This is a genomic window from Caulobacter sp. DWR1-3-2b1, assembly GCF_049895765.1.
In the GTDB taxonomy this organism is placed as follows: Bacteria; Pseudomonadota; Alphaproteobacteria; order Caulobacterales; family Caulobacteraceae; genus Caulobacter.
The window spans coordinates 56,283-112,859 of record NZ_JAFCSZ010000009.1 but is presented as its reverse complement, the minus strand read 5'-3'; the positions used below and the strand labels follow the sequence as shown (position 1 = coordinate 112,859).

Sequence of the window (56,577 nt, the reverse complement as noted above, 5' to 3'; positions counted from 1 at the left end):
CGACGCCAGGGTCTGCATGGTGGTGGAGCCGCGCACGGTCTCGTCATGGTCCAGGATGGTGATGCCCAGCTGATCCTTGACGCCGACCACTGACTTGCGGAAGCGGCCGTCAGCCCACGAGGCAGCGGCGCGGCGCTGGCTTTCGACGGCATAGGCGTCGACGTCGTCGCGGCTGAAGCCGTACAGCGAGGCGATCAGGTCGGCTGAGACGCCCTGTGGCGCGAAATAGGTCTTGAAGGCGCTGGAAGGGTCGGTCGGCCAGGCGCCGCCGTCGCTGGCCATGGGCACGCGGCTCATGCTCTCGACGCCGCCGCCGATCGCCAGTTGGGCCTCGCCGGAGGCAACCTTGGCGGCGGCCATGTTCACGGCTTCCAGGCCCGAGGCGCAGAAGCGGTTGATCTGGACGCCGGCGACGCTCTCGGCGTAATCGGCGGTCAGGACGGCGGTGCGGGCGATGTCGGCGCCTTGTTCGCCCACCGGCGAGACGCAGCCCAGGACGACGTCGTCGACATAGGAGGTGTCGAGGTTGTTGCGGTCGCGGAGGGCTTCCAGGACCTGGCTGGCCAGGGACAGGGCGGTGATCTCATGCAGAGATCCGTCCTTCTTGCCCTTGCCGCGCGGTGTGCGCACGGCGTCGAAGATGTAAGCGTCGGCCATTTGATGGCTCCTTCCTGCGTATCTTTTTAAACGGGGTGTGGGGCAAGCGCCGGTTCGACCCGCACATCCGTGCGAACCGAATTGGCGATGAAACAGGCGTGGTGGGCGGCCTCGTGCAGGCCGTCCAGGGTCGCGGCGTCGGGCTCGGCGCCGTCGAAGACGATGTCGGGTCGCAAGGTGACCGTGCTGATCCAGTAGGCGCCGTGGTCGTTCTTGTCCATCACGCCTTCGGCCGTGTCGGCATAGGCGGTGATCACGAACTTCGCCCGGCGGGCCAGGTCCAGAAAGGTCAGCATGTGGCAGGACGACAGGGCCGCGACGAACATTTCTTCCGGATCGACGCCGGCCGGGTCCGACCACGGCAGCGGCACAACCGACGGCGAGGACGAGCCCGTGGTCGTTACGCCGCCATCGAACGACAGCGTATGGGCGCGGCTGTAGCGACCTTTGGGAAAGTCCGCGTCCGGCTCTAGAGCCCAAGAGATGGTCGCGGTGTAGACCGACATTATTTCCAGGTCCCGATGGGCGACTTGGCGATCTGGGCGCACTTGAGCCCGCGTGCGCCGGCCTTGGCGCTGTAGGTGACGCGCTGGCCAAACTCGGGGGCGGGCAGGGCGCAGGCGGTGAAGCCCGAAGTGGTCACCTCAAGGTTCCAGGTCGCGATCTTCGAACGCAGCAGGTTGTTGCAGACGTCGCTGCCCGGCGTCAGCGGCAGCTTGAACTCGCCGGGCTGGGGGCGCTTGCCAACCAGCTTGCCGGAAAAGGTCAGGGGTCTGCGGCCGCCCTTCTCGGCGCGCACGCAGACAACAGCGGCGCGAGCGTCGGGAGCGGGCTTGGCGGCGGGAGCGGCCGCCTGGGCCATCATCAAGACGATATCGATCATAGCGTCCTCGCGATCAGGATCTTCATCACCTCGTTGGTGCCGCCATAGATCCGCTGAACGCGGCTGTCGCGGTACATCCGGGCGATCGGATACTCGTTCATGAAGCCGTAGCCGCCAAACAGCTGCAGGCAGCGGTCGACGATCTTGTTCTCCAGGTCGCTGACCCAGTACTTGGCCATCGAGGCGGTCGAGGCGTCCAGCTTGCCGGCCAGATGCTGCTCGATACAGTGGTTGGTGAAGACCCGGGCGACGGTCGCCTCTGTCTTGCACTCGGCCAGCACGAACTGGGTGTTCTGGAAGTCGATGATCGCCTTGCCGAACGCCTTGCGGTCCTTGACGTAGGCGATGGTCAACTCCAGCGCCCGCTCGATGGTGGCCATGCCCTGGACGGCGATGTTCAGCCGCTCCTGGGGCAGCTGGCCCATCAGCTGGAAGAAGCCCCGGCCCTCGTCGCCGCCCAGCAGGTTCCCGGCCGGCACCTTGACGTCGTTGAAGAACAGCTCGGAGGTGTCCTGGGCTTCGTGGCCCATCTTGTCGAGGTTGCGGCCGCGCTCGAAACCTTCGCAATTGTCGGTCTCGACGATCACCAGCGAGGTGCCGCGCGCGCCGGCGGTGACGTCGGTCTTGACGACCACGATGATCAGATTGGCGGTCTGGCCGTTGGTGATGAAGGTCTTGGACCCATTGATCACGTACTGGTCGCCGACCAGCTTGGCGGTGGTCTTGATGCCTTGCAGGTCGGACCCGGCGCCGGGCTCGGTCATGGCGATGGCGCCGACCAATTCGCCGGTGGCCATGCGCGGCAGCCAGCGCTGCTTCTGGTCCTCGGAGCCGTATTCGAGGATGTAGGGCATGACGATGGCGTTGTGCAGGCTGATGCCGAAGCCATCCACGCCCTTCAGGCCCAGCTGCTCCATCAGCACCACCTCGTGGCGATAGTCGCCGCCGGCCCCGCCATATTCTTCAGGGATCGACAGGCCCAGCAGGCCCGCTGCGCCAGACTTGGTCCACATGTCGCGGTCGACGACGTGGTTCTTGCGCCACGTCGCGACCACGGCCTCGGGGGCGTGCTCGTCGAAGAACTTGCCGATCGCATCTTCGAAGATGACGATGTCTTCCTCGGCCATGAAGGCCGGCTTGGCGACGTCGAGCACACCCATGATCAGAAAGCCTCCGCAGGCAAGGCCATCAGGGTTTCGGACCCGGTCTTCAGCTTGGTCAGGTGAGCGCCGGCATCGGGCAGGACGCGCTCGATGAAGTAGCGGGCGGTGATCAGCTTGGTCGAATAGAACGGGTCAGACGAGCCGGCCGCGATCTTGGCCTGGGCCGCCTTGACCTGCAGCGCCCACATATAGGCCAGGCCCGTCAGGCCAAAGAGATGCATGTAGTCGGTCGAGGCCGCGCCGGCGTTGTCAGGATTCTGCAGGCCGTTCTGCATCAGCCACATGGTGCCGTCCTGCATCTGCGCCTTCACTTCGGCCAGGGCGACGATGAAGGGTTTCAAGCCTTCGTCGCTGTCGTTTTCGCCGATGAACTGGTCGATTTCCTGGAAGAAAGTCATTACCGCGCGGCCACCCTTGGAGGCCAGCTTGCGGCCGACCAGGTCCAGGGCCTGCACGCCATTTGTGCCTTCATAGATCAGGGCGATACGGCAATCGCGCATGAACTGGCTGACCGGGAAGTGCTCGGTAAAGCCGCTGCCGCCATGCACCTGCACCGCGTCGGAACAGACCTTGAAGCCCTTGTCGGTGAGGTAGCCTTTCAGCACCGGCGTCATCAGGCTCATATAGTCGGAGGCCTTTTCACGGACCTTTTCGTCGGGATGGGCGTGGGCCAGGTCGCCGTGCAGGGCGGTCCAGAACAGGAAGGCGCGCCCCCCCTCGATCAGGGCGCGGCTCTCCAGCAGCATGCGACGCACGTCGGGGTGGACAATGATCGGATCTGCCGGGCCGTCGGCGTTCTTGGGCCCCGTGAGCGAGCGGCCCTGCAGGCGGTCCTTGGCGAAGGCGGCGGCGGCCTGATAGGCGGCCTCGCCCTGGGCCACGCCCTGCATGCCGACGCCCAGCCGGGCCTCGTTCATCATCACGAACATGATCTTCAGGCCGGCGTTCTCGCCGCCGATCAGCCAGCCCTTGGCGTCGTCATATTGCATGACGCAGGTGGCGTTGCCGTGAATGCCCATCTTCTCTTCAAGGCCGACGCACTTGGCGCCGACATTGCGCTCGCCCACCGAGCCGTCTTCCTTGGGCAGGAACTTGGGCACGATGAACAGGCTGATGCCCTTCACGCCGGCCGGGGCGCCTTCGATGCGGGCCAGGACGAGGTGGACGATGTTGTCGGCCATGTCGTGCTCGCCGGCCGAGATCCAGATTTTCTGGCCGGTGATGCGATAGCTGCCGTCAGCCTCCGGAACCGCCTTGGTGCGCAGCAGGCCAAGATCGGTGCCGCAGTGCGGCTCGGTCAGGTTCATGGTGCCGGTCCATTCGCCGGTCACCATCTTGGGCAGATAGAGTTCCTTCTGCGCGTCCGTGCCGCCCGTGTGGATGGCCGAATAGGCGCCGTGGGCCAGGCCCGGATACATCGAGAACGCCATGTTGGCCGAACTCGACATCTCGCTGAACGCCAGGTTCACGACGTGCGGCAGGCCCTGGCCGCCATAGGCCGGGTCGGAGCCCAGGCCGGTCCAGCCGCCTTCGCACAGCTGCTTGTAGGCTTCCTTGAAGCCCGGCGGCGTCGTGACCTCGTTGGTCGCCGGGTCCAGCACGCAGCCGACCTTATCGCCGACGGTGTTCAGCGGGGCCAGGACCTCGCCGGTGAACTGGGCGGCGGCTTCCAGGATCTGCTCGACCGTGTCGAACGAGGCGTCGGCGAAGGCCGGCAGCTGGCCGTGCTGATCGATGTTCAGCATGTCGCGCAGGATGAAGACGTGGTCGCGAACGGGCGCCTGGTAGGTCATGGAAGGTCCTGGAAGAGAGAGGGCAGAAAGAGAGAGGGGAAACTTACTTGCCGAGCACGGCGTCCGCGTGACCATCCAGCCGGGCGCGCAGCACCTGGTCGTAGTCGGCGGCGCGGGGCAGCAGGTCCGGGCGGATCTCGGTCAGGCGCTGTTCGAGGCGGGCGCAGGCCTGATGCAGCTCGATCAGGGCGCCGTCGATGTCCTCGCGCTGTTGCTCCAGCGCCGTGGCGCGCTCGCGGAACTTCTTCAGCGACCGGGCCATCTGGGCCGCGCCCTCGTCGTTCTCGTCATAGAGGTCCAGTAGTTCGCGGATTTCCGACAGCGACAGGCCCACGCGCTTGCCGCGCAGGATTAGCTGCAGGCGGACGCGGTCTTTGTGGGAATAGACGCGATTGAGGCCTTCGCGAGCCGGCGACAGCAGGCCCTTGTCCTCATAGAAGCGCAGCGCCCGGGGCGTGGCTTTGAATTCGTTGCAAAGATTGCGGATCGTGAAGGTGCGCTCGGGGCGACGAAGGTCAGCCAACATAGAAACCTCCCAAGAGGAAAGGCCCCGCTACACGGCGAGGCCGCTTTGTTATCGTTGATTACCTTATGCCCGGTTTCCGCAGACGTCAACGTTTACGTAAACGTCAACTCGAGGGCGTCGGGATAGGTTTACTTTCCTAAGCTCAAGGTTTATTTTCCTGTTGCCTGGAACCGCCGGACCTCACGCCATGACGGCCCTTTCGCATACCGAAATCTGGACCGCCATCGATGCGCTCGCAAAGCGTTTCGACATGAGCCCCTCGGCCATGGCCAAGATGGCGGGGCTGGACCCCACCAGTTTCAACCGCTCCAAGCGCATGTCGGCCGACGCCGACGCCCGCCCCCGCTGGCCCTCGACCGAGAGCCTGGCCAAGGTGCTGGAGGCCACCGGCGTGGGTTTCTCTGAATTCGCCGCCCTGACCGAGGCGACCAAGCGCCCGCCGGCCCGCGGCGTGCCGCTGCTGGGCTTCGCCCAGGCGGGGTCGGACGGCTTTTTCGACGATGCGGGCTTTCCCGCCGGCGAGGGCTGGGACGAGATCGCCTTTCCCGGCCTGCAGGAAGACGGCGTCTATGCGCTGGAGATCGCCGGCGACTCGATGGTCCCGGTGTTTCGCGACGGCGACCGCATTCTGGTCTCGCCGTCCATCGAGCCGCGCCGGGGCGACCGGGTGGTGGTCAAGACCAATGCGGGGGAAGTGATGGCCAAGGAACTGGCGCGGGTCACCGCCCGGACGATCGAGCTGACGTCACTGAACCGGGACTATGGCGACCGCGTGCTGGAGCGCGGCGACGTCGCCTGGATCGCCCGCATCCTCTGGGCCAGCCAGTAATCGGGGGCCAGCCAGAAGCCAGACGCCGTCAGGTGCGCGGGCAGCTGCCGTGCTGGCCGGCAATATAGGCCAGCAGGTCGCCTTCCCAGGGGGCGTCGCAGGACACGTCGACCCGGTAGGAGTTCCAGGTGTCGTTGTGCGCGGCTTCCACGTGGGCGGCCGGGAATTTGCTGGTCAGATCTCCGAGCAGAGAATCGAATTCCGAACGGTCTGACGGGCGAAGGGTGAACGAAGCCATTGGACTAACCTTGGGGTTCTGATCCCGGAACCTTACGCCCGCAATTGCGGACATTCCCTTAACCAGCAATTCAGCCTTTGTTCATCTTACCGGACATGGTGTCGCAGTCGCGAGGACTCACCCAGCGCGGGTAAGCTGGGCTTTAGATGCGCGTGGTGAGGGCTTTGAGTCTCAAACCCCCCGCTCTCCCCGCATGCTCCCTGGGCTGTATCTGGGCCCCGGCTTTCGCCGGGGAGAGCGGGATAATAAAGGGGCTTCTACCCCAGCTTCTCGTCGATCAGGGCAATCGTCCGATCAAGCCCGAAGATCGCCGCGAACGAGCCGAAGCGCGGACCCTGGCTCTGACCCAGCAGTACTTCGTACAGGGCCTGGAACCAGGCGCGCAGCGGCTCGAAGTCGTGGTCCTTGCCGACCGCGAACACCTCGTTCTGGATCAGCTCGGCGTCTTGGCAACCGGCTGGCAGAGCAGCCAGACGAGCGCGAAGATCAACGATCGCCGCGCGCTCCTTGTCGTCCGGCGCGCGGAAGGTCTTCGAGGGCTTCACGAAGTCCTCGTAGTAATTGATCGCGTAGCCGGCCAGACGGTCCAGCAACGGCTGGGTCTGCGGCGTCGCGCCGCCCACATAACGGCCCAGGAAGCCCCACAGGATGTCCTTGGTCGAGGCGTCGGCGGCCGAAACCAGATTCAGCATCAGGCTGAACGACACCGGCGAGCCCTGCTGCGGCGGCGTGCCTGAGTGAACATGCCAGGCCGGGTTGTCGACCTGCTTGTTCGGCTCCTGCTTGGCATAGGCGTCCAACTGCTGGAGATATTCGTCGGTCGCCTTGGGGATGACGTCGAAATAGAGCTTCTTGGCCGACTTCGGCGACTGGAACATGTAGTAGGCCAGGCTCTCGGGCGCGCCATAGCGCAGCCACTCGTCCATGGTCAGGCCGTTGCCCTTGGTCTTGGAGATCTTCAGGTTGTTCTCGTCCATGAAGAGCTCGTAGTGGAACCCTTCCGGGGCTACGCCGCCCAGCACCTTGCAGACCTGGTTGGACAGGCGAACGCTGTCGATCAGGTCCTTGCCGCTCATCTCGTAGTCGACGCCCAGGGCGGTCCAGCGCATGGCCCAGTCGGGACGCCACTGCATCTTGACGCCGCCGCCGGTCACCGGAACCTCGGTCAGCTCGCCGTCCTCGTCGCGGAACACGATCGTGCCCTTGGCGACATTGCGCTCCAGGGTCGGGACCTGCAGCACCTTGCCGGTCTTGGGGCTGATGGGGAGGAACGGCGAATAGGTCGCCCGGCGTTCCTCGCCCAGCGAAGGCAGCATGATCTTCTGGATGGCGTCGAAACGCTCCAGGGCGATCAGCAGGGTCTCGTCAAAGCGGCCGCCGCGATAGCAGTCGGTCGACGACACGAACTCATAGTCGAAGCCGAAACCGTCCAGGAAGGCGCGCAGGCGGGCGTTGTTGTGATGGCCGAAGCTCTCATATTCGCCGTAAGGGTCGCGGACCACGGTCAGCGGCTTGTCGAGATCGGGGATCATGACCTCGCCACCCGGCACGTTCGGCGGGATCTTGCGCAGGCCGTCCATGTCGTCGCTGAACGAGATCAGGCGCGTCGGAATCTTGTCGTCGGTCAGGGCGCGGAACGCCGCGCGGACCATGGTCGTGCGCGCCACTTCGCCGAAGGTGCCCATGTGCGGCAGGCCCGACGGGCCATAGCCGGTCTCCAGCACCACCGGTTTGCTTAAGGCCTCCAACGTGGCGACCGCTTCGTCGGTCTTGCCGGCGTGGATCAGGGTCGAGGCGAGATCGCGCTCGGCGTCGGACAGGCGCAGACGCAGCGTGCGGGCCAGCAGGGCGCGAGCCTGCTCGAACGGCCAGGCGCGAGCGTCGCGGGCGAGGGGGGAGAGGCCTTCAAACATGCGGGCGGTATAGGGGGAAGTGGGGGCGGAGGCTAGGTTTTGGGTGAGGGAGCGGGGCCCGATACCACTTTCAGCGGCCGCTCCTTCATAAGGATCAGGAATATCGCTAGTGCCGGAAGCGCTACTAGTCCGCCGAGCAGAGCGCCAGCTCGCCCTGCGAATGCGACACCCGCTATCAAGGCTAGCGCTGTTGCGACTGATCCTGAGAGGCGAGGGTGATCAATAACGAATTGAGGGAAGACGAGGCATGCCAGAAGCGCGATGCCGACCAGGGGCGCTGACGCGATAACCAGAATATGAGCGAACCACGCTCCTCCGGCGCCAAACAATAGCAAGAACGCGATTGGGGTCGCCCAGCTCAGTAGAACCCTAGCTGCCAAGTTCAATCGCACCTGCATGTGTGAAATCTCCCATCCGCCGCAGCGGATGCTGGCGCGCCCTGAAACCCTTGGTGGAATTGGAGCTCTGAGGTCAGGCCGTGTCAATGACGGCGCGCCGCGCCGCCGCGCGCGGCCGGCCTCCGGCCGGTCATTGACACGGCCTGACCTCAGAGCAAGCTCGCCTCCAAGGATTTAAGGCGAGGCCTGGGCGGCTGGGGCTTACGTAGATCCTCCCCCTAGCGGGGGAGGTGTCGCCGCAGGCGACGGAGGGGGAAGCGCTGCTTGGTCATTGCGGTCTTCCCCCACCGGCCTGACGGCCGCCTCCCCCTTCAGGGGGAGGATCTTCGCGCTCCATCCTCGGCGGATAACGAATCGAAGTCAGTAAAATCAATGTCTTGAAGATTTCTCGCCCTTCTGTATCCCCCGCTCCGAAACCTGGTGGATACTTCTCCTTGTCCCCGTCGCAGGGGGAGGGCGCTTGGTACCGGCCTGATGCGGCGACGGGTGATGAAGCTGAGCGGGGCCGCGACGCCCTGGAAGGCGGGTCGAGGTGTGCGGGCTGTCTCAGAAGGACGGACCGGATGCTGAGTGGCTTGTCGGCCGAGCGAGCGCGGGTTGAAGAGGGCGGGGATCAGAAGCCGCCTATCGCACATCGTCGGCGTCGAGACGGATAGCCGATCGACGAGATGCGCGCCCGTCCGGGGGTTAATTGGGAATCAGAGCTGAAACTCACGCTCGTGTGCCCCGATCCTCACGGTCAAGAACAGCTTGGCGAAGCGGACAGGTCGAACCGAAACGCACAACACACATCACGGTCATCCGGGTTCGTCCCGGCCGCTTCGCGCCTCCCCACCCACTTGCAGCCAGTTCGGCGCGAGGCCGAAAAGCCGTGTCCGCCAAAGATCCTCTCCCCGTGGGAGAGGTGTCGGCCCCCGGATCCGGCCACTGGCCGGTCCAAGGATAAACTCCGCCGACGGAGAGGGGCTGCCATGAACAGAAGAGACTTCCCCCTCCGGCGCTTCGCGCCACCTCCCCCGTCAGGGGGAGGATCGGTGGTCGATCAGCCCTTCAACACGCCCGCCACAACTTCGCGAGCCTCGTCCTGCACCTGCCTGAGATGCTCATCACCCAGGAATGACTCCGCATAGATCTTGTAGACGTCCTCGGTCCCCGACGGCCGCGCGGCGAACCAGGCGTTCTGCGTGACCACCTTCAGCCCGCCGATCGCCTCGCCATTGCCGGGGGCCCTGGTCAGGGTGGCGGTGATCTCTTCGCCGGCGAGGGTGGTGGCGCTGACGTCGGACGGGCTCAGCGCCCCCAATCGCGCCTTCTCGGCCCGGTTGGCCGGCGCGTCGATGCGGGCATAGGACGGGCGACCGTATGTCTGCGCCAGATCGTCATAGAGCTGGCTGGCGCTGCGCCCCGTGCGGCCCTGGATCTCGGCGGCCAGCAGGGCCAGCAGCAGGCCGTCCTTGTCGGTGGTCCAGACGGTCCCGTCGCGGCGCAGGAACGAGGCCCCGGCCGATTCCTCGCCGCCGAACCCGATGCTGCCATCCAGCAGGCCCGGCACGAAGTGCTTGAAGCCGACAGGCACCTCCAGCAGCGTTCGGCCAAGGCCGGCCACGACGCGGTCGATCATCGAGGACGAGACCAGGGTCTTGCCCACGGCCACCTTGGGACTCCAGCCCTCGCGGTGGCTGAACAGATAGGAGATCGAGGCGGCCAGGAAGTGGTTGGGGTTCATCAGCCCGCCGTCGGGCGTGACGATGCCATGGCGGTCAGCGTCGGCGTCGTTGCCGGTGGCCACGTCATAGCCCGCTCCGCCGGCCCCCTCCTTTTTGGCCATCGCCTGGATCAGATTGGCCATGGCGGAGGGCGACGAGCAGTCCATGCGGATCTTGCCGTCAGTATCCAGCGGCATGAAGGCCCAGCGCGGATCGATGGCGGGGTTGACGACGGTCAGGTTCAGCCGGTGCCGGTCGGCGATCTCGCCCCAATAGCCAACGCTGGCCCCGCCCAGCGGATCGGCGCCGATCTTCACGCCGGCCGAGCGGATGACGTCGAGATCCAGCGCGCTTGGCAGGTCGTCGACATAGCGGCCCAGGAAGTCGAAGCGCCCTGCCTCCGTGATCGCTTGCTCGAAAGGCGTGCGGCGCACCTCGGCGAGGCCGCCCTCAATCAGCTGGTTGGCCCGATTGGCGATGGCCGAGGTGGCCGAGCCGTCGGCCGGTCCGCCCGAGGGCGGATTATATTTGATGCCGCCGTCGCGGGGCGGGTTGTGAGACGGGGTGATCAGTATGCCGTCGGCCAGCCCCGTGGTCTTGCCCCGGTTGAATTGCAGGATGGCGTGCGATACCGCCGGCGTCGGGGTGAAGCCGTCGCGGTCGTCGATCAGCGTTTCGACGCCGTTGGCGACCAGCACCTCGATCACCGTGCGCCAGGCAGGTTCGGACAGGCCATGGGTGTCGCGACCAACGAAGATCGGACCTGTGACCCCCTGGGCGGCGCGGTACTCCACGATGGCCTGGGTGATGGCCAAGATGTGGGCCTCGTTGAAGGCGCCGTCGAGGCTGGAGCCCCGATGTCCGGACGTGCCGAACGCCACCCGCTGGGCGGGGTTGGAGAGATCGGGCTTCAGATCGAAATAGGCGCCGGTCAGGGCGGCCAGATCGATCAGGTCTTCGGGTCGGGCCAGCTGGCCAGCGCGTGCATGCATGGGAGGGACCCTATCGGTCGAAGTCTTGTTGTTCAATTTGAGCGAGGGCGCCCGCCAGAGGCTTCAGAACGCGGCGCTGAAGATCGTTCCATCGGGCATCAGGGTCGCTCGCTTCACGCCATCGGACGCGAACGGCATGGCGACATTGCCGTCTCTGTCGATGGCGATCAGTCCGCCGTCGCCGCCCAGGGCCGCGACCCCGGCGATGGCGGCGGCCGCCGCGGCTTCCAGGCTCTCACCGCCAAAGCGCATGCGGTGGGCGACCTGCACCGCCACGGCCGTGCGGATGAAAAACTCGCCCTGACCCGTGCAGGACACAGCGACATTGTCGTCGGCCCAGGCGCCAGCCCCGATCAGCGGGCTGTCGCCGATGCGTCCGGGCATCTTTCCGAACACCCCGGCCGTCGAGGTGGCCGCCGCGAGGCGTCCCTCGGCGTCGCGGACCACGCAGCCAACCGTGCCGGTAGGATGGACACTCTTGGGAAGAGAGGGCGGGTGATTGCTCTCGAAAGCCCCGGCATGGGTGAACCAGCTCTCCGGATCGGCGATCTCTTTCAGTCCCTGCGAACGAGCGAAAGCCATGGCCCCCTCGCCGGCCAACATCACGTGTGGCGTCTTTTCCATCACCGCGCGCGCCGCCAGGATCGGGCTCTCGAAGCCTTGCAGGGTGGCGATGGAGCCGGCCCGGCCGTTCGCACCGTCCATCAGACAGGCGTCCAGTTCATAGGCCCCGGCCGCATTGGGCGAGGCGCCCTTCCCGGCGATGTAGAGGCCGCTGGCTTCCAGGGCGACAACGGTTTCGACGGCGACGTCGAGCGCGGCGGCGCCGGCGGCCAGCCGGTCGCGCGCCGCCTCGACCAAACCGCGCATGTGGACGATCTCCTGGCTGTAGTCATGGCCCGGGGCCGAGCCCGCGCCGCCGTGCAGGGCGAGACTAAAACGTTTGTTTGACATTCCGCTTCCTTGGTCGCGCGCCCTGCGTTAGCGTCCGGCCTCTTAACGAATAAAGACGGGAGAAGACAGATGAAGGCGGTTCTCAGCACGGTGGTCGGCGGCCCCGAAACCCTGGAATTGTCGGAACTGCCCGATCCCGTGGCCGGTCCCGGCCAGGTGCTGATCGATATCAAGGCCTGCGGCGTCAACTATCCCGACGTACTGATCATCGAAGACAAGTACCAGTTCAAACCGACCCGCCCCTTCGCCCCCGGCGGCGAGGTCTCCGGCCTGATCGCCGCCGTCGGCGAGGGCGTGACAAAGTTCAAGGTCGGCGACCGCGTGCTGGCCTCGACCGGCTGGGGCGGCATGGCCGAAAAGCTGGCCCTGGAAGAGGGGCGCTGCACGGCGATCCCCGACGACATGCCCTTCGACGAGGCGGCGGCCTTCATCCTCACCTATGGCACCTCCTACTACGCCCTCAAGGATCGCGGCGCGCTGAAGGCTGGCGAGACCCTGCTGGTGCTCGGCGCAGCCGGGGGCGTCGGCCTGGCGGCCGTCGAGCTGGGCAAGGCGGCGGGCGCGCGCGTCATCGCGGCGGCCTCCAGCCAGGAGAAGGTCGATCTGGCCATCGCTCATGGCGCCGACAGCGGGGTGGTCTATCCGCGCGGCCCGTTCGACAAGGACGGCCAGAAGGCGCTGGCCAACCTGATCAAGGAGGCCTGCGGCGCCGGAGGCTGGGACGTGGCCTATGACGCAGTGGGCGGTGACTATTCAGAAGCTACCATCCGCGCCGCGGGCTGGAACGGCCGCTTCCTGGTGATCGGCTTCCCTTCGGGCATTCCCAAGATCCCGCTAAACCTGACCCTGCTGAAGTCCTGCGACATCGTCGGGGTGTTCTGGGGCGCGTCGGTGGCGCGCGATCCCGAGGGCCACGCCCAGAACGTCAAGGAGCTGATGGCGCTCTATGCCGAGGGCAAGATCAAGCCGCACGTCTCCGAGCGCTTTCCCTTGGCCAAGGCCGGCGACGCCATCGCTCACTTGGCCAGCCGCAAGGCCATGGGCAAGGTCGTCGTGACCAACGACTGAGGCCTTTCCATCCCTGACGGCGCCGCGATCCGCTGTCAGGGTTAACCCCTGCTAAGGACGAAATTTATCAGGATGCTTACGGGTTCTTCGTAAGACTGGGAGCGGTTCTCAAGAAAGCCGCCAATGTCAGAAGCCGCTCCAACCGTTTGGTCCCCGCAGGGGGGCGCACGACCATTCCGCCTTACCCGACGAGCCAACGAGCGGGTCAGGCTGCTGGGTGAAGCCATGGATCTGGTGCGCCACGAAGAGGTCTTCCATTTCGTCGGCGCACGGCTGAAACACGGCGTGTCCTCCATCGTCGCCAATCACAATCTTCACAGCGTGTACCTGGCTCGCAAGAACGCCAAGGTTCGGGGCTTCTTCTCGGCTGCCGACCTGGTCGAAGTGGATTCGACCCCGCTACTGGCCTGGGCCAGGGTGATCGGCCGCTCCAGCCGGCAGTTCCATCGCTGCACCTATCTGGACTGGCGAGACTTCTTCTGGGCCAAAGCCAAGCAGGAGAACTGGCGCGTCTTTTTCGTCGGTGGAGCCCCCGGCGTGGCCGCGACGGCTCGCGAGAAGATTTTGGCCGACTGGCCCGGCGTCGAGCTGGCCATCCATCACGGCTTTTTCGACGCCAGTCCCGGCTCGGCGGAAAATGCGGCGGTGGTCGAAAAGATCAACGCCTTCAAGCCGCACATCCTGCTGGTCGGCATGGGCATGCCGCGACAAGAGATCTGGGTCCTGGAGAACCACGAGGCGATTACCGCGCCTTGCGCCCATTTCACGGTCGGCGGCGCCTTCGACTATGAGGCTGGCGTCCAGAAGGCGGCCCCGCGCTGGATGGGCCAGATGGGCGTCGAGTGGCTGTTTCGGCTGCTGGCCGATCCGCGCCGGCTGTTCTCGCGCTACTGCGTCGAGCCGTGGTTCCTGGTCGGCCCTGCGATGAGCGATCTGCGCCAGGCCTTCCTGACCAGGCCGGCAGGCGCCATCGATGGCGCGACTGCCATTCCAGGCTAGCCAAGGCTTCCGTCCTCCGCGAATATGATCGCTGATCACCGATCCCGCAGAGATCGGGGCGGCGCAGGGAGGATTGAGCATGGCTGGACGTCTGGACGGCAAGGTCGCCGTGATCACCGGAGCTTGTTCGGGCATCGGCCTGGGCGCGGTCGAACTGTTCGTCGCCGAGGGGGCCAGCGTCATCGCGGCCGACCTGCAGGAAGACAAGGGCGCGATGCTGGAAAAGCGCTTCCCCGACAAGGTCCGCTTCGCCCGCTGCGACGTCACCGTCGAGGCCGACATCGCCAAAGCCGTGAACATGGCCAAGGACGCCTTTGGCGGGCTCGACATCCTGTTCAACAACGCCGGCCACGGCGGCACGCCGCTCGGCGTCGCCGACATGGACGCCGGGGGCTGGGACTGGACCTTCGCCCTGCTGGTGCGCGGCCCGGCCCTGGGCATGAAATATGCCGTTCCGCTGATGCTTGAGCGCGGCGGCGGCTCCATCATCAATACCGCCTCCATCGCCGGACTGCAGGCGGGCTTTGGACCCCTGGCCTATTCGACCGCCAAGTCCGCCGTGATCCACATGGGCCGCTGCGCGGCCGCCGAGCTGTCACCGCAGAGAATCCGCGTCAACGCCATCTGTCCGGGCCTGATCGCCACGTCGATCTTCGGGGCCTCGATAGGCCTGCCGCGCGAGGTCGCCGACCAGATGGCGGCTCGGGTCGCCGAGGTCGGCCCGAAGATCCAACCCATTCCCAAGGCCGGCCTGCCTGACGACATCGCCCGCGCCGCTCTTTACCTGGCCAGCGATGATTCCGTGTTCGTCACCGGAACGCATATCGTCGTCGATGGCGGCATCACCATCGGCGGCCGCCATGCGTGGGACCAGACGGTCGGCTCGCCGATCCTGTCGGCCATGGGCATCACGCCCGAGCAGGCCGAGCAAATGCGCGCGGCCATGGCCTCTGGTAGTGGAGCGGGGTGAACGCCATCACCCTGACCCCCAACCTGCGCGGCGCGCTGTGGATGCTGGCCTCGGCAGTCGGCTTCACGGCGATGACGACGCTGATCAAATATCTCGGCCCTGGCTATCCGGCCGCCCTTCAGACCTTTTACCGACAGCTGGCGGGCGTGCTGATCTTGCTGCCGTTCATGGCGCGGGACTGGCGCGGAACGTTTCGCACCACTCGGCCAGGCATATTGATCTTTCGATCCAGCGCCGGCGTGCTGGCTCTGATCCTCAGCTTCTACGCCTATCAAGAACTGCCGCTGGCCGACGCCAACGCCCTTTCCTTCACGCGGACCCTGTGGCTGGTGCCGTTTGCCGGCTTGGTTCTGCGCGAACCCATCGGACCTTTGCGGATCGGGGCGGCGGTGGTCGGCTTCATCGGCGTGTTGGTCATGTTACAGCCAGCCGCTGATGGCTCCGGCGGTTGGCTGGGCTGGCCACAGGCGGCGGCGCTGGCCGCGGCCCTGCTGTTCGCCCTGACCATCACCGGCATGAAGGTGATGACCCGCGACCACTCGCCCTTCACCCTGCTGGTCTATGCGGCGGTGCTGGGCCTGGTGTTCTCGATCCCACCGGCCCTGTTCGTCTGGCGCTGGCCCAGCTGGCCAGACCTTGGCTTGCTGGCCGCCATGGGTGTGATCGGGACCTTGACGCAAGGCTTCTACATCAAGGGCATGCAACTGGGCGAAGCGGCGGTGATGGCGCCGATCGACTATACGCGGCTGGTATTCGCGGTCCTGGCCGGGTTCCTGCTGTTCCATGAGGTCCCAAAGACAGTGACCCTGATCGGCGCGGCGATCGTGGTGGGCTCCACCCTGTTCATCTCTTGGCGCGAGCACCAAGTATCAAAGCGCGCCGCTGCGGTGGCTCAACCGACGGAATAGCTCCGCCACCATGCGACGAAGCGCTGAAGCCCTTCAGCGAGCTTCACCTGCGGCTTGTAGCCGGTGAGGGCGTGGAGCTTGTCGATGTTGGCGTATGTGGCGGTGACGTCGCCCGGCTGCATGGGCCGCATGATCTTGATGGCCGGGGCGCCGAGCGCTGCTTCCAGCGTGGAGATCATCTCCATCAGTCCGACCGGATCGTTGTCGCCGATGTTATAGACCTCGTGCCCGCCCTGGGCCGGCGGGTTGTCCAGCACCCCGACGATCCCATCGACGATGTCGTCGATGTAGGTGAAGTCGCGGGCCATCTTGCCCTCGCCGTAAACCTCGATGGGCTCGCCCGAGAGGATCTTCTGGGTGAAGCCGTAATAGGCCATGTCTGGCCGGCCCCAGGGACCATAGACCGTGAAGAACCGCAGACCCGATAGCGGGAAGCCGTAAAGTTTGGCGTAGCTCTGGCTGATCAGTTCGCAGGACCGCTTGGTGGCGGCATAGAGCGACACGGGCGTCTCGGCGGGATCGCTTTCCTTGAACCCTTCGCCGTTGAGCGGCCTGTCGCCATAGACACTGCTGGACGAGGCATAGACCAGATGCTCGACGCCGCTGTGGCGGCAGGCCTCCAGCACCGCCAGATGACCGGCCAGGTTGGAGCGTTCATAGGCGAACGGATTGTCGATCGAATAGCGAACGCCGGCCTGGGCGGCCAGATGCACGACCCGCTTGGCGCCGCTGGACTTGACCAGTTCCAGCAAGGCTTCGTGCTCGGCGATGTCCATGCGGACCATCGTGAAGCCGTCACGGCCTTCCAGCCGCGCGGCCCGGGCCGCCTTCAGCGCAGGGTCGTAATAGGTGTTGAAATTATCGACGCCGATCACGGTCTCGCCGCGATCCAGCAGCCGTTCGGCCACGTGCATACCGATGAAGCCGGCGGCTCCGGTGACGATGATCGGCGTCGGCATGGCTCAGCCGCGCCCGATGGAGGCGTAGGTGAAGCCGTGACGGATCATCTCGCTGGGCTTGTATACATTGCGCAGGTCGACGACGACTGGCGCGGCCATCAAGAGCTTTAGGCGATCGAGGTCGAGCGCCCTGAACTGGTCCCACTCGGTCAGGATCACCAGGGCGTCGGCACCTTCAGCGGCTTCATAGGCGCCGGCCTTGAAGTCCACGCCCGGCAGCATGTGGGCCGCTTCCTTGGCGCCTTCCGGGTCATAGGCCTGAACCGTGGCGCCCATGGCCTGCAGGGCCGGCAGGATGTCGAGGCTGGGTGCGTCGCGCATGTCGTCGGTGTTGGGCTTGAAGGTCACGCCCAGCACGCCGATCGTCTTGCCGGTCAGATCGGTGGAGCCGATGGCGTCGGCCACCTTGGTGGCCATGGCCTTCTTGCGGGCGTCGTTGACCGCCACCGTGGCCTCGATCAGCTTGACCGGCGCGCCGTACTGCTGGGCCGTGCGGACAAGGGCGATGGTGTCTTTCGGGAAGCACGATCCGCCATAGCCGGGTCCGGCGTTCAGGAACTTGCCGCCGATGCGTTTGTCCAAGCCGATACCCTTGGCCACCTGCTGCACATCGGCCCCGACTTTTTCGCAGAGGTCGGCCATCTCGTTGATGAAGGTGATCTTCATCGCGAGGAACGCGTTGGCCGCGTACTTGATCAGTTCGCTGGTGCGACGGCCGGTGAAGACGATCGGCGTCTCGTTCAGGCTCAGCGGCCGATAGAGCTCGCGCATCACCGCCTGGGCGCGCTCGTCCTCGGTCCCGACCACGACGCGGTCGGGACGCTTGAAGTCCTCGATGGCCGCCCCTTCGCGCAGGAACTCGGGGTTGGAGACCACCGCGAACTGGGCGTCAGGCCGCACGCGCTTTATGATTGCCTCGACTTCGTCGCCGGTGCCGACCGGCACGGTCGACTTGGTGACGATCACCGTGAAGCCGTCGATCAGGCCGGCGATCTCTTCGGCGGCGGCGTAAACGTAGGACAGGTCCGCATGGCCGTCGCCGCGACGGGTGGGCGTTCCCACGGCGATGAACACCGCGTCGGCGTTCTTGATCGCCTCAGCGCCTTCTAGCGTGAAGAACAGCCGGCCCTCGCGGACGTTGCGGGCGACAAGGTCGTCCAGACCGGGCTCGAAGATCGGGATCTCGCCCTTTTCAAGCCGCTCGATCTTGCTCGGATCCTTGTCGATGCACGTCACTACGTGACCGAAGTCGGCGAAACACGCCCCAGACACCAGGCCCACATAACCCGTGCCAATCATCGCTACGCGCATCGAAACATCCTGATCCGATCGACCATCACCCGGCGGGCGACGCTTCTGCCTAATCCAGCAATCGCGGCGCTGAGGCAAGCCGCGGCAATGGCGCTCAATGCGATGACATCATCATGACGAAGGCTGATGACCACACCAGTCTTCCAACCTTGGCGCAAAGCCGGTAGCCAGAGGTTGTAGCGCGAGGGAATTTCATGCGGACCGTTCTGGTGGCCGGCGGCGCTGGCTATGTAGGCTCTCACACCTGTCTGGCCCTGGCGGCGGCAGGCTTCACGCCCGTTGTGTTCGACGACCTCTCCAACGGCCACCGCGAGCACGTCCAGTGGGGCCCACTGGAGCTGGGCGATATCCGCAACGCCGCCAGGCTCGATGCGGTATTCGCTATCCACAGGCCGGTCGCCGTGCTGCATTTCGCGGCCCGCATCGAGGTGGGCGAGTCGGTCAAGGATCCCGGCGCCTTCTTTGACAACAACGTGGCCGGAACCATAAGCCTTATTGAAGCCGCGCGCCGGGCCGGCGTCGAGGCCATGGTGTTTTCCTCGACCTGCGCCACGTTCGGTGATCCGGTGAAGCTGCCGATGGACGAGACTCATCCGCAGGCCCCGCTCAACCCCTATGGCCGCACCAAGCTGATGGTCGAGCAGGCCCTGGCCGACTATGGCCGCTATGTCGGATTCCGCTCCACGGTGCTGCGTTACTTCAACGCCGCCGGCGCCGATCCTGAAGGCCGCATTGGCGAGTGGCACGAACCCGAGACCCACGCCATTCCGCTGGCCATCCAGGTGGCCCTGGGCCAGCGCTCGCACTTCACGATTTTCGGCGACGACTATGACACCCGCGACGGCACCGCCGTGCGCGACTATGTCCACGTGCTGGATCTGGCCGACGCCCATGTCGCGGCGCTGCGCCGGCTGCTCGATGGCGCGCAGAGTACGAGCTACAATCTCGGTACCGGGCACGGTACGACGGTCAAGGAACTGATCGCCGGGGTCGAGCGCGCGACCGGAAAACCCCTGCCCTTACAGATGGCGCCGCGCCGCCCGGGCGACGCTCCGATCCTGGTTGGCGACAATGCCAAGGCCCGCGCCGAGCTAAGCTGGACCCCGTCGCGCGATCTCGACGTCATCCTGGGAAGCGCCTGGCGCTGGCACCAGACCCAAGCTGCGGCGGGTCGGTGAAGACCTGTCAGGATAATCCAACCCTTGATCCCGGGCGATCTTGGCCGATTGTCACACGACCTCGCGTTGAAACGGTTTATTTGTAACTCCCCCGTATCGTTTGAAGGATGTGACCCGGGGGAACCGCGTGTGTTGAAGGTTTTGACCTGTCTGACGACCGAGCATGACTATCGGTTGGTGGGCGTGGCGGCGGTGGTTTGTTTCGCCGCCTGCTTCACTGCATTCAGGCTCTACTCGCGGATGCGTGGCGCCAAGGGCCTCGTGAGAGCGGCCTGGCTGCTGCTCACTGGTCTGGTCTGCGGATCGGGCGTCTGGGCCACCCACTTCATCGCCATGGTCGCCTACGACCCGGGCCTGAAGACCGGCTACAGCCCGAGCGGCACCCTGCTGTCCCTGATGATCGCGGTCCTGTTCATGGGCTCGGGCTTTGCCGTGGCCTCGGCTCAACGCACGCGCACCAATGACATGGCCGGTGGCCTGATCCTTGGGATGGGCGTCGCGTCCATGCACTACACCGGCATGACCGCCTTCGTGACCCAAGGCCAGCTGATCTGGGAACACGCTACGGTCGGCGCCTCCGTGCTGCTCGGCGTGGCCGGCTCCACGGCGGCGCTCATTTTCGCGGGCCGCGCCCGCAGCCTGAACAAGCAGCTTGTCGGGGGCGGCATCCTGACCGTTGGCGTCTGCGCCTTGCACTTCACCGGCATGGGCGCCATCACCATCGTACCCGACGCCTCGATCGTGGTGCCCGAGCAACTGCTTTCAGGTGGCGTCCTGACTCTGGCTGTCACCTGCATCACCGGCCTGATGATCCTGGGCGGACTCGGCGCTGTGGCGATCGAGTCCCAGACCACGCGTTCGGCGCTCGAGCGCATCCGCCGCATGGCCAATGCCGCCTATGAAGGCATCGTGGTCGTTCAGGACGGCCGCATCAACGACGCCAACGCCGCCTTCTGCGAACTGGTCGGCGCGCCGCTCCATGAACTTACGGGCAAGCCGCTGTTCGGCGCCATCCTCACCTTCAATAGCGCAGAGGCCTCCCGCGAGGGCGTGCGGCGCGAGGGCGTTCTGCAGCCCATCGAAGGCGGTCGTGAAATTCCGGTCGAGGTGTTTTCGCGCCTGATGGACGATGGCGCCCGCACCGAGACCTCGGGTCTCACCGTGCTGGCCGTTCGCGACCTTCGCGAGCGGCGTTCGGCCGAGGAGAAGATCCGCTATCTGGCCGAGCATGACGGCCTGACCGGTCTGCCCAATCGCAACTCGCTGCAGACCCGCCTGGCCGCCGCCATCGAGCGGGTCGAGGCCTCGGGCGAGACCCTGTCGGTGATTTGCATCGACCTGGACCACTTCAAGGAAGCCAACGATCAGCACGGCCACCTGGCGGGCGACGCCCTACTGGTCGAGACCGCGCGCCGTCTGCAGGATTCGGTCTTGGCTCCGTCCTTCGCCGCGCGCCTCGGCGGCGACGAGTTTATCGTCGTACAGGTGGGCGCAGGCGACCAGCCAACGGCCGCAGCCGAACTGTCGGGCCGCCTGCTTGACTCGCTGACGGCTCCGGTGATGTTCGAAGGCCAGGACGTGGCCATGGGCGCCAGCCTGGGCGTCAGCCTGTTTCCGGACGACGGCCGCACTGCGGAGTCGCTGATGGCCAATGCCGACATGGCGCTATATCGCGCCAAGGAAGGCGGCCGCGGAATCTATCGCTTCTTCAAGCGCGAGATGGACGAGTCGATCCGCGAACGTCGCGCCCTGGCCCGCGACCTCAAGCAGGGCATCGCCGACGGCGAGTTGGTGGTCCACTACCAGCCCCTGGCCCGCGCCTCGGACGGCGAGGTCTGCGGCTTCGAGGCCCTGGTCCGCTGGCAGCATCCGACCCGCGGCATGATCCCGCCCCTCGACTTCATCCCGGTAGCCGAAGAGAACGGCCTGATCGCCCCGCTCGGCGAGTGGGTCCTGCGCCGCGCCTGCGCCGACGCCGCCTCTTGGGAAAAGCCGCTGCGCATCGCGGTCAACCTGTCGCCGCTGCAGCTCAACAACCCGGCCCTGCCGACCCTGGTGCATGAGGTCCTGATCTCGACCGGCCTGTCGCCGCACCGGCTGGAGTTGGAGATCACCGAGAGCGCACTGTTCAAGGACTATCAGCGCGCGCTCGACAATCTGCGCCGCCTGAAGGCCCTTGGCGTGCGCATCGCCATGGACGATTTCGGCACCGGCTTCTCGTCGCTCTCCACCCTGCAGTCTTTCCCGTTCGACAAGATCAAGATCGACAAGAGCTTCGTGGAGAACATCCATCGCCACGACCGCGCTACGGTGATCGTGCGCGCGGTGCTGGGCCTGGGCCGCAGCCTGGAGATTCCGGTTGTCGCCGAAGGCGTCGAGACCCAGGAACAGATCAACTTCCTGCGGGGCGAGGACTGCGCCGAACTGCAGGGCTACGCCATCGGTCGGCCAGGTCCGCTCGACACCCTAGACGCCTGGACCATGGCCGCGCCGACGCCGGCAGCTCCAGCGGCTCCGGCGGATGCGCCACCCGTCAAGCGGATCAAGCGCTCGGCCGCCTGACGAGCCTAGCGACCGCGCTTCAGGCCCCCGAACAGGCCGCGCATAATCTCGCGTCCGGCCTGACTGGCTACCGTGCGCAACAGCGACTTGGCGAAGGTTTCGGCCATGCCCTGACGGCTCGATGCGCGGGGGCGCGGCGCGGCGCGGGTCTCCCGGGCGTCTTCCCGAACACGAACCTTTTCCTCGGCGGCGCGGACCTTCTCGGCTTCCACCGCATCCTGCGCGGCTTCGGTTTCCCGCAGGGCTTCCTGGGCCCGGCCTTGAAGGACCTCATAGGCCGAGGCGCGATCCTGGGCCGTGTCGTAGAGGCCAGCCACGGGGCTTTTGGCGATCAGGGCCGTGCGCTCCTCCGGCGTCAACGGGCCGAGGCGCGAGGCCGGCGGCCGGATCAGGGTCTTCTGCACGACACAGGGCGCGCCCTTGGCGTCCAGGGTCGAGACCAGGGCCTCGCCGACGCCCAGGCCCTGGATGGTCTCAGCCGTATCGAACGACGGATTGACCCGGAACGACTGGGCGGCGGCCCTCAGGCCTTTCTGATCGGCGGGGGTGTAAGCGCGCAAGGCGTGCTGGATGCGGGCGCCCAGCTGGCCCAGCACGGCGTCTGGAATGTCGGCCGGGTTCTGGGTGACGAAATAGATCCCCACGCCCTTGGACCGGATCAGGCGAACGACCTGCTCGATCTTCTCCAGCAAGGCCTTCGGCGCGTCATTGAACAGCAGGTGGGCTTCATCGAAGAAGAACACCAGGCGCGGCTTTTCCGGATCGCCCACCTCGGGCAGTTCCTCGAACAGCTCCGCCAGAAGCCACAGCAGGAAGGTCGAATAGAGCTTGGGCGACTGGATCAGCTTGTCGGCTGCCAGCAGGTTCACATAGCCGCGGCCGGCGACGTCGGTGCGCATGATGTCGGCCAGCTTCAGGGCCGGCTCGCCGAAGAAGTTGTCGGCGCCCTGGCTCTGCAGGGTCAGCAACTTGCGCTGGATCGAGCCAACGGTGGCGGGCGAGACATTGCCGTACAGCGTGCCGATCTCGGAAGCGTGGTCTGCGACATATTTCAGGCAGGCCTGCAGGTCCCTGAGGTCCAGGAGCAGCAGGCCGTCCTTGTCGGCGACGTGGAAGACGATGGTCAGCACGCCTTCCTGCACATCGTTGAGGTCAAGAAGTCGCGCCAGCAGCAAAGGGCCCATCTCCGAGATGGTCGTGCGGATCGGATGGCCCTTCTGGCCAAACAGATCCCAGAACACCGTCGGCGGCGCTGCAGGCGTCAGGGGCAGGTCCATCGAGGCGGCGCGGGCCAGCATCTTCTCGTTGGGCGTCCCGGCGATGGCGATGCCGGAAAGATCGCCCTTCACGTCGGCGGCGAACACGGGCACGCCAGCGTCGGAAAACGCCTGGGCCATGATCTGCAAGGTGACGGTTTTGCCGGTGCCGGTCGCGCCGGCGACGACGCCATGTCGGTTGGAGCGATCCAGCCTTTGGGTCACGGGACCTTCGCCAAGTCCGATCAGGATCTCGCCTTCACCAATTGTCAGCGTCATGTGCAACATCCCTCGAACTGAAGCACCGACCCTAACCGCGCCCTTGCGCCACGCCAATCGCGGTAGGCAAAGTGTTGCGATCTCCAGGAGCTCTTGAATGACTGTTTCGTCGTCCGCCGCCACTCGTAACGCCGTGGTGTTCCTGGCGGTCATAGCGGGCGGCGCGGCGCTGCTGTGGATGCGCGACATCCTCACGCCGCTGGCTCTGGCCGTGTTCCTGGCCGTCATGATCGACAGCTTCGCCCGCGTACTGACCGCCAAGGCTCATTTTCCCAAGCGCCTGGCTCTACCGACCGCCATCGTTCTGTCGATCACGCTGTTTGGCCTGTCGGTCTGGGTCGTGGCTGAAAACAGCGCCAGTTTCGTCGATCAGCTCAAGGCCTACGCGCCCAGACTCAATGACGTGATCGCCAAGCTGGCCCACGCGGTGGGCATTCGGGTGGCGCCGACGGTCGGGGACCTGATCACCCAGCTCAATCCGCAGCGCTATATCGGCGCCGCCGCCCAGAGCTTGCAGAACTTCGCCGCCAGCGCCGTGCTGGTGCTGATCTATCTGGGCTTCATCATCGCTTCGAGGCGCGGCTTCAGCCGCAAGATCGTCTCGATGTTTCCGCAGTCTGCCGAGCGGGACAAAGCGATGGTGCTGTTTCATCGCATCCGGGACGGCGTCGAGCAGTACCTGTGGATCCAGACGGTCACCGGCCTGATCATCGCGGTCGGCGCCTGGCTGGTCATGGCCCTGCTGGGGCTCGACAACGCGTTCTTCTGGGCTTTCCTGATTTTCCTCGCCAGCTACATCCCGATCATCGGCGGAGCTATTGGCTGCTTCCTGCCCCCGCTGTTCGCCATCGTGCAGTTCCCCGACAGCTTCCTGCCGGCGATCATCCTCTTTGCGGCTTTGCAGGCGATCTATTTCATCGTCGGCAACATCGTCCTGCCGCGCATGCAGGGCGACAGCCTGAACATGGATCCGACCGTGGTGCTGCTCTCCCTGGCGGTCTGGGGCGCCTTGTGGGGCGTGCCGGGCATGTTCCTGTCGACGCCCCTGACGGTGGCCTTCATGGTTATCCTGGCCCAGTTCGATGGCACGCGCTGGATCGCCATTCTGCTGTCGGAGGACGGAGATCCGCAGGGCTCGGGCGATAAGGCGTTCAAGTCGGAAAAGTCCGAGTCGTCAGCCCGACAGAAAGTCGCCAAGGGGGACTTAAAATCCTGAAAGCGGCGCCTATCTCTGTCTGGTCCGATGCCCCCCAGTCGGACCCCGCGCGACGTAGCCAGGTTCTCCGGCGCGTCCGAAGCGGAAGATGCCCGCCAGCCCCCCCGGCGGGTCTGCGCCGCCGGTTCCCCCACCGGCGGCGCTTCCGTTTCCCTCGGAATCTTGGCCCTTTGAAATCAGCAATATCCTTTGCGGGTTTCCGACGTCCCGGTTGAATCGCAGCCCGAAAAGTCTAGGTTGTCGCCAAAAATTCGCGAGGAAATCCCATGACTGGTGCAAAAAATGACCTCCAGCCTTCAGAGGCGACGGGCGGCCAGTTGATGGCGGCGTTCGCCCAGACCCTGGGCCATGCCCCCGACGCGCTGCCTCCTCAGGCGGGTCATTTCCTCGCCCAAGCCCAGGACGACTGGTCGGCCGACGAACTGCCCGGCTTCGACGCAGGAGACACCGCTCACGCTCTCGCCGATTTCTGGCGCTTCGGCCAGGAGGTTGCCGACGCGACCGAGCCGGCCATTCGCCTGCGGCAGGCGCGCAAGCCCGACGGGACCACCCTGCGCGGCGACCTCCTCGAAATCGTCCAGCCTGACCGGCCTTTCCTGGTCGACAGCATCATGGGCGCGGTTGCCGAGGCCGGCTTTCAGGTCCGCGCCATGTTCCATCCCGTGGTCGAGGTCGGCGGCCAGCGTCGCTCGATGATCCAGATCTATCTGGCCCCGGTGGGAGAAGACCGCGAAGCGGCCCTGATCCAGGCCGTCAGCGAGGCGCTGGCCGACGTGCGCCTGGCCGTGCAGGACTTCGAGGCCATGCGCAACCTGATGCGCCGCACGATCGTCGAGCTGCGCGACACCAAGGTCGCCATCCCGGCAGAGGCCCGGGCCGAGGACATGGACTTCCTCGACTGGCTGGCCTCGGACCACTTCGTGTTCCTGGGCGCTCGCGTCTACGAATATCCCCGCACCAGCGACGGCGGCTACGCGGCCGAGGAGCCGCTGTACCAGCCCGAGGGCAGTCTGGGCGTGTTGCGCGACCAGGCCCGCACGGTGCTGCGCCGGGGCAGCGAGCCGGCCATCCTGTCGCGTCAGGTGCGCAACCATATCGAGATCGGCGATCCCATCGTGGTCGCCAAGTCCAACCTGCGGTCGCGCGTCCACCGGCGCGGCTACATGGACTATGTCGGGGTGCGCCGGTACGGCGCCGACGGCAAGCCTTCGGGCGAGGTCCGCTTCGTGGGCCTGTTCACCGCCGAGGCCTACGAGACCCCGGCCCATGACGTGCCGCTGATCCGCCGCAAGGTGGCGCATGTTCTGGACAGCGCCGGCAAGGATCCCGACAGCCACAACGGCAAGCGCCTGCGCAACATCCTCGAGACCTGGCCTCGCGACGAGCTGTTCCAGACCGAAGAGGACCAGCTGCTGAACATGGCGCTGGGGGTGCTGCACCTCTATGATCGACCTCGCGTGAAGCTGTTCACCCGCCGCGACCCCTTCGACCGTTTCATCTCGGCCCTGCTGTTCGTGCCGCGCGAGCGCTACGATTCCGGCGTCCGCGAACGGGCGGGCAAGTTGCTGGCCGACGCTTTCGGCGGATGGATCTCAGCCTATTATCCCAGCTTTTCGGACGCCCCGCTGGCGCGCGTCCATTTCATCCTGGGCGTCAGGCCCGGCGATCACCGCGAGCCTGATCTGGCCGCGCTGGAAGCCGCCATCGCCGAAACCGCCCGCACCTGGGAAGACCGCTTCGAGGCGGCGATCCGCGACGGCGGCGCGCCCGGTCGCGTCGCTGAAACTCTCGCCCGCTACGCCGGCGCCTTCCCGCCGGGCTATCGCGATCAATACGACGCGTTCGAGGCTCTGTCCGACATCGAGATCGTCGACGCCCTGACACCGGAAGATGCGGTGCGCGTTCGCGCCTTCCGTCGTCCCGACGACAGCGCGACCACCTTCCGCTTCAAGCTCTATCGGCCTGGCGCCGCCGTGCCTCTGGCCGACGTCCTGCCGATCCTGGAGCATATGGGCCTGAAGGCCCTGATCGAGGATGGCCACAAGGTCTCGCCCACTTCTGAAAGCGGTGAGCGCGCGCCCGTCTGGGTGCATGAGTTCGTGCTGGCCGACGAGCAGGGCGAGCATTTGAGCTTTACCGACGTCAAGCTGGCCTTCGAGGCCGCCTTCGTCGCCATCTGGACTGGCCGTGCCGAGAGCGACGGCTTCAATCGCCTGGTGCTGGAACTGGGTATCGGCTGGCGCGAGGCTGCCCTGATCCGCGCCTTGGCCCGCTATCGCCAGCAATCCGGCCTCGATCCCAGTCAGGGCGTGCAGGAGCAGGCTCTCGCCGATCACCCAGGTGTCGCCCGCCTGATCCTCGACCTGTTCCAGACCAAGTTCGATCCCGCCGTCGTCGCTGATCTCAAGGATCGTGAGGTTCAGGCCAAGGCCGTCGAGGCCAAGATCGGCGAGGCGCTGCAGGCGGTCGAAAGCCTCGACGCCGACCGTGTCCTGCGCCGCATTGCGGCCCTGGTCGGGGCGATCCAGCGGACCAACTTCTACCAGCCCGGCGAGGACGGTCAGCCCAAGCCCTATATCAGCTTCAAGATCGCCTCCCGCGAGCTTGAAGACCTGCCGGCCCCCAAGCCCTACCGCGAGATTTTCATCTCGGCCCCGCATATCGAGGGCGTCCACCTGCGCTTTGGCCCGGTCGCCAGAGGCGGCCTGCGCTGGTCCGACCGCCGCGACGACTTCCGCACCGAGGTTCTGGGTTTGGTGAAGGCCCAGCAGGTCAAGAACGCGGTGATCGTGCCTGTCGGCTCCAAGGGTGGCTTCTATCCCAAGCAGCTGCCGCGCGGCGGCGATCGTGACGCGATCCAGGCCGAAGCGATCCGCGCCTACAAGACCTTCCTGTCGGGCCTGCTCGACATCACCGACAATATCGACGCCGATAACAGGGTCGTGCCGCCGGCCTCGGTAGTCGTGCACGACGGCGAGGATCCCTATCTGGTCGTCGCCGCCGACAAGGGCACGGCGACCTTCTCCGACATCGCCAATGGCGTGGCCGAGAACTATGGCTTCTGGCTGGGCGACGCCTTCGCCTCCGGCGGTTCGGTCGGCTATGACCACAAGGTCATGGGCATCACCGCCCGTGGCGCCTGGGAAGCGGTCAAGCGTCACTTCCGCGAGATGGGCAAGGACATCCAGACCGAACCCTTCACCGTGGTGGGCGTCGGCGACATGAGCGGCGACGTATTCGGCAACGGCATGCTGTTGTCCAAGCAAACCAAGCTTCTGGCTGCCTTCGACCACCGCCACATCTTCCTAGATCCCAATCCGGACGCGGCCTCCTCGTGGGAAGAGCGCGACCGGATGTTCAAGCTGCCGCGCTCGTCGTGGGACGATTACGACAAGTCCAGGATCTCGGCCGGCGGCGGCGTCTTCGCCCGCAGCCTGAAAAGCATCTCCCTGTCGCCGGAAGTCCGGACCCTGTTCGAGATCAAGGCTGAAGCCGTGTCGCCGGCCGAGCTGATGACCGCGATCCTGAAGTCCAGAGCCGAGCTGCTCTATCTCGGCGGCATCGGCACCTATGTGAAGGCCAGGGTCGAGAGCAACGCCGACGCCGGCGACAAGGCCAATGACGCCGTGCGCGTCAACGGTTCGGACCTGCGGGTCAAGGTGGTGGGCGAGGGCGCCAATCTGGGCCTGACCCAGGCCGGCCGGATCGAGTTCGCGGCCGCCACCGGCCATATCAATACCGACGCCATCGACAACTCGGCCGGCGTCGACAGCTCCGACCACGAGGTCAACATCAAGATCCTGACGGGTCTGCTGGAGCGGGGCGGCGAACTGGATCGCTCTAGCCGCAACACCCTGCTGGCCTCGATGACCGACGATGTCGCTCATCATGTGCTGGAGCACAATTACGACCAGACCCTGGCCCTGACCCTGCTGGAAAGCGACGCGATCTCCGAGGTCGACAGCCATGTCCGCTACATGGTCGATCTGGAAACCCGGGGTCGCCTGGATCGCAAGGTCGAGGGCCTGCCCAGCAATACGACGCTTCTTGAGCGCGGTCAGGCCGGCAAGGGCCTGACCCGACCCGAACTGGCCGTGCTGCTGGCCTATGGCAAGCTAAACCTGTTCGACGACATCGTCGCCTCCGACGCCCCGGATGATCCTTGGTTCGAGAAGACCCTGCGCGGCTACTTCCCCAAGGGTCTCGACCGCTATGCCGACCAGATGCAGAAGCACCGCCTGAAGCGCGAAATCATCGCCACGGTGGTCGGCAATCAGATGGTCAACATGTGCGGCCCGACCTTCGCCACGCGCTTGAAGGCCGCCGCCACCTGTGACGCGGACGCCCTGGTCACCGGCTTCACCGCCGCTCGCGAGATCCTTGGCGTCGACGCCCTGTGGGACCAGGTCTCGGCTCTCGACAACCACGCCTCGGCGGCAGGCCAGACCGCGCTCTACAAGGCCCTGGCCTACGCCCTGCGGAGCCTGACGTTCTGGCTGGCCCGCCGGGCGTTCCGGGACAAGGCCTCGGTGAAGACGCTGATCGACAACTACGGCCCGTCCGTCGCCGAACTGCGCAGCATGACGCCCGCCGTCCTGTCGAGCTACGAGCAGAAGGCCGTGGCCAGACGGGCCAAGATGTATGTCGCCGATGGCGCGCCGGACACCCTGGCCCAGGCCGTCGCGGCGCTGCAGCCCCTGACCACAGCCGCTGACCTGGTCGATCTGGCTAACGCGTCCAGCTGGACGGTCAAGAACGTGGCGCGCCTGTATCACCAGACCGGCGCGGCCTTCGGCTTCGACCGTCTGCGGGGCGCGGCCGGCTCGTTCGTCGGCGGCGACGCCTTCGAGCGGCTGGCGGTGCGCCGCCTGATCGAGGATCTGCTCAGCGAGCAGACCACGATCACCCAAGCGGTGCTGAAGTTCTCGGCAACAGCCCAGGCGGGCGAGGATGAGCTGTCGGCCAGGGCGGCGGTAACCTCGTGGGCCGCCCTGCGCATGGACCGGGTCCGCTCGGCCAAGCGTACGGTGGAGGATATCGAGAACGCCGGCGGCGGCTGGACCTTCGCCAAGCTGACCATCGCCAATGCGGCGCTGCGGGAACTGGCCAACGCGGGGTAGATCGCCCGACGCCCGACTTGAGGTTGTGGAGCGAGCCCGGGCCGGACTAGGCTCGCGCCGCAACGCCTTGGGGGGCTCATGGTCGAGAATCGGATCCTCCTGCTGGACTCCTTGCGGGGTCTGGGGGTGCTGGGCATCCTGCTGTGCAACGCGCCGGACTTTGCCGTCACCTCGGGGCTGGCGGAGTCGGTGCGCCACTGGCCGCATGGCACAGGGGCCGACACGGTCTCGGTCTGGGTGGCTACACAGTGGCTGTTCCAGCGCAAGTTCGTGACCCTGTTCGCCATGCTGTTCGGCGTCTCGATCTTCCTGATCGGCGGCGAGCGGTCGGAGACGGGCAAGGGCTCGATCCTGCGAAAGCGGCTGATGTGGATGGTGGTCTTCGCCCTGCTGCACGGCTTCGCCATCTGGTTCGGCGACGTGCTGCTGAGCTATGCCCTGGCCGGGTTCGCTGTGATGCTGGCCCGTTCCTGGACGCCCAAGCGGTTGTTCAAGGTCGGGATCGGTATCTGGATCGGCTTCTCGCTGCTGATGGTGGTCGGTGTGGTCGTGTCCATGCTGATGCCGTACGATGCGGCCAAGGAAGCGGCCGAGAGCGCCAGGCAAGCCGCCAAGAACAGCGCCGCAGCAGCTCAGTACGCCGGGACCTTCACCCAGTCCCTGATCCAGAACGCCAAGGACCGTCTCAACTATCTGATGGCCGAGCCGGTCATCTTCCTGATGACCAGCAGCCTGATGATGATCGGCCTGGGCTGTTTCAAGACCGGCGTCCTGACCGGCGAAGCCTCGAAGAAGACCTATGTCACCCTTACCGTCGTCGGCCTGCTGGCCCTGGCGGTCACCGGCGCGCTGTTCATCGCCTGCGCCCTGACCGGCCTGTCCAAGCCGCTGGGCAATGTCGCCGGCGTCTTCCAGACGGCCACCGCTCCCCTGACCACCCTGGCCTATGTGAGCCTGGTCGTCTTCGCCTCGCGCTCCGCCGGCTTCTGGAAGAAGATCCCCGAAATCCTGGCGCCGGTCGGCCAGATGGCCTTCACCAACTATCTGACCCAATCGATGATCATGACCACTATTTTCTACGGCGGTCGCGGCCTGAGCCTGCATGGCAAGGTCGACCGGCCCGGCTTGGCCCTGATCGTCGCCGGCATCTGGATCGTTCAGATCCTGTGGTCGAAATGGTGGATGGACCGCTTCACCATGGGGCCTCTGGAGTGGCTGTGGCGCCGCCTCTATCGCGGCTCGACGCCGATCCGGCGTAGCAAGGCCACCGCGGCCGTCGCCGCCTAGGCTTTCAGGGTCTCCGTCAGTGCGTGGGTGAAATAGTCCCGGAGCTGGTCGAACAGGTCGAGGCGGTACTTCGTGCGAGGATCGCCGGCATGATCGTCGTCGAAGGCGTGGGTGGCGTCGGCGAGGAAGACCGTGTCGATGTTCAGGCCGTCGAGGGCCAGTCGCTCGAACGCTTTCTTGGGCGCCTTCCAGCCGACCACGAGGTCCTTGCCGCCCAGCACTGACCAGATCCGGGGTCCGCGCGCGCCCCAGCCCCGACTGCTCGTCAGCGAGGGATAGCTGGCATAGGGGTAGACCAGCATGGCTCCCTTGACCCGCGCTCTCAGCTTCGCCGGATCAGCGTCCGGCAGGCCCGTTGCCCGCGCCGCGTTCTCACCGATGGCGTAGCCATCCATGATCGCCCAACCGCCGTGGCTCCAGCCGGCGAGGAATATGCGCTCGTGATCGGCCCAGCCCTGGGTTTCCAGCCAGGTCAACATCGCGAAAATGTCGGCCGAGCGCTTGAGGCCGTGCAGGGTCGTTCCAGTGCAAACGCGAAGCCGCCCCTCAAGAGTGGACATGCCGCGCGGCTTCAGGGAGTCGATGACGATGGCAGCGTAGCCCGCCGCGACCGCCGTCTGCGCATACACCTCCAGGAACGGCGTCTTGCCGCCGCAGCCGTGCAGGATCAGCGCCACCGGGAAGGGTCCGGCGCCGTCGGGCTTGAACACCCGCGAGTGTTCGGCGACCTTGGCTCCCCAGGCGGCGCTATCCATTCTAGTGCCGGAATACCCGCACGCCGGTGAAGGCCATTGTAAGGCCCAGCTTGTCGGCAGCCTCGATCACTTCGGGGTCGCGCATCGAGCCGCCCGGCTGGATGATCGCCGTGGCCCCGGCCTCGGCCGCCTGGATCAGCCCGTCGGCGAACGGGAAGAAGGCTTCTGAAGCGCAGGCGCAGCCCTTCAGGTCCAACCCGAAATCAGCGGCCCGAAGGGCTGCGATCCGGGCCGAGTCCTTGCGGTTCATCTGGCCGGCCCCGACGCCCAGGGTCTGGCCCGCGCGGGCATAGACGATGGCGTTGGACTTGACGTGCTTGCCGACGGTGAAGGCGAACAGCATGTCGCGCACTTCTTCGTCCGTGGGCTGACGCTTGGTGACGATCTTCAGATCCGAAGCCTTGATGCGGGCGTCGTCGCGCGATTGCACCAGGAAGCCGCCGGCCACGCTCTTGAAGGTGTCGCCGGTCGAGAGTGCGTCAGGCAGGCCGCCGGTGATCAGAAGGCGCAGGTTCTTCTTGGCCGCGAACACGGCGACGGCGTCGTCGTCGGCCTCCGGGGCGATCACCACCTCGGTGAAGATCTCGACCATCTGCAGCGCCGCCTCGCGGGTCAGGCGGGAGTTCACCGCCACGATGCCGCCGAAGGCCGAGGTCGGGTCGCAGGCCAGGGCCCGCTCATAGGCCTCGCGCTGCGAGCCGCCCACGGCCACGCCGCACGGATTGGCGTGCTTGATGATCGCCACGGCCGGGCCATCGGCCGGGTCGAATTCGGCGATCAGCTCGAAGGCCGCGTCGGTGTCGTTGATGTTGTTGTAGCTGAGCGCCTTGCCCTGCAGCTGGGTGGCCGTGGCCACCCCGACGCGCGGGCTGGGAAACGCATAGAAGGCCGCTTTCTGGTGCGGGTTCTCGCCATAGCGCATGATCTGGCGCAGCTCGCCGGAAATGCTCTTGCGGGCCGGGAAGTCCTGGCCGAGCGCTTGCGCGAACCAGGCCGAGATCGCCGCGTCATAGGCCGCCGTGCGGGCATAGGCGCGGGCCGCCAGGGTCTGGCGCAGGGCCAGGGTCGTTCCACCGGCCTTCAGGGCCTCCAGCACTTCGGCGACGTCCGAGGGATCGGTGCAGACGGCCACATAGCCGTGGTTCTTGGCCGCCGAGCGGATCATGGCCGGGCCACCGATGTCGATGTTCTCGACGCACTCGGCGTAGGACCCGCCCTTGGCGACCGTGGCCTCGAACGGATAGAGGTTCACATACAGTATATCGATGCCGCCAATGCCGTGGTCGGCCATGGCTTGCGCATGCTCGGGCGCGTCGCGCACGCCCAGCAGCCCGCCGTGGACGATGGGGTGCAGGGTCTTGACCCGGCCGTCCATCATCTCGGGGAAGCCCGTCAGGTCCGAGACGTCCTTGACCGGCAGACCGGCCGCCGCGATGGCCGCCTTGGTGCCGCCGGTCGAGACCAGCTCGACGCCGGCCTCGTGCAGGACCCGGGCCGCCTCGACCAGCCCGGTCTTGTCGGAGACCGACAGCAGGGCGCGCTTGGGCGAAACGAGATCGGGGGCGGACGGATAGTCGGGGGCGGCGGGCACGGCGGGACTCCGGGTCTGGTGAAACGAGACGAAAAAGGAGCCCAGGCGCGCGGCTGATGAGGTTCGGGCTCCCCGGTGGTCGCCCACCTTCAACGCCAGTCATCCGAACGGGGCGGAAAATACGGGCGGGGGCGAGGGAGTCAATCAGCGCTTCGCTGCAGCGCGCTGGCGTTCGGCGTCTTGTCGCAGAATTTCGTCCAGCACGGGCGTCGCGCTGGGCTGGAAGATGTCGGCCCGGCCGCCGGCGATCTGGGCGCGGTTGTCGGCCAGCAGGGTCAGCATGAGGGTGCGCTCGCGCGCCGGGATCTGGTCGAGGAAGGGCGCGATCTGCCGATGGAGCTTTTCGGTGACCTCTTCCAGCTTGTCATAGATCGTCATCGCGCGGTCGGTGACCTTGTTGACGTGGCGAAGGGGGCGATAGCGACTGCGGGGCGGCTTGGACTTGGGCACGGGGTGTTTCTCCTGGGGGGGGGGACGGGTCGGCGCGTTTCATCTTCCCCCTCCGGGGGAAGACGGTCGCGAAGCGACCCGTAGGGGGCAAGTCTGGTGGACACGGCTTTTCGGCCTCGCGCCAAACTGGCTGCAAGTGGGTGGGGAGGCGCGAAGCGGCCGGGGCGAGCCCGGATGACCGTGATGTGTGTTGTGCGTTTCGGCTCGACCTGTCCGCTTCGCCAAGCTGTTCTTGACCGTGAGGATCGGGGCACACGAGCGTGAGTTTCAGCTCTGATTCCCAATTAACCCCCGGACGGGCGCGCATCTCGTCGATCGGCTATCCGTCTCGACGCCGACGATGTGCGATAGGCGGCTTCTGATCCCCGCCCTCTTCAACCCGCGCTCGCTCGGCCGACAAGCCACTCAGCATCCGGTCCGTCCTTCTGAGACAGCCCGCACACCTCGACCCGCCTTCCAGGGCGTCGCGGCCCCGCTCAGCTTCATCACCCGTCGCCGCATCAGGCCGGTACCAAGCGCCCTCCCCCTGCGACGGGGACAGCCATGATTATGCGGGCGGTTTGAGCGCCAAGGATCGGGGCGATGAAGATTTTTACAAGCTGCTTATCTCGCTGGGGTTTGTTCTCAAAAGAACGGGGATAGAGCACACCCCATCCCCATACCTCCCGTCATTCCCGCCCTAAAACGACGGGGATAAACCGACGCTGGCAAAGGTCTGCCGCCGACGCCGGCAGCAGACATTGCGCTCACCCGGCTCACCAGGAAATAGGTTCGACCGCGACGCCGCTCTTTGCGAACCGAGCGAGCGTTGGGACAGACCCATTCACTAGGCACGCTCGATCAGCTCGCGCCAACAATGGCAGGTCATCTGCGCTGTCTGAATAGGCTACCGCCCACCGCTGGCCATGCCCGGCGACCAAAAGGGCGTCGCACTTTGCCTGATTGCGACAGTGTCGGATTCCGATCCATCCTCCAAGCCATGGGCCGAGCGTAGAGCCAACGACTGCAATCGGCGGCAAGTTCAGGCCCTCGATCAGCTTTTCAGCCAGCCATGCCGGGGCGGCGGTGGCGATGATCACTGGCTCTTCACGCTCGATATGGCCGCGCATCGTCAAAAGCCCGGCCTCCCGCCAACCGATGGGCCCATCACCTCGCTGAATCCCACTCGCGAAGGCACCAAAGGAGGCTCGGAGCTCATCTTCGGTCTGCCCTGCGCTTGCGATCCAAAGGGCTATTGAGGCGCCCCAGCGCCGCGATCGAGAATGCGTCATAAGCAAGCCGGCGACGGGCGCGGCAGCGACGGCTATGGCAGTTCTCGCCCAAGAGCGCCTGATCCTGCTGATCATCCAAGCAGTAGCGGAGTCGCCGTCTAGCAGCGTGCCATCCAGGTCGAAAACGATTGTGGTGAGCGGCGGCATTTCTAGAACATACACTGGGCCGGATGCGGAAGAAGGTTTGTGTCGGGTCGTGCCCAGGCATCAGCATAGGCGCTGACTTCGGCCATTCAGATTGCCACCGCCAGGAATTGTCGGTCCCGGTGAACTCCCGCCCTTGTGGCGGAAACCCCTGGTTCAGCTGACACGTGAAACGCCAGCGAAGTGCGCGCGCACTTCGCCCCTCCCGCACCTGCGGCGGTGCGAGGGTTCCCGCCACAAGGGCGGGTGTCACCCGAGACCGACAATTGCTCGCTGTCACGATCTGAGAGTCCAGATCAGTGCCTGTGTCGGCGGCTGTATGTTGATCTGAAGCAGCTGTTGGGCAACGTCAGCGGCCGTTCCACAATTCCGGTCGGGCCTCGATGTAAGCGATCAGGAACTCCGCGAGCGCCTGATTGTCCTTCAGGCTGCCGTGCTGGCCGCAGCCGGTGCGCTCAAGCTGTCCGCGATAGGGCGGGACGAACAGAATCATCCGCACGCCCGCGCGGCCGGCCGCCTGGCGCATCGCCGCCTTCAGGTCAGCGACGGTCTTGCGATATTCCGGCAGTTTGACGTCGGTCTCCTCGGGCCAGTCGACCAGGATGGCCGCGCTGGGCGACCGACGATAGATCTCCGCCAGCAGGTCGCCGAAGGCCTTGGTCCAGTCGGGGATTAGGCCGTCCAGGTCCTTCCAGAGCTCGTCCGGCCTCTCGCGACGCTCCATAGTTGAGCTTCGTGGGAAAATGGGGAAGCCTTTTCTGTGGGGCTACCTCGGCGTTGTCTGGAACCGCTGCGTCCCACCTCAAGCAGCCGCCTGGAACGTCCGTTGCTGGCACAGACGTAGCGATTGCCGGTAGCGGTGTATCCCGTCTTTCCAAGGCGGGAATGACGGTTGTATATTTGGGCGATAGTGTCCCGGCGATGACGGCCCCACTTCCATCCGCCCGCAAGCCTCGTCGCCGCCTGACCCGCGTCGAACGCTGGGCGCTGGACGGTCTGGGCGGGTCGCTGGTCGCCATCGGCGCGGTCGGGATCGTCGTGCCGGGCCTGCCGACCACGGTGTTCTGGATCGGGGCGGTGGTCTGTTTCCTCAAGACCCGCCCCCTGGTCGTGCGGCCCCTGCTCCGCACGCCCGTGGTGGGACCGGCGATCATCGGCTTCCTGAGGTGGCGGCCTTTCGGCTGGGGTCGGAAGCGCTAGCGGGGTCGCTTCAGAACGCCAAACCCCCTATCTACCCAGCATCATGAGTGACTTCATTGACGACGAGGACGAAACGGCGGGCCGCAAGCGGGCGCTGTCCAACCGGCAGGTTCTGGGCTTCATCGCGCAGTTCTGGAAGCGGCGGCCGGTGCTGTTCGCCCTCGGCGTCGGCCTGACCCTCGTGGCTATCGGCTTCGACCTGGCGCTGCCCTATGCTGCGGGACACCTGGTCGATGCGGTGGTCGAAAAGCCGCGCGGCGACCCGGCTGCATGGTCGGCGCTGTGGGCGTTCGTCGGCGTCTATCTGGCCTTCGCGGTGGTGCGCAATATCTCGCATCGGTTCTGGATCCCGCTGGCCGCCCGCAACATGGAAGAGATGACCAACGAGGGCTTCGCCAAGGTGCAGGCCTTCTCGTCGGACTGGCATGCCGACAGCTTCGCCGGGGCCACCGTGCGAAAGCTGACCCGCGCCATGTGGGGCTATGACAGCGTCACCGACGCAGTGACCATCTGGCTGGGACCTGGCATCGTCGTGCTGGTCGGCCTGTCGGTGATGATGCTGTTTCGCCAGCCGATGGCGGGCGTGATCTCGCTGGTCGTGATCGCCGCCTATCTGGCCGCCAATATTATCGTTATCGAGCGCTATGTGCGGCCCAGCAACCTGCGCTCCAATGCCCTGGATTCGAAGATCGGCGGGGCCCTGGCCGACGCCGTGACGTCCAATCCGACGGTCAAGAGCTTCGGCGCCGAAGACCGCGAGACCGCTCGCATCGCCGAGGTCACGGGGGAGTGGCGAGAGGCGGTGATGGTCACCTGGAACCGGTTCACCGATGTCTGGCTGGGCCAGAACCTGCTGCTCGTTTTGCTGCAGGCCGGCCTGACCGGCTCGATGGTCTGGGGCTGGTCTCAGGGCACGGCGAGCCCCGGCGATGTGGCCTTCGCCATCACCGCCTTCATGCTGATGAGCGGCTATCTGCGCAACCTGGGTGAAAACATCCGCATGCTGCAGAAGGGCCTGGACGACAGCGAGGACGTGGCCGCCTGGGACCGTTTGGCGCCGCAGATCGCCGACGCGCCAGACGCGCCCGCCTTCACGCCCCATACCGGGAAGGAGGGCCCCGGCGCCATCGCCTTCGACAACGTCACCTTCCGCTACAAGGCGGCAGGCGCGCCGCTCTACGACCAGTTCAGCTTGCGGATCGCGCCGGGCGAGCGGGTGGCGCTGGTCGGGCCGACAGGCTCGGGCAAGTCGACCTTCGCCAAGCTCATCCAGCGCCTGCACGACCTGCAGGGCGGCCGGATCGTCATCGACGGCCAGGACGTCTCGGCGGTGACTCAAGGCAGCCTGCGCCGCGCCATCGCGGTGGTGCCTCAGGACCCGGCCCTGTTCCACCGCAGCCTGCTGGAGAACATCGCCTACGGAAAGCCGGACGCCACGCGCGAGGAGATCGAGGCGGCGGCGGCCAAGGCCCACGCCCACGACTTCATCCTGCAATTGCCCAGGGGCTACGACACTCTGGTGGGCGAGCGCGGCGTCAAGCTGTCGGGCGGCGAGCGCCAGCGCGTGGCCATCGCCCGCGCCTTCCTGGCCGACGCGCCGATCCTTGTGCTGGACGAGGCGACCTCGTCGCTGGACGTCGAGACCGAAGCCGAGGTCCAGATCGCGGCCGAGGCCCTGATGGCCGGCCGCACGACCATCGTCATCGCCCACCGGCTTTCGACGGTGCGCGGGGCCGACCGGATCCTGGTGTTCCAGAAGGGGCGGGTGGTCGAGGAGGGCCGCCACGCCGAGCTCAAGGCCAAGGGCGGGATCTACGCGCGGCTCAATGCGGTGAGCGAGGGGGTGGGGTAGGCTCCCAACTTGACCTCCAAATCTCTTGTCATCCCGGCCAAGCGCGCAGCGCGCCGAGCCGGGACCGCCGGAAGCGCCTAGGCATGCCGTGGTCCCGGCTCGGCGCGCTGCGCGCTTGGCCGGGATGACAAGATTTGTTTGCGGTTGAAGGTCTTACCGCCCCGGAACCATCCCACTCACCATCCCCGGCGCCTCCACCGCGCAGCCGGACGCGAAGGGGATGAAGGCCAGCCGCAGGTCCCCGACCAGAATGTCCCGCCGTGGAACTGGCTCGGCCATGCGGGCCGTCCCCGACTTCAGGGCCTGGTCCAGGTCGGTTCCGCTGCAGCGGGCCGAGGCCGAGCCGATCTTCTTCCAGCTGTCCTTCGGGAACTGCTTGATGACGTCCAGCGTCCCGCCGTTCGAGAACAGCACCTCCTCGTTGCCGTCGCCATCGATGTCGAGCAGCAGGGCCGAACAGGTCGTGCCGGGGTAGATACAGACCGAATCGCCGTCCGATGGCGACCAATCCTGCTTGACCAGGCTTCCGGGCAGCACGCGGCCGGCCGGATAGACCGTGGTCTTGGTGAAGCGGGGCTGGGCGTCGATCGGCGGGCGGACGGTCCAGACCAGGGCCTGGGCGGCGCCCTTGGCGATCTCGGGGTTCTTGTCGGTCTTCAGGCGCGCCAGCACGGCCCGTCCGTGGCGACCGCCGTCGAAACGCAGGAAGGCGTAGTCGAACTGGGCCGGCTTGACCTTGCCTCGCGCCAACCGGTCGGCCTGATCATTGACCGATAGCCGCGCGGGATCGGCGATGGGGGTGAAGAGGGCGGTCAGCAAGGCCAGACTGATGAAGGCCATGACCACATTGGTCCGCTCCAGGGTCTTCATCCATGCATCGCGACGGAAGGCCGCCATGGCGTAGCCCACCGCATGGCCGGCGGCGACGAAGACGAAGGCGGCGGCGAACACCCGCTCGGGCGTCAGGCCGTGCTGGCCGATCCGCAAGGCCAGGCCATAGGCGGCCAGCAGGGCGATCGGGATTAGCAGAACGCCGGCGATCCGCGCGGCCCATTTCAACACCGTGGGCGGCGGCTCGGTCCCGCACTGATAGGCGGCGTTGATCAGCACGATCAGGTGGGCGGCGGCGGTCAGCAGCAGGGCGGTGGCGGCGCGGGTCTTCCAGAGAGGTTCAAGGCCGGTGAAAGGCAGGCTGGCCAGGAAACCGGCGGCGATCAGGGTCATCAGCGACAGCAGCCAGGCCAGCAGGGTCAGGGCCACGGTCCGCACGCCGCGCACCAGGGTCGAGCGCACGTCGGTCAGCTGCACGGCGGCGGCGAACATCACCGTGGTGGCCGGGAAGGCGAAGGCCTCTTCGGAGATCAGCTTCTGGATCGCGTCGATGCCGATCAGCTTGAACAGCGAGGCGCCCAGATAGAGCAGGATCCAGAACACGCCGGTGAAGGCCGCCGACAGGGCCAGCTGCACCCCGTGCATCCAGGTGATGTCGAAATAGGCCGGGTAAGAAGCCACAACCTTGCGCTCGGCCTCGGCCGGCTGGATCAGGTGGTGGGCGATGAACAGGCCCCCGGCTATGGCCAGGAACACCGGAAAGTCGGGCATCTTGTCGGGCGTCGTATCGCGCCAGACGCCGTGAAAGGCCAGATAGGCCGCGAAGGCCGCCGCGCCCAGCGCCCAGACGATCAGGCTGCTCCGGCGCAAGGCGCCGATCCCGGCCAGGATCACGAAGGGGACGGCCAGCGCCACCAGCACCAGCGGCGCGAAGACCAGGGGCTGGGTCGCGGGCCAGGCTTTGACGTTCTCGGCATGGTGCAGCAGGAACAGCGCCAGGCCTTGCAGCAGGCCGACTCCCAGTCGGATCGCAGTCGTCGTCCGGGCCGATTGGCTTGCCGTCTGGTCCATCGCCCCGTCCTCGTACAGCCTCGACACTGAGCGTGACAGATCACGCCGCGAGCCTGTTGTGAAGCTGGTGATGATGGCGCAATTTCCACCTCGACGGCGGCGGATGTCGGATCGGGCTGTCTTGGAACGTCCTCGAGAAATCATCGGAGGAACCCGCCTTGAAAGTCGCAGCCGCGTCCATCGACGCCTATCTCGCCGATGTCCCGCCCGACCAGCGCGCCGCGCTTGACCTCCTGCGCCGCCAGATCCTGGCCGCCGCGCCGGGCGCGGAGGAGTGCATCAGCTATGGCCTGCCGACCTTTAAGCTGAACGGCTCGCTGGTGCATTTCGGCGCCGCCAGGGGCCACTGCGCCTTCTATCCGCGTGACACGGTCGAGCACTTCGCCGACCGGCTCGCGGGCTATGACATCAGCAAGGGCACGATCCGGTTCCAGCCGGACAAGCCGTTGCCGGAGGCGCTGGTCCGGGTGCCGAGATCGTGGCCGAACGCGCGGCGCGGAAACGGCGCTAGAGCCCTTTCCGACCTGATGGATTCATCAGGGTCGGGCGAAAAGGGCTCTAAATCAGAAGTTTAGAGCATTTTTCGATCCGATAACCGTTTCACACTTATCGGAAAATGCTCTAGCGCTTCTTGGCGCCATTGAGCTCGGCATAGATCAGCACGCCGTCGGCTCGCCTGCCCATCACCTCGATCCGCACGCTGTCGGTGTGCATGTGCGGCAGGAAGGAGATGGCGGTGGCTGGGAAATCCAGCAGATAATGGTCTTCGACCCCGCTGTCTCGCGCAGTGAGCCAGGCCGTCTGGCTAGGAATGTCCGGCGTGATCCGAAACTCCGCGCTCCCAAATTTGGCGCTTTGTCGCGGCTCCGGTTTCTTGTCGGTGTCGACGACCTTGAAGGATCCTGCGGAGACCGCGCGACCGCCGTCCCAACGCAGCGCCCAGGTCACACGCCTGCCGCAGGAGGTCGCGGCTTCGCCCATAGCTCCGAAGAGCGTCATGACGTCGCCCAAGCCAAGGGTGGCCATCTGAAAGCCACCGTCCGACCCGATGTTCCAGACGGGGCTGGCCCTGGCAGGGGTGATCTTGGCGACGAACGGCTGGACCGGGGTCTCCGATAGTTGCCGCTCCAGCCCGGGGGCCGACCGGCACTCCTCGGCGAAGGCGGGGAGGCCGACCAGGGCCGCGAATAATGCCCAGCCGAGACCGAGCCGAAGGGTCACCGCGCCAGCCGTCCATCCGTCAGCGCCGAGACCTCGAACGGGAAGATCACCTCGGGATCCGGCTTGGCTACGTCCTTCAGCAGTTTCTTGTCGCCGGTCGCGTGCAGCAGCCAGCGGATGATGTTCAAACGGGCGGACTTCTTGTGGTCGGCGCGTAGGCAGATCCATGGGGCCTCGGCGATGCTGGTGCGGGTCAGCATGTCGTCGCGAGCGGCGGTGTAGTCGGCCCACTTTTCCTGGGCGACGGCGTCCAGCGGGCTGATCTTGAAGGCCTTGAGGGGGTCCTCGCTGCGCGCCTTCAGGCGCTCGGCCTGGGTTTCACGGCTAATATCTAGCCAGAACTTGGCGTAGCGCACGCCGCTTTCGACCAGCATCGTCTCGAAGGCGGGCACATCGCGCAGAAATTGCTCCTGCTGCTGCGGCGTGGAAAAGCCCATCACCTTCTCGACCCCGGCCCGGTTGTACCAGGAGCGGTTGAACAGCACCGCCTCGCCGGCCGCGGGCAGCCATTCGACATAGCGTTGGAAGTACCACTCGCTGCGTTCACGCTCGGTGGGTTTGGGCAAGGCGACGACGATGGTCTGACGGCGATCCAGGTGCTCGGTGATCCGCGAGATCGCCCCGTCCTTGCCGGCGGCGTCCCGACCTTCGAAGACGGTCAGTATCTTCCAGCCGTCCTTGATGGCCTTCTTCTGCATCCCGATCAGGGCCAGCTGCAGGGCGGCGAGCTCGGTTTCGTAGTCGTCTGACTTGCTCATGCGGTGAGCCTACCCCTGGAAAGCGCAGTTGCGCTAGAAGAGCGACATGATCCGTCTTTTCGTTCCCCAGGACCTCGCCCCCGGCTATGGGGTCGTCCTTTCGCTCGACCAGTCGCGCTACCTCACCTCGGTGATGCGCCAGGCCATCGGCGCCCAGGTGCTGCTGTTCAACGGCCGCGACGGCGAGTGGACCGCCGCCCTGACCGAGACCGGCAAGCGCGGATCGCTGCTGAAGGTCGACGAACAGGCCCGGCCCATGGTGCTGGGTCCGGACCTTGACCTGGTCGTCGCCCTGGTCAAGCGCGGCCGGGTCGAGACCATCGTCGAAAAGGCCGCCGAGCTGGGCGTACGTAGGGTCAGACTAACGATCACCCGTCGCACCAATGTGGATTTCGTCAAGCTGGGCCGCCTGGACGCCATCGCCATGGAGGCCGCCGAGCAGACCGGTCGCCTGGACGTGCCGACGGTGGAAGACCCCGAAAAGCTCGCCGATATTCTCGACAGCTGGGACCAGGCCCGAAAGCTCGTTTTCTGCGACGAGGGCGGCGACGCCCGTCCGGCGATCCAGGCCCTGGCCGGAAGCGCAGGTCCGGCCGCTATCCTGATCGGTCCCGAGGGTGGTTTCGCGCCAGAGGAACGCGAGCGCCTGCGGTCCCTGCCGTTCGTCACGCCGGTGTCATTGGGTCCTCGCATCCTGAGGGCCGACACCGCCGCCATCTCGGCCCTGACGCTGTGGCAGGCGGCGGCTGGCGACTGGCGCGAAAGCTAAAGCGGCGGCCCCCTCTTGAGGTTCGCAAAGAAAACGCCCAATTGCGCTGACGATAGTATGCGGCCGGTGTGGGGAAATGGGCCTCTCCCAGCTCGATGCGTATCCGATCTTGGGGAGAGACGGCTCATGGCCGACACCGCTAGCCTGCAGGAGCGTCCGCTGACGCTCGACGAACTGACCGCCTATTTCGCCTCGGGCTCCAAGCCCAAGGAGGCCTTCCGCGTCGGGGCCGAGCACGAGAAGTTCGGCTTCTATCTGCAGGGCCACGGGCCTGTCCCCTATGAGGGTGACAAGGGCGTCCACGCCCTGCTGGTCGGTCTGCAGCGCTTTGGCTGGAAGCCGGTGATGGAAGGCGAAGTGATCATCGGGCTGGAGCGCAACGGCGCCAATGTCAGCCTGGAGCCCGGCGGCCAGTTTGAACTCTCCGGCGCGCCCCTGCTGACCATGCACGACATCTGCGAAGAGACCGGCCAGCATCTGGACGAGGTCAAGACCGTCGCTGACGAATTGGGCCTGGGCTTCATGGGTCTTGGCTTCTCGCCCATCTGGAAGCGCGAAGACGTGCCGATCATGCCCAAGGGGCGTTACGTCATCATGCGTAATTACATGCCCAAGGTCGGCGGCCTGGGCCTGGATATGATGCTGCGCACCTGCACGGTGCAGGCCAATCTCGACTTCTCCAGCGAAGCCGACATGGTCGCCAAGTTCCGCATGAGCCTGGCTCTGCAGCCAATCGCCACGGCGCTGTTTGCAAATTCTCCGTTCACGGAAGGTAAGCCCAACGGCTTCCTGTCGTCGCGCGCCAATGTCTGGACCGACACCGACGCCGACCGCACGGGCCTGCTGGACTTCGTGTTCGAGGACGGCTTCGACTTCGAGCGCTACGCCCGCTACGCCCTGGACGTGCCGATGTATTTCGCCAAGCGCGGCGACCGCTACATCGATTTGGCCGGCCGCAGTTTCCGCGATTTCATCGATGGCAAGATCAATGAGCTGCCGGGCGAGCGCGCCTCGCTCAAGGACTGGGCCGACCACACCACGACCCTGTTCCCGGAAGTGCGGCTGAAGACCTATCTGGAAATGCGCGGCGCCGACGCCGGCCCGTGGAGCAGCCTCTGCGCCCTGCCGGCCCTGTGGACCGGCGTGTTCTACGACGCCGCCGCCTTGGCCGCCGCGTGGGATCTCTGCAAGGACTGGACACCCGAGGATCGCGCCGGCCTGCGTCGCGACGTGCCGCGCCTTGGCCTGAAGGCGGTAGTGGCCGGCCGTTCCGCCCGGGATGTGGCCAGGGACTTCGTCGCCATCGCCAAGTCGGGCCTGAAGAACCGCGCTCACGTAAACGGCGGCTTCCTGGACGAGACCATCTATATGGGCGAGCTGGAAGAGATCGCCGACAGCGGCCGCACCCGCGCCGACAGGCTGCTGGAGCTCTATCACGGCGAATGGAAGGGCGATGTGAGCCGGGTGTTCACGGACTGCGCTTACTGACCATTGCATTGTCATCCCGGCCAAGCGCGCAGCGCGCCGAGCCGGGACCGCTATGGGCGCATGTGCTTGCCGTGGTCCCGGCTCTCCGCTTCGCTGCGGCCGGGATGACAAGGCTGGGCGGCCCGAAATCTTTGCGTCAGATGCGTTCTTCATGCCACGCCCCTTCTGGGAAGCCCGCTTTCGTCCCCGCCCGACTCCGGCTAGGAACGGAGCATGAACTTGTCCGATCCGTTCCTGATCCTCGCCGCCGTGTTCGCGGCCATCGCCGTCGCCGCCATTTTGTGGGCGCTGGCCGCCACCAAACGCGCAACCGCAGCGGACATGAAAGCCTGGCAGCTGAACGAGCGTCTGGCCCAGGCCGACGAGCGCGCCCGGCTGCTGGAAGACCAGTCCGCCACCCAGTCCGAGTTGATCCGCGCCCAGGCCGCCCAGCAGGCGACCATGACCGCCAACACCGTGGCCGAGGCCCTGATCAAGCGCGCCGACGAGAACTTCCGCAGCCGGGAAATGCTGTCCCAGCAGCGGCTGGAAGCCCAGCTGAAGCCTGTGGCCGAGACCCTGGCCAAGTTCGAGGCCCAGGTTACCGCCGTCGAGAAGTCCCGTGCTGAAGAGGCCGGCGGCCTGAAGGCCCAGATCGCCGCCCTGATGGAGGCCTCGACCGCCACCCAGTTCGAGGCCCGCAAGCTGTCGGCCGCCCTGCGGCGCGGGGCCGGCGTGCAGGGCCGCTGGGGCGAACAGACCCTGCGCAACGTGCTGGAGGCTGCCGGCCTCAACAAGCGCTTCGACTTCGAAGAGCAGTTCAGCGTCGACACCGACGAGGGCCGCCGCCGTCCCGACGTCAAGGTGCGGATGCCCGGTGGGGCGGTGTTCGTGATCGACGCCAAGTGCTCGCTGAACGCCTTTCTGGAAGCCCAGGAAATGGCCGAGGAACTGCCGCGTGAGGCCGCCCTGCTGCGCCACGCCCAGAGCGTGCGCGCCCACATGACCAGCCTGTCGGCCAAGACCTATTGGGACCAGTTCGCCTCGGAAGGCTCGCCCGACTTCGTGGCCATGTTCGTGCCCGGCGACAGTTTCCTGGCCGCCGCTCTGGAGCGCCTGCCCGACCTGATGACCGAGGCGATGGACAAGCGGGTGCTGCTGGTCACGCCCACCACCCTGTTCGCCCTGTGCAAGGCCGTCGCCTATGGCTGGCGCGTGGAAGATCAGGCCAAGAACGCCGCCAACATCGTCGCCGTGGGGCGCGAGCTCTACAAGCGCGTGGCGGTGATGGGCGCCCATGCCGGGGCGGTAGGCAAGGCGCTGGAGTCGGCGGTCGGCAAATACAACCAGTTCGTGGGCTCTCTGGAGAGCCAGGTTCTGACCCAGGCCCGCCGGTTCGAGGAGCTTTCCGTCGATCACGAGGGCAAGGAAATCGCCGAGCTGGTCCCGGTAGAATCGGGCGTTCGATCCCTGACCAAGCTTGCGGTGGGGCAATCCCCCACCTTGACGCTCGGGAATGAGCCCCTTACCTGACACCTATCATGGCCATCCGTCGCATCCTTACCGTCGATAACACTGCCGATCTGGCTGTGTTGAAGAAGATCTCCACCCCCATTGAGGCGGTGACGGACGATCTGCGTCACCTGATGGATGACATGCTGGAGACGATGTACGACGCGCCGGGCATCGGCCTGGCGGCCGTGCAGATCGGCGAGCCCGTGCGGATCATCGTTATGGATTTGGCCCGCGACGGCGAAGAGCCGGCCCCGAAATATTTCGTCAATCCCGAGATTCTGTCGACCTCGGAAGAGACGCAAGGCTATGAAGAGGGCTGCCTGTCAGTCCCCGACTATTACGATGAGGTGGAGCGCTCGTCCAAGGTGACGCTGCGCTACATGAACTACCAGGGCGAGACAGTCACCGAGGAAGCCGAGGGCCTTTTCGCCGTCTGCGTCCAGCACGAGATGGACCACCTGGAAGGCGTGCTGTTCATCGACCACCTGTCGCGCCTGCGCCGCGACCGCGCCATCACCAGGGTAAAGAAGGCGCGGCGGGCGGCTTAGGGGACGCTCCCATCACTGGGAGAGTTATAATCTCTGTATCGCAAACGGTCGTCATGGCGGGACTTGTTCCCGGGAACCTTTCGCCCGCCACAGACGCTGAGCCGAAAATCACGCTCACGATGAAGCTGAACCATGGGTCCCGGGAACGAGTCCCGGGATGACGACGAATTGGAGCTTGGACGAGTCTGGGCTCGGCAGCATCAGCTTTGATCACTGATCGTCATGCGGGCGCAGTTACTCGCAGCGGGCGAGCAGCTGGAGCCCTTTCCGACCTGATGGCTTCATCAGGGTCGGGCGAAAAGGGCTCTAAATAAAAGGGTTAGAGCATTTTTCGATCCGATAACCGTTTCACACTTATCGGAAAATGCTCCAGCGCCTACCGCGTCGCCTCGTGCACTTCCTTCTTCGTCTCGGCGCCGGCCTTCTTTGCGCCGGCTTCGATGTCGTTGCCGGCTTCCTTGGCCGCGTCGCCCGCCTTCTCGCCAGCTTCCTGTGCCGCGTCGGTCGCCTTGCCGGCGGCTTCCTTCAGCTCAGCGCCGGCTTCCTTGGCGCTTTCCTTCAGGGCCGTGCCGGCTTCCTTGACGTCGGGATCGCTGGAGATCTCCTTGGCCGCGTCGCCGATGTCAGTGGCGGCCGCCCTGGCGCCTTCCTTGATCTCGGTGGCGTGCTGGTCCGAGCAGGCGGCCAGCGACAGGGCGGCGGCGCAGACGGCGAAGATCAGGGTGGAACGCATAGTGATGCTCCTGGGGACAGTGTCGGTAAGATAACGGCTCCCCACGGTCAAGGTTCCGTCTGCGGCTTTCAATACGAGGCCGCGACCGTTAAACCGCCCCCATGCGCATCGCTTTCCTCGGCACGCCCGATTTCGCCGTCGCCTGTCTGGTCGAACTGGTCGCCTCAGGCCACGAGATCGCCTGTGTCTACTCCCAGCCTCCCGCCCCGCGCGGTCGCGGCCAGGACCTGAAACCCTCGCCGGTCCATGCCCTCGCCGAAGGGCTGGGCCTGCCGGTGCGCACGCCGGTCTCCATGAAAACGCCCGAGGAGATCGAAGCCTTCAAGGCCCTGGACCTCGACGCCGCCGTGGTCGTGGCCTTCGGCCAGATCCTGGTGCGGGAGGTGCTCGAGGCACCCCGCGAGGGTTGCTTCAACCTGCACGCCTCCCTGCTGCCCCGCTGGCGCGGCGCGGCGCCGATCCAGCGGGCGATCATGGCGGGCGATGCGGTCACCGGCGTCCAGGTGATGCGAATGAGCGAGGGCCTCGACGAGGGGCCGATCCTGATGTCCGAGCAGGTGCGGATCGACAGGCTGGAGACCGCCGGCTCACTGCACGACAAGCTTGCGGCGGTCGGCTCGCGCATCCTGCCGGTGGCCCTGGGCGCTATCGAACGCGGCGGCGCCCGCGAGACGCCGCAGAGCGAAGACGGCGTGACCTACGCCAAGAAGATCAAGTCGGCCGAGGCCCGCATCGACTGGACCCGTCCAGCGTCGGAGATTGACTGCCACATCCGTGGCCTGTCGCCTTTCCCCGGAGCCTGGTTCGAAGCGCCGTCCGAGAGGGGGTCCGTCCGCGTGAAGGCCCTGTTGTCCCGCGTCGAGGATGAGAGCGGCGCGCCGGGCGCTGTGCTGGACGATAGCCTGTTGATCGCCTGCGGAGACGGCGCGATCCGCCTGCTCAAGGCCCAGCGCGAAGGCAAGGGCGTCCAGGATGCCGAGGTCCTCACGCGGGGCTTCCCGCTTGCCGCCGGGACCATCCTTGCCTGATGCCCCGCTACCGCCTCCTCGTCGAGTATGACGGTCGGCCCTTTAACGGCTTCCAGGCCCAGGCGACCCTGCCGTCGGTGCAAGGGGCAATTGAGACGGCGGTGGAGGCCTTCTGCGGCCAGAAGATCCGCATCGCGGCGGCCGGACGCACTGACACCGGCGTCCACGCCACGGGTCAGGTGGTGCATGTGGATCTGGAACGCGACTGGCCCGCCCAAACCGTGGCCAACGCCCTCAATGCCCACCTGACCCGCGAGGCGGTCAGCATCCTCGACTGCGAGATCGCCGAGGGGGATTGGCACGCCCGGTTCTCGGCCAATGAGCGGCGCTATCTCTACCGCATCCTCAACCGACGCGGCCCGCCGGCCCTGGACAAGGGCAAGGTCTGGCATGTGAAAAAGCCGCTGGACGCCGAGGCTATGCACGCGGCGGCGCAGGCCCTTGTGGGCCTGCACGACTTCACCACCTTCCGCGACATGCATTGTCAGGCCAAGTCGCCGCTCAAGACGCTCGACGTCGCGCGGGTGAGCCGGGTGGGCGAGGAGGTGCATCTGAGCTTTGAGGCGCGGTCGTTTCTGCATCGGCAGGTGCGTTCGATGACCGGGACGCTGGTTGAGGTCGGGATCGGGCGATGGAGCGCGGACGATGTGCGCGAGGCGCTGGAGGCTAAGGACCGCACACAGTGTGGGCCGGTGGCGCCGGCAGATGGGCTCTATCTGGTAGGGGTGGGGTACGGGAACTAGAGCCCTTTCCGACCTGATGGCTTCATCAGGGTCGGGCGAAAAAGGCTCTAAATCAGAAGTTTAGAGCCTTTTTCGATCCGATAACCGTTTCACGCTTATCGGAAAATGCTCTAGCGCTGGACGCTCCCGCTAATCCATCAAATCGGCCGGCACCTTGCCGCCATTATCCGACAGCTTCTTGATCACCTGCTTGTGCAGCCAGATGTTCATCGAGGCGCTGTCGCTCTTGTCGCCGGTGTAGCCCAGCTCATCGGCGAGCTCCTTGCGCTCGGAGAGGCTGCTCTCCATGCCGACCAGCTTCATCAGATCGACGATGGAGTTGCGCCAGTTCAGCTTTTGCGGATTGTCGGCGGCCATTTCGTCGAGCACGGCGGTGACGTCGACGGGCTGCGGCTTGGGCACGACCGGCGCGGCGTCGGGCGTCGGGACTGGCGCAGGCTTGGCCCCAGTCGGCGCCGGGGCGGTCTTTGGCTTATGGCCGAAGATCTTGCCCATGATGTTGCTGAAAATGCCCATTGGCGCGCTCCTGATGGTTGAGCGCCTACAACGCCCCGGAGCTTGGGTGGTTCGAAGCTAAAGCACGGAACAGCTTGTAAGTTGGGTAAAAGCCTCCAGCGCCGCCGTCCCGACCACCGAGGTGCCGAAGCGGTCCAGTTCCGGCGACCACACCGCGATCACCGCCTTGCCCGGAACCACGGCCACGATGCCGCCGCCGACGCCGCTCTTGGCCGGCAGGCCGACGCGATAGGCGAAGCTGCCGACGCTGTCATAGATGCCGCAGGTCAGCAGCAGGGCGTTCAGCCGGCGCGTCAGCCGGTCAGGGAAGATGGTTTCCTGGATCACCGGCGAGAAGCCGCCAGCCGCCAGGGGCAGGAAGGCGCGGGCCAGCTGGCGGCAGCTCATCGTCAGGGCGCACTGGCGGCAATAGGCGGCGACCACGGCCTCGGGATCGTGGCTGATCGTGCCCTTGCCGCGCATCAGATGGGCGATGGCGCGGTTCTGGTGGGCCGTAGCGAGCTCGGACGCCGCGACGGCCTCGTCAATCTCGACGGCCTCATCGGCCAGAAAGCTGGCGAAACCGCGCACCAGGGCGGCGGGGTCTTTCACCGTGTCCAGCAGATGGTCGGTGATCGCCAGGGCGCCAGCATTGATGAACGGGTTGCGGGGAACACCGCCCTCGGCTTCCAGCTGGGAGAGATGGTTGAACGGCGTGCCAGACGGCTCCTTGCCGACCCGCGTCCAGACCTCGTCGCCGAAACGGTTGAGCGCCAAGCCCAGGGCGAAGACCTTGGTGATGCTCTGAACGGAAAACCCCTCGTCGGCGTCGCCGATCACGTGCTCGCCGCCGTCGAGAGTGCAGACCGCCATGCCGAACTTGCTGCCCGGCACCTCTGCCAGTTCCGGGATGTAGTCGGCCGGCCGGCCCTTGCCGAAGTGCGGCTTCACCAGCGCGGCGACCTCGGCCAGGACGTCGTCTATCGAGAACTCGTCTATGGTCGCCATGCGGAGCTTCTACGCGAAGGCTTCGAAATAGCGACGGATCAGGGCGGTATAGGCGTCGGCCAGATAGCGGATTTCCTGCACCGGGACCCGCTCGTCGATCTGGTGCATGGTCGAGCCGACCAGACCGAACTCGACCACCGGACACAGGGCTCGAATGAACCGCGCGTCGCTGGTGCCCCCGGTGGTGGACAGCTCCGGAACGCGCCCGGTGGCCTCGCCCACGGCGGCGACGATCACGTCGGTGAAGGGGCCGGGCTGCGTTAGGAACGCCTCGCCGCTGACCTTGCACAGGGCCTCGACCCGGCCTGAAAAGCCCTCGGCGGCCTCTCGGCATTCGGCCTCGATCCAGGCCTGCAGGTCTTTGCCCTGGTGGGCCGGATTGAAGCGGATATTGACCCGGGCCCGGGCGGTGGCGGGGATGACGTTGGTGGCCGTGTTGCCGACATCCACCGTGGTGACTTCCAGGTTCGAGGGCTGGAAGCCGGTATAGCCCTCGTCCAGCACTCGGCTCTGCAGGCGGCTCAGGATATCGATCATCACCGGGATCGGATTGGCGGCGCGGTGCGGATAGGCCACGTGGCCTTGGACACCATCGACGGCTATCCAGGCGTTGATGCTGCCGCGCCGGCCGATCTTGACCATGTCGCCCAGCAGGCTGGCGCTGGTGGGCTCGCCGACGATGCAGTGGTCGATGATTTCGCCTTCGGCCTGCAGGGTCTGGACAACCCTGACGGTGCCGTCCTCTGCCACGCCCTCTTCGTCGCCGGTGATCAGGAAGCTGATCGAGCCGGGATGCTCTGGCATGTTCCCGACCGCGGAGACGAAGGCGGCGATGGCGCTCTTCATGTCGACCGCACCCCGGCCGTACAGAACGCCGTCCTTGATCTCGGCCTCGAACGGACCGGCGGTCCAGGCTGCGTCGTCGCCGACCGGAACCACGTCTGTGTGGCCGGCGAAGCAGAGATTGGGCCGCGCCGTGCCGCGCTTGGCGTAGAGGTTCTCGATCTCGCCGAACTTCATGCGGCGACAGGCGAAGCCCAGGCTTTCCAGCTGGCGCTGCAGCACGTCCATCGCACCTTCGTCGGCCGGCGTCACCGACGGGCGGCGGATCAGGGCTTGGGCGAGTTCGACGGGGTCTATGCTGACAGATGCGGGCGCTGGGCTGGTCATGGTGCTGGCTTTAGGCTTCCCTCCGGCCCGACGCAAACCACGCAAGCCTCTTCCACGGATCTCCATGCCCAAGATCGACATCGACGCCGCGCCGACCCGTTTCGGCGCGGCCTATCCGCCGCCGTTCGACGCGCCGTGCCTCGAGCGCCAGCGCTGGAAGCTTGGCGACGCGGCGGGCCTGACCCAATTCGGCGTCAACCTGATGCGTCTGCCGCCGGGCCAATGGACCAGCCAGCGTCACTGGCACACCGCCGAGGAGGAATTCACCTGGGTGGTCGAGGGAGAGGTCGTGCTGGTCGAGAACGAGTGCGAGACCATCCTCCGCGCCGGCGACTGCGCAGGCTTCAAGGCCGGTGTCGCCAACGGCCACCACCTCCAGAACCGGTCCGACAAGGTGGCGGTGCTGCTGGAGATGGGCTCGCGTCGGCCGGAGACCGATGGCTGCGACTATCCCGACATCGACCTGATCCTGCGCGAGGGCGAGGAGATCTACCGGCATCGGGACGGGACGCCGTATGAGGTCGAGAGCGGGCGCAAACGGTAGGCGCGCCGGTCCGGCTGAACGAAACTTGACGCAGGTCAAGGTCAGGCGCGCCTGATCGGCCTTGGCTATCGGCTCCCAGGAGATGCCCCATGATCAGTCACCGCGAACGCCACCTGATCGAACGCGTCGGCTGGCTGCGCGCCGCCGTCTTGGGGGCCAATGACGGGATCGTCTCGACCGCCAGCCTGATCGTCGGCGTCGCCGCCGCCTCGCAGGGGCGGGGCGAGATCCTCGTCGTCGGGGTGGCGGGTCTGGTCGCGGGCGCCATGTCGATGGCCGCCGGCGAATATGTCTCGGTCAGCTCGCAATCGGACACCGAACGCGCCGACCTGGCGCGCGAGAAGGCCGAACTGGAAACCCAGCCAGACTTCGAGCTCGACGAACTGGCCGGCCTCTACGAGACGCGCGGGGTCGAACCGGCGGTCGCCCGCGTGGTCGCCAGCCAGCTGATGGCCAAGGACGCCCTGGGCGCCCACGCTCGGGACGAGCTGGGCATTTCCGAGATCACGACGGCCAAGCCCATTCAGGCTGCCCTGACCTCGGCCCTGACCTTCGCGATGGGGGCGGCCTTGCCCCTGGTGGTGGCGATCCTCGTTCCGGCCAGCGCCATCGTGGTGGCGGTGTCGCTGGCCTCGCTGCTGTTCCTGGCCGTGCTGGGCGGGGTCGGCGCGCGCGTGGGCGGCGCTCCGATCGTCAAGGCCGTCGCCCGGGTGACCTTCTGGGGCGCGATCGCCATGGGCTTGACCGCTGGAGTCGGGGCGGTGTTCGGGGTCTCGGCCTGACGGGCAGATGCGTTCGAGATTGACTTTAGAGCGAACGCGAGCCCCCTCCTGAGCGGCCGCCTTTCTCGATCAGCCATTCAGAGCTTTTCGAGGAAGCGGTCTAGAGCATTTTCCGATAAGTGTGAAACGGTTATCGGATCGAAAAATGCTCTAAACTTTTGATTTAGAGCCCTTTTTGCCCGACCCTGATGAAGCCATCAGGTCGGAAAGGGCTCCAGCCGCTGCAGCGGCAATTCCCGTTCATCGATGAGGGCGTGCAGAACCTTGAATGGCTGCTAGGCCGAGCGCCTTTTAACAACGAGCGTTGTCCCGCCTTTGAGGGGCGGGACATGTTTATCGCTGTTGGTCCGAAAACGCCGCGGTCGCCAAGTTTCCGGGTGCTCTATGAGATCCGAGACCGCAAGATATTTCTCTGGCGCCTCACGGTGCGAGAGGCTTAGTCCCGCAGCAGCTCGTTGATGCTCGTCTTCGACCGCGTCTGGGCGTCGACCGTCTTGACGATCACGGCGCAGTAGAGGCCCGGGCCGCCCTTGGGGTCGGGCAGGTTGCCGGGGACCACGACACTGTAGGGCGGCACCTTGCCGATGTGGATTTCGCCGGTCTTACGGTCGACGATCTTGGTTGAGGCGCTGATGAACACGCCCATCGACAGGACCGAGCCCTCGCCGACGATCGCGCCTTCGACGACTTCCGAGCGGGCGCCGATGAAGCAGTCATCCTCGATGATGGTCGGGTTGGCCTGAAGGGGCTCCAGCACGCCGCCGATGCCGACGCCGCCCGACAGGTGGACGCGCTTGCCGATCTGGGCGCACGAGCCGACCGTCACCCAGGTGTCGACCATGGTGGCCTCGTCGACGAAGGCGCCGATGTTCACGAAGGACGGCATCAGGATGACGTTCTTGCCGATATAGGCCCCGCGGCGGACGATCGAGCCGGGCACGGCGCGGAAGCCGGCGGCCTCGAACTGCGGAGCGTCCCAGCCGTCGAACTTGTTGGGAACCTTGTCCCACCACGGGCCTACCGCGCCGCCCAGGGTTCCGGCGCGCATGACGCTGTTGGGATTGAGGCGGAAGGACAGCAGCACAGCCTTCTTCAGCCATTGATGGGTGGTCCACTCGCCGTCGATCTTCTCCGAGACGCGGACCTTGCCGGCGTCGATCATCAGCAGGGCCTCCTCGACCGCCGTGCGGACGGGGCCGGTGGTGGCGGTGGAGACGCCGTCGCGGGCTTCCCAGGCGGCTTCGATCTCGGTTTGCAGGTCGGCCAAAGAAATAGCGGGGAGGCTCACGGTCGTCATGGCTCAGAGATCCTTCAGGCGCGCCGAGGTCAGGAACTCGGCGAGGTCGTGCGTGCGATGGTGGACGAAATCGGCGGTCGAGGCGGCCGCATGGGCGCCGACCAGCACCGTGGTCATGCCCAGGACGGCGGCGGGGGCGAGGTTCTTCTCGCTGTCCTCGAAGAAGGCGGTGACCGGCGAGGTCAGGGCGTGGCGCGAAACGATCTTCTCGAACGTCGCCATGGCCGGCTTGGGCAGATAGTCGGCCGTCTCGATGGCGAAGACGTCCTCGAACAGATGATCCAGGCCCAGATGGCCCAGAACCCGCTCGGCATGGCCCAGCGAGCCGTTGGTGAAGATCAGCCGACGGCCGGGCAGGCGGTCGATCGAGGCGCGCAGGGCGGGATCGGGGGTAAGCCGGTCCATCGAGACGTCATGCACCTCGTCCAGAAAGGCCTTGGGCTCCATGCCGTGATGGGCCATCAGCCCGGCCAGGGTGGTGCCGTGCTCGTGGTAGTATTTCTTCTGAAGCGCGCGCGCCTCGTCCCGGGGAAGCCCCGTCTCCCGCGCGACGAAATCGGTCATCCGCCCCTCGATCAGGGCCATGTATTCGCACTCGGCGGGATACAGGGTGTTGTCGAGGTCGAAGAGCCAGGTCTCGACGTGTGCCAGGTCGGGGGTGGGCTGGGGGCTCATCGCGAGATCAGCGTACCGGCGCCGTGCTCGCTGAACAGTTCGACCAGCATGGCGTGCGGACGGCGGCCATCCAGGATGACCACGGCCTCGACCCCCGATTCCACGGCGTGGATGGCGTTCTGAAGCTTGGGGATCATGCCGCCGCTGGCGACGCCGCTCTCGATCAGGCCGCGAGCCTCGTCGAGGGTCATCTGTCGGATCAACTCGCCATTGCCGTCGAGCACGCCGGCGATATCGGTCAACATCAGCATCCGCTTGGCCTTCAGCGCGCCCGCGAGAGCGCCTGCCACGGTGTCGGCGTTGATATTGAAGGTCTGGCCGGCTTCGGACACGCCGATCGGGGCGATCACGGGGATGTAGTCGGTCTCCGACGACAGCAGGGCCTGGATGATGTGCGGATCAACCTTGGTCGGCTCGCCCACGAAGCCCAGGTCGACGACCTGTTCGATATTGCTGTCAGGGTCGCGCTTGGTGCGGGTCACCTTCTCGGCGGTGATCATCCGGGCGTCCTTGCCCGACAGGCCCACGCCCCGGACGTCGGCTTCCGCGCCGGCGAGGGTGATCCAGTTGGCGATTTCCTTGTTGATGGCGCCCGACAGCACCATCTCGGCCACTTCCATCGTCGCTTCGTCAGTGACGCGCAGGCCGTCGATGAAGGTCGACTTGACGCCGGCCCGCTCCAGCATGCGGCTGATCTGCGGACCGCCGCCGTGCACCACCACCGGATGGACGCCCAACAACTTCAGCAACACCGCGTCGGCGGCGAACAGCTTGGCCACCTGTTCCTGGCCCATGGCGTGGCCGCCGTATTTGATCACCACCGTCTCGCGGTCGTAGATCTGGATGTAGGGCAGGGCCTCGGCCAGGGTCTTGGCGGTGGCCCAGCCCGCTTCCTCGGCGGCGTCGGTCAAGGTTGCGGATCCTGTGCGGAAAGGGCGGGTCTCGATAGCGGACACCGCCACCCCTGTCACTTAAAACAGGATCAGGCGGCCTTGCGGTCGAAGCGCCATTTCATGGCCAGCACGCCCGACGACATGGCCAGGCACGCGAGGTTGGAAGCCACCACCGGCCAAGCCTGGATCAGCAAGCCGTACAGTGTCCAGCAGATGAAGCCGGCGACGGTGACCACATAGGTTCGCAGGGAGACAGAGGAAGCGTCGCGCTCCTTCCAGATCTTGATCATCTGGGGCGCGAAACTGGTGATCGACAGCAGGGCCGCCGCCACCCCGACCGCTACGGCCGCGGGCGAAGCGGCCACGGTCAGCCAGCCATCTGCTGGTCTTGGAGGCCCCACAGCGCCAGATATTGCGGCGACAGGGTGAGGCCAATGGGCGGTGGGCCCGGCGCGCGGCCTTCGCGCATGCAGATCCGCAGATATTCCAGACCGGTCGTCACGACAAAGCTCGAATAGGGTTTGCCGATCACGCCGCAGGCCCCGGCGAAGTCCTCGGGCAGGCGTTTGACATTGGCGGTCATGAACAGAGCTACGGCCCC

51 protein-coding genes, 1 pseudogene and 1 riboswitch (2 of these 53 running past the window's edge) are annotated in these 56,577 nt (G+C 66.1%); of the genes and pseudogenes, 21 read left to right on the top strand and 31 right to left on the bottom strand.

The window, feature by feature from the left end; genetic code table 11:
• The 6 genes in view from ACP69S_RS10855 to ACP69S_RS10830 are tightly spaced (at most 43 nt apart) and all read right to left on the bottom strand, a layout consistent with a single transcriptional unit that may run on beyond the window.
• A protein-coding gene (locus ACP69S_RS10855) for an acetyl-CoA C-acetyltransferase (RefSeq protein WP_425997078.1) crosses the window boundary here: on the bottom strand, window positions 1-657 show its 5' portion. Its footprint begins 549 nt before the window's first position; 657 of the gene's 1,206 nt are visible here — the first part of the coding sequence; it begins with the start codon at window positions 655-657; its stop codon lies off the left edge, out of view.
• A gap of 26 nt (window positions 658-683) precedes the next feature.
• Window positions 684-1,163, bottom strand: coding sequence for an OsmC family protein (locus tag ACP69S_RS10850; RefSeq protein WP_425997076.1), 480 nt, complete (start codon window positions 1,161-1,163; stop codon window positions 684-686).
• Window positions 1,163-1,540 carry a hypothetical protein gene (locus ACP69S_RS10845; protein ID WP_425997074.1) on the bottom strand — a complete coding sequence of 126 codons (378 nt, stop codon included), beginning with the start codon at window positions 1,538-1,540 and terminating at the stop codon, window positions 1,163-1,165. Before ACP69S_RS10845 ends, ACP69S_RS10850 begins: the two co-directional genes overlap by 1 nt.
• A complete protein-coding gene (locus ACP69S_RS10840) occupies window positions 1,537-2,700 on the bottom strand; it encodes an acyl-CoA dehydrogenase family protein (RefSeq protein ID WP_425997072.1) in 1,164 nt (387 codons plus the stop codon). The genes ACP69S_RS10845 and ACP69S_RS10840 overlap by 4 nt, the downstream gene beginning before the upstream one ends.
• A gap of 2 nt (window positions 2,701-2,702) precedes the next feature.
• Complete coding sequence (locus ACP69S_RS10835) at window positions 2,703-4,496, bottom strand: acyl-CoA dehydrogenase C-terminal domain-containing protein (RefSeq protein ID WP_425997070.1); 1,794 nt, start codon at window positions 4,494-4,496, stop codon at window positions 2,703-2,705.
• 43 nt (window positions 4,497-4,539) lie between these two features.
• Window positions 4,540-5,019, bottom strand: coding sequence for a MerR family transcriptional regulator (locus ACP69S_RS10830; RefSeq protein WP_425997133.1), 480 nt, complete (start codon window positions 5,017-5,019; stop codon window positions 4,540-4,542).
• 190 nt (window positions 5,020-5,209) lie between these two features.
• Here ACP69S_RS10830 and ACP69S_RS10825 point away from each other — a divergent pair, with 190 nt between their 5' ends.
• Entirely contained in the window at window positions 5,210-5,851 is a 642-nt protein-coding gene (locus ACP69S_RS10825) for a S24 family peptidase (protein ID WP_425997068.1), read from the top strand.
• Window positions 5,852-5,879: 28 nt separating this feature from the next.
• Here ACP69S_RS10825 and ACP69S_RS10820 read toward each other — a convergent pair whose 3' ends face one another.
• From ACP69S_RS10820 to ACP69S_RS10805, 4 genes are all read right to left on the bottom strand, one after another.
• Entirely contained in the window at window positions 5,880-6,089 is a 210-nt protein-coding gene (locus ACP69S_RS10820; protein WP_425997066.1) for a hypothetical protein, read from the bottom strand.
• 257 nt (window positions 6,090-6,346) lie between these two features.
• Window positions 6,347-8,002, bottom strand: coding sequence for a lysine--tRNA ligase (locus ACP69S_RS10815; RefSeq protein WP_425997064.1), 1,656 nt, complete (start codon window positions 8,000-8,002; stop codon window positions 6,347-6,349).
• 1,440 nt (window positions 8,003-9,442) lie between these two features.
• Complete coding sequence (gene pgm, locus ACP69S_RS10810; RefSeq protein ID WP_425997062.1) at window positions 9,443-11,098, bottom strand: phosphoglucomutase (alpha-D-glucose-1,6-bisphosphate-dependent); 1,656 nt, start codon at window positions 11,096-11,098, stop codon at window positions 9,443-9,445.
• Between the two features lie 63 nt (window positions 11,099-11,161).
• Window positions 11,162-12,052: an isoaspartyl peptidase/L-asparaginase family protein gene (locus ACP69S_RS10805; protein ID WP_425997060.1), complete on the bottom strand. Its 891-nt coding sequence runs from the start codon at window positions 12,050-12,052 to the stop codon at window positions 11,162-11,164.
• A gap of 69 nt (window positions 12,053-12,121) precedes the next feature.
• Here ACP69S_RS10805 and ACP69S_RS10800 point away from each other — a divergent pair, with 69 nt between their 5' ends.
• From ACP69S_RS10800 to ACP69S_RS10785, 4 genes are all read left to right on the top strand, one after another.
• A complete protein-coding gene (locus ACP69S_RS10800; protein ID WP_425997058.1) occupies window positions 12,122-13,120 on the top strand; it encodes an NADPH:quinone oxidoreductase family protein in 999 nt (332 codons plus the stop codon).
• A 225-nt stretch (window positions 13,121-13,345) separates the two neighbouring features.
• Entirely contained in the window at window positions 13,346-14,119 is a 774-nt protein-coding gene (locus tag ACP69S_RS10795) for a WecB/TagA/CpsF family glycosyltransferase (RefSeq protein WP_425997056.1), read from the top strand.
• Window positions 14,120-14,198: 79 nt separating this feature from the next.
• Complete coding sequence (locus ACP69S_RS10790; protein ID WP_425997054.1) at window positions 14,199-15,089, top strand: SDR family NAD(P)-dependent oxidoreductase; 891 nt, start codon at window positions 14,199-14,201, stop codon at window positions 15,087-15,089.
• 5 nt (window positions 15,090-15,094) lie between these two features.
• Complete coding sequence (locus tag ACP69S_RS10785; RefSeq protein ID WP_425997132.1) at window positions 15,095-15,997, top strand: DMT family transporter; 903 nt, start codon at window positions 15,095-15,097, stop codon at window positions 15,995-15,997.
• Here the strand turns inward: ACP69S_RS10785 and ACP69S_RS10780 are convergent.
• Both ACP69S_RS10780 and ACP69S_RS10775 read right to left on the bottom strand, forming a co-directional pair.
• A complete protein-coding gene (locus ACP69S_RS10780) occupies window positions 15,982-16,956 on the bottom strand; it encodes an NAD-dependent epimerase/dehydratase family protein (protein ID WP_425997052.1) in 975 nt (324 codons plus the stop codon). The genes ACP69S_RS10785 and ACP69S_RS10780 overlap by 16 nt on opposite strands.
• Before the next feature lie 3 nt (window positions 16,957-16,959).
• Window positions 16,960-18,267, bottom strand: a complete 1,308-nt coding sequence (locus ACP69S_RS10775; protein ID WP_425997050.1) for a UDP-glucose dehydrogenase family protein — start codon at window positions 18,265-18,267, stop codon at window positions 16,960-16,962.
• Window positions 18,268-18,461: 194 nt separating this feature from the next.
• On the opposite strand from ACP69S_RS10775, the gene galE reads away from it, so the two are divergent.
• Both galE and ACP69S_RS10765 read left to right on the top strand, forming a co-directional pair.
• Complete coding sequence (gene galE, locus ACP69S_RS10770) at window positions 18,462-19,445, top strand: UDP-glucose 4-epimerase GalE (RefSeq protein WP_425997048.1); 984 nt, start codon at window positions 18,462-18,464, stop codon at window positions 19,443-19,445.
• A 129-nt stretch (window positions 19,446-19,574) separates the two neighbouring features.
• Window positions 19,575-22,007, top strand: a complete 2,433-nt coding sequence (locus ACP69S_RS10765; RefSeq protein ID WP_425997046.1) for an EAL domain-containing protein — start codon at window positions 19,575-19,577, stop codon at window positions 22,005-22,007.
• 5 nt (window positions 22,008-22,012) lie between these two features.
• Here the strand turns inward: ACP69S_RS10765 and ACP69S_RS10760 are convergent, their stop codons facing one another.
• Window positions 22,013-23,542: a helicase HerA-like C-terminal domain-containing protein gene (locus tag ACP69S_RS10760; protein ID WP_425997044.1), complete on the bottom strand. Its 1,530-nt coding sequence runs from the start codon at window positions 23,540-23,542 to the stop codon at window positions 22,013-22,015.
• Window positions 23,543-23,639: 97 nt separating this feature from the next.
• On the opposite strand from ACP69S_RS10760, the gene ACP69S_RS10755 reads away from it, so the two are divergent.
• From ACP69S_RS10755 to ACP69S_RS10745, 3 genes are all read left to right on the top strand, one after another.
• A complete protein-coding gene (locus ACP69S_RS10755) occupies window positions 23,640-24,758 on the top strand; it encodes an AI-2E family transporter (RefSeq protein WP_425997042.1) in 1,119 nt (372 codons plus the stop codon).
• 266 nt (window positions 24,759-25,024) lie between these two features.
• A complete protein-coding gene (locus ACP69S_RS10750; RefSeq protein WP_425997040.1) occupies window positions 25,025-29,878 on the top strand; it encodes an NAD-glutamate dehydrogenase in 4,854 nt (1,617 codons plus the stop codon).
• A gap of 78 nt (window positions 29,879-29,956) precedes the next feature.
• The gene (locus ACP69S_RS10745; RefSeq protein WP_425997038.1) at window positions 29,957-31,165 is read left to right on the top strand and encodes a DUF418 domain-containing protein; all 1,209 of its coding nucleotides are present in this window, start codon (window positions 29,957-29,959) and stop codon (window positions 31,163-31,165) included.
• Here the strand turns inward: ACP69S_RS10745 and ACP69S_RS10740 are convergent.
• From ACP69S_RS10740 to ACP69S_RS10715, 6 genes and pseudogenes are all read right to left on the bottom strand, one after another.
• Complete coding sequence (locus ACP69S_RS10740) at window positions 31,162-31,920, bottom strand: dienelactone hydrolase family protein (RefSeq protein WP_425997036.1); 759 nt, start codon at window positions 31,918-31,920, stop codon at window positions 31,162-31,164. The genes ACP69S_RS10745 and ACP69S_RS10740 overlap by 4 nt on opposite strands.
• A 1-nt stretch (window position 31,921) precedes the next feature.
• A complete protein-coding gene (gene purH / locus ACP69S_RS10735; RefSeq protein WP_425997034.1) occupies window positions 31,922-33,511 on the bottom strand; it encodes a bifunctional phosphoribosylaminoimidazolecarboxamide formyltransferase/IMP cyclohydrolase in 1,590 nt (529 codons plus the stop codon).
• 32 nt (window positions 33,512-33,543) lie between these two features.
• Window positions 33,544-33,624, bottom strand: a riboswitch (ZMP/ZTP riboswitch).
• Between the two features lie 31 nt (window positions 33,625-33,655).
• Window positions 33,656-33,961, bottom strand: a complete 306-nt coding sequence (locus tag ACP69S_RS10730; RefSeq protein WP_425997032.1) for a hypothetical protein — start codon at window positions 33,959-33,961, stop codon at window positions 33,656-33,658.
• A 755-nt stretch (window positions 33,962-34,716) separates the two neighbouring features.
• A complete protein-coding gene (locus tag ACP69S_RS10725) occupies window positions 34,717-35,379 on the bottom strand; it encodes a haloacid dehalogenase-like hydrolase (protein WP_425997030.1) in 663 nt (220 codons plus the stop codon).
• Window positions 35,380-35,507: 128 nt separating this feature from the next.
• A pseudogene (locus ACP69S_RS10720) lies at window positions 35,508-35,622 on the bottom strand (hypothetical protein); the annotation flags it as partial.
• A gap of 103 nt (window positions 35,623-35,725) precedes the next feature.
• Window positions 35,726-36,100, bottom strand: a complete 375-nt coding sequence (locus ACP69S_RS10715) for a hypothetical protein (protein ID WP_425997028.1) — start codon at window positions 36,098-36,100, stop codon at window positions 35,726-35,728.
• A gap of 197 nt (window positions 36,101-36,297) precedes the next feature.
• Here ACP69S_RS10715 and ACP69S_RS10710 point away from each other — a divergent pair, with 197 nt between their 5' ends.
• Together ACP69S_RS10710 and ACP69S_RS10705 are read left to right on the top strand one after the other, a co-directional pair.
• Window positions 36,298-36,576 (top strand): DUF454 family protein, encoded by a 279-nt coding sequence (locus tag ACP69S_RS10710; protein WP_425997026.1) that lies wholly within the window; start codon window positions 36,298-36,300, stop codon window positions 36,574-36,576.
• Between the two features lie 43 nt (window positions 36,577-36,619).
• Window positions 36,620-38,428 carry an ABC transporter ATP-binding protein gene (locus ACP69S_RS10705; RefSeq protein WP_425997024.1) on the top strand — a complete coding sequence of 603 codons (1,809 nt, stop codon included), beginning with the start codon at window positions 36,620-36,622 and terminating at the stop codon, window positions 38,426-38,428.
• A gap of 153 nt (window positions 38,429-38,581) precedes the next feature.
• Here the strand turns inward: ACP69S_RS10705 and ACP69S_RS10700 are convergent, their stop codons facing one another.
• Window positions 38,582-40,330, bottom strand: coding sequence for a DUF4153 domain-containing protein (locus ACP69S_RS10700; protein WP_425997022.1), 1,749 nt, complete (start codon window positions 40,328-40,330; stop codon window positions 38,582-38,584).
• Between the two features lie 158 nt (window positions 40,331-40,488).
• Between ACP69S_RS10700 and ACP69S_RS10695 the strand changes: the two genes are divergently transcribed.
• Entirely contained in the window at window positions 40,489-40,905 is a 417-nt protein-coding gene (locus ACP69S_RS10695; protein ID WP_425997020.1) for an iron chaperone, read from the top strand.
• A gap of 46 nt (window positions 40,906-40,951) precedes the next feature.
• On the opposite strand, the gene ACP69S_RS10690 is transcribed toward ACP69S_RS10695, so the two are convergent.
• Together ACP69S_RS10690 and ppk2 are read right to left on the bottom strand one after the other, a co-directional pair.
• Window positions 40,952-41,551, bottom strand: a complete 600-nt coding sequence (locus tag ACP69S_RS10690) for a hypothetical protein (RefSeq protein ID WP_425997018.1) — start codon at window positions 41,549-41,551, stop codon at window positions 40,952-40,954.
• Entirely contained in the window at window positions 41,548-42,309 is a 762-nt protein-coding gene (gene ppk2, locus ACP69S_RS10685; RefSeq protein ID WP_425997016.1) for a polyphosphate kinase 2, read from the bottom strand. Before ppk2 ends, ACP69S_RS10690 begins: the two co-directional genes overlap by 4 nt.
• Window positions 42,310-42,355: 46 nt before the next feature.
• On the opposite strand from ppk2, the gene ACP69S_RS10680 reads away from it, so the two are divergent.
• From ACP69S_RS10680 to def, 4 genes are all read left to right on the top strand, one after another.
• Window positions 42,356-43,078 carry a 16S rRNA (uracil(1498)-N(3))-methyltransferase gene (locus ACP69S_RS10680; protein ID WP_425997014.1) on the top strand — a complete coding sequence of 241 codons (723 nt, stop codon included), beginning with the start codon at window positions 42,356-42,358 and terminating at the stop codon, window positions 43,076-43,078.
• 126 nt (window positions 43,079-43,204) lie between these two features.
• Complete coding sequence (locus ACP69S_RS10675; RefSeq protein WP_425997012.1) at window positions 43,205-44,566, top strand: glutamate--cysteine ligase; 1,362 nt, start codon at window positions 43,205-43,207, stop codon at window positions 44,564-44,566.
• A gap of 213 nt (window positions 44,567-44,779) precedes the next feature.
• The gene (rmuC, locus tag ACP69S_RS10670) at window positions 44,780-46,078 is read left to right on the top strand and encodes a DNA recombination protein RmuC (RefSeq protein WP_425997010.1); all 1,299 of its coding nucleotides are present in this window, start codon (window positions 44,780-44,782) and stop codon (window positions 46,076-46,078) included.
• Window positions 46,079-46,086: 8 nt separating this feature from the next.
• Window positions 46,087-46,608: a peptide deformylase gene (gene def, locus ACP69S_RS10665; protein ID WP_425997008.1), complete on the top strand. Its 522-nt coding sequence runs from the start codon at window positions 46,087-46,089 to the stop codon at window positions 46,606-46,608.
• Window positions 46,609-46,984: 376 nt separating this feature from the next.
• On the opposite strand, the gene ACP69S_RS10660 is transcribed toward def, so the two are convergent.
• The gene (locus ACP69S_RS10660) at window positions 46,985-47,341 is read right to left on the bottom strand and encodes a cell surface protein (RefSeq protein ID WP_425997006.1); all 357 of its coding nucleotides are present in this window, start codon (window positions 47,339-47,341) and stop codon (window positions 46,985-46,987) included.
• A 101-nt stretch (window positions 47,342-47,442) separates the two neighbouring features.
• Between ACP69S_RS10660 and fmt the strand changes: the two genes are divergently transcribed.
• Window positions 47,443-48,369 (top strand): methionyl-tRNA formyltransferase, encoded by a 927-nt coding sequence (fmt, locus tag ACP69S_RS10655; protein ID WP_425997004.1) that lies wholly within the window; start codon window positions 47,443-47,445, stop codon window positions 48,367-48,369.
• Window positions 48,369-49,112 (top strand): tRNA pseudouridine(38-40) synthase TruA, encoded by a 744-nt coding sequence (gene truA / locus ACP69S_RS10650; RefSeq protein ID WP_425997002.1) that lies wholly within the window; start codon window positions 48,369-48,371, stop codon window positions 49,110-49,112. The genes fmt and truA overlap by 1 nt, the downstream gene beginning before the upstream one ends.
• A gap of 129 nt (window positions 49,113-49,241) precedes the next feature.
• On the opposite strand, the gene ACP69S_RS10645 is transcribed toward truA, so the two are convergent.
• From ACP69S_RS10645 to dapE, 3 genes are read right to left on the bottom strand one after another with little or no spacing between them, the layout of a single operon-like run.
• Window positions 49,242-49,628 (bottom strand): DUF3597 domain-containing protein, encoded by a 387-nt coding sequence (locus tag ACP69S_RS10645; RefSeq protein ID WP_425997000.1) that lies wholly within the window; start codon window positions 49,626-49,628, stop codon window positions 49,242-49,244.
• A 57-nt stretch (window positions 49,629-49,685) separates the two neighbouring features.
• Complete coding sequence (locus tag ACP69S_RS10640) at window positions 49,686-50,615, bottom strand: glutaminase (RefSeq protein WP_425996998.1); 930 nt, start codon at window positions 50,613-50,615, stop codon at window positions 49,686-49,688.
• 9 nt (window positions 50,616-50,624) lie between these two features.
• Window positions 50,625-51,785 (bottom strand): succinyl-diaminopimelate desuccinylase, encoded by a 1,161-nt coding sequence (dapE, locus tag ACP69S_RS10635; RefSeq protein ID WP_425996996.1) that lies wholly within the window; start codon window positions 51,783-51,785, stop codon window positions 50,625-50,627.
• A 64-nt stretch (window positions 51,786-51,849) separates the two neighbouring features.
• Here dapE and ACP69S_RS10630 point away from each other — a divergent pair, with 64 nt between their 5' ends.
• Both ACP69S_RS10630 and ACP69S_RS10625 read left to right on the top strand, forming a co-directional pair.
• Window positions 51,850-52,329 (top strand): cupin domain-containing protein, encoded by a 480-nt coding sequence (locus ACP69S_RS10630; protein ID WP_425996994.1) that lies wholly within the window; start codon window positions 51,850-51,852, stop codon window positions 52,327-52,329.
• Window positions 52,330-52,418: 89 nt separating this feature from the next.
• Complete coding sequence (locus tag ACP69S_RS10625) at window positions 52,419-53,111, top strand: VIT1/CCC1 transporter family protein (protein ID WP_425996992.1); 693 nt, start codon at window positions 52,419-52,421, stop codon at window positions 53,109-53,111.
• A 436-nt stretch (window positions 53,112-53,547) separates the two neighbouring features.
• Here ACP69S_RS10625 and dapD read toward each other — a convergent pair whose 3' ends face one another.
• The 5 genes from dapD to ACP69S_RS10600 all read right to left on the bottom strand — a co-directional run.
• A complete protein-coding gene (gene dapD, locus ACP69S_RS10620; RefSeq protein ID WP_425996990.1) occupies window positions 53,548-54,408 on the bottom strand; it encodes a 2,3,4,5-tetrahydropyridine-2,6-dicarboxylate N-succinyltransferase in 861 nt (286 codons plus the stop codon).
• 3 nt (window positions 54,409-54,411) lie between these two features.
• Window positions 54,412-55,083 carry a pyrimidine 5'-nucleotidase gene (locus ACP69S_RS10615; protein ID WP_425996988.1) on the bottom strand — a complete coding sequence of 224 codons (672 nt, stop codon included), beginning with the start codon at window positions 55,081-55,083 and terminating at the stop codon, window positions 54,412-54,414.
• Window positions 55,080-55,994, bottom strand: a complete 915-nt coding sequence (argB, locus tag ACP69S_RS10610; RefSeq protein WP_425996986.1) for an acetylglutamate kinase — start codon at window positions 55,992-55,994, stop codon at window positions 55,080-55,082. The genes ACP69S_RS10615 and argB overlap by 4 nt, the downstream gene beginning before the upstream one ends.
• Before the next feature lie 71 nt (window positions 55,995-56,065).
• Entirely contained in the window at window positions 56,066-56,341 is a 276-nt protein-coding gene (locus tag ACP69S_RS10605; protein ID WP_425996984.1) for a SemiSWEET family sugar transporter, read from the bottom strand.
• Between the two features lie 2 nt (window positions 56,342-56,343).
• Window positions 56,344-56,577, bottom strand: partial view of a response regulator gene (locus ACP69S_RS10600; protein WP_425996982.1) — the 3' portion only. Its footprint extends 231 nt past the window's final position; the window shows 234 of its 465 coding nt (coding positions 232-465); its start codon lies off the right edge, out of view; the stop codon is at window positions 56,344-56,346.

Coding starts and splice junctions, on each gene's coding strand:
- rmuC (WP_425997010.1), top strand. CDS start 44,780: ATGAACTTGTCCGATCCGTTCCTGATCCTCGCCGCCGTGTTCGCGGCC.
- ACP69S_RS10750 (WP_425997040.1), top strand. CDS start 25,025: ATGACTGGTGCAAAAAATGACCTCCAGCCTTCAGAGGCGACGGGCGGC.
- ACP69S_RS10625 (WP_425996992.1), top strand. CDS start 52,419: ATGATCAGTCACCGCGAACGCCACCTGATCGAACGCGTCGGCTGGCTG.
- ACP69S_RS10775 (WP_425997050.1), bottom strand. CDS start 18,267: ATGCGCGTAGCGATGATTGGCACGGGTTATGTGGGCCTGGTGTCTGGG.
- ACP69S_RS10705 (WP_425997024.1), top strand. CDS start 36,620: ATGAGTGACTTCATTGACGACGAGGACGAAACGGCGGGCCGCAAGCGG.
- ACP69S_RS10790 (WP_425997054.1), top strand. CDS start 14,199: ATGGCTGGACGTCTGGACGGCAAGGTCGCCGTGATCACCGGAGCTTGT.
- ACP69S_RS10845 (WP_425997074.1), bottom strand. CDS start 1,540: ATGATCGATATCGTCTTGATGATGGCCCAGGCGGCCGCTCCCGCCGCC.
- ACP69S_RS10645 (WP_425997000.1), bottom strand. CDS start 49,628: ATGGGCATTTTCAGCAACATCATGGGCAAGATCTTCGGCCATAAGCCA.
- ACP69S_RS10640 (WP_425996998.1), bottom strand. CDS start 50,615: ATGGCGACCATAGACGAGTTCTCGATAGACGACGTCCTGGCCGAGGTC.
- ACP69S_RS10615 (WP_425996988.1), bottom strand. CDS start 55,083: ATGAGCCCCCAGCCCACCCCCGACCTGGCACACGTCGAGACCTGGCTC.
- ACP69S_RS10725 (WP_425997030.1), bottom strand. CDS start 35,379: ATGCCGCCGCTCACCACAATCGTTTTCGACCTGGATGGCACGCTGCTA.
- def (WP_425997008.1), top strand. CDS start 46,087: ATGGCCATCCGTCGCATCCTTACCGTCGATAACACTGCCGATCTGGCT.
- ACP69S_RS10795 (WP_425997056.1), top strand. CDS start 13,346: ATGGATCTGGTGCGCCACGAAGAGGTCTTCCATTTCGTCGGCGCACGG.
- ACP69S_RS10660 (WP_425997006.1), bottom strand. CDS start 47,341: ATGCGTTCCACCCTGATCTTCGCCGTCTGCGCCGCCGCCCTGTCGCTG.
- pgm (WP_425997062.1), bottom strand. CDS start 11,098: ATGCATGCACGCGCTGGCCAGCTGGCCCGACCCGAAGACCTGATCGAT.
- truA (WP_425997002.1), top strand. CDS start 48,369: ATGCCCCGCTACCGCCTCCTCGTCGAGTATGACGGTCGGCCCTTTAAC.
- fmt (WP_425997004.1), top strand. CDS start 47,443: ATGCGCATCGCTTTCCTCGGCACGCCCGATTTCGCCGTCGCCTGTCTG.
- ACP69S_RS10805 (WP_425997060.1), bottom strand. CDS start 12,052: ATGTCAAACAAACGTTTTAGTCTCGCCCTGCACGGCGGCGCGGGCTCG.
- dapD (WP_425996990.1), bottom strand. CDS start 54,408: ATGACGACCGTGAGCCTCCCCGCTATTTCTTTGGCCGACCTGCAAACC.
- ACP69S_RS10820 (WP_425997066.1), bottom strand. CDS start 6,089: ATGGCTTCGTTCACCCTTCGCCCGTCAGACCGTTCGGAATTCGATTCT.
- ACP69S_RS10745 (WP_425997038.1), top strand. CDS start 29,957: ATGGTCGAGAATCGGATCCTCCTGCTGGACTCCTTGCGGGGTCTGGGG.
- ACP69S_RS10815 (WP_425997064.1), bottom strand. CDS start 8,002: ATGTTTGAAGGCCTCTCCCCCCTCGCCCGCGACGCTCGCGCCTGGCCG.
- ACP69S_RS10630 (WP_425996994.1), top strand. CDS start 51,850: ATGCCCAAGATCGACATCGACGCCGCGCCGACCCGTTTCGGCGCGGCC.
- ACP69S_RS10760 (WP_425997044.1), bottom strand. CDS start 23,542: ATGACGCTGACAATTGGTGAAGGCGAGATCCTGATCGGACTTGGCGAA.
- ACP69S_RS10740 (WP_425997036.1), bottom strand. CDS start 31,920: ATGGATAGCGCCGCCTGGGGAGCCAAGGTCGCCGAACACTCGCGGGTG.
- ACP69S_RS10840 (WP_425997072.1), bottom strand. CDS start 2,700: ATGGGTGTGCTCGACGTCGCCAAGCCGGCCTTCATGGCCGAGGAAGAC.
- ACP69S_RS10755 (WP_425997042.1), top strand. CDS start 23,640: ATGACTGTTTCGTCGTCCGCCGCCACTCGTAACGCCGTGGTGTTCCTG.
- ACP69S_RS10710 (WP_425997026.1), top strand. CDS start 36,298: ATGACGGCCCCACTTCCATCCGCCCGCAAGCCTCGTCGCCGCCTGACC.
- ACP69S_RS10780 (WP_425997052.1), bottom strand. CDS start 16,956: ATGCCGACGCCGATCATCGTCACCGGAGCCGCCGGCTTCATCGGTATG.
- ACP69S_RS10715 (WP_425997028.1), bottom strand. CDS start 36,100: ATGGAGCGTCGCGAGAGGCCGGACGAGCTCTGGAAGGACCTGGACGGC.
- ACP69S_RS10675 (WP_425997012.1), top strand. CDS start 43,205: ATGGCCGACACCGCTAGCCTGCAGGAGCGTCCGCTGACGCTCGACGAA.
- ppk2 (WP_425997016.1), bottom strand. CDS start 42,309: ATGAGCAAGTCAGACGACTACGAAACCGAGCTCGCCGCCCTGCAGCTG.
- ACP69S_RS10825 (WP_425997068.1), top strand. CDS start 5,210: ATGACGGCCCTTTCGCATACCGAAATCTGGACCGCCATCGATGCGCTC.
- ACP69S_RS10700 (WP_425997022.1), bottom strand. CDS start 40,330: ATGGACCAGACGGCAAGCCAATCGGCCCGGACGACGACTGCGATCCGA.
- galE (WP_425997048.1), top strand. CDS start 18,462: ATGCGGACCGTTCTGGTGGCCGGCGGCGCTGGCTATGTAGGCTCTCAC.
- ACP69S_RS10850 (WP_425997076.1), bottom strand. CDS start 1,163: ATGTCGGTCTACACCGCGACCATCTCTTGGGCTCTAGAGCCGGACGCG.
- ACP69S_RS10680 (WP_425997014.1), top strand. CDS start 42,356: ATGATCCGTCTTTTCGTTCCCCAGGACCTCGCCCCCGGCTATGGGGTC.
- ACP69S_RS10800 (WP_425997058.1), top strand. CDS start 12,122: ATGAAGGCGGTTCTCAGCACGGTGGTCGGCGGCCCCGAAACCCTGGAA.
- dapE (WP_425996996.1), bottom strand. CDS start 51,785: ATGACCAGCCCAGCGCCCGCATCTGTCAGCATAGACCCCGTCGAACTC.
- ACP69S_RS10835 (WP_425997070.1), bottom strand. CDS start 4,496: ATGACCTACCAGGCGCCCGTTCGCGACCACGTCTTCATCCTGCGCGAC.